This is a genomic window from Streptomyces sp. NPDC002144 (assembly GCF_053593695.1).
The window spans coordinates 388,183-444,139 of sequence record NZ_JBSFDB010000002.1; the positions used below are offsets into that span (position 1 = coordinate 388,183).

Sequence of the window (55,957 nt, forward strand, 5' to 3'; positions counted from 1 at the left end):
GGTCGCCGCGCAGGTCACGACGGTGGCGAGGGCGGCGGCACGCCAGCGGCGGGCCAGCAGGAGCAGACCGATGAAGACGGCCGGGGTCAGTTTGATCGCGGCCGCCAGCCCGATCCCGACGCCCGCCCAGCGGTCCCGTCCGGTGCGCAGCAGACAGGCGTCGACAAGGACGAGGGCCAACAGCAGCAGGTTGACCTGTCCGAAGCTGAAGGTGTCGCGCAGGGGCTCGAACAGCGCGAGCACACAGGCGCCCAGGGCGCAGCCGTACCAGCCGTAGCGCCGCCACGCCCCCTCGGTCAGCAGGTGCACGATCAGCGCGAGCGCCGCCAGGTTGAGCAGCAGGGCGATCGCGATCGCCGTGTGCAGGCCGATGAGGGACATCGGCAGCATGGCGACGGCGGCGAACGGCGGATAGGTGAAGCCGTAGGTCGTCCCCGGGACCTGGTAGTCGTAGAGCCGTCCACCGTCGTGGATCCAGGTGTTGACGGCGCCGTAGTAGACGCGCAGGTCGAACCAGTCGCGCAACAGGGGCACGGTCACGGTGAAGGCCGTGACGGCGGCGGCGACGGCGAGGACCAGCAGCAGCCTGCCGCGGTCGGTGCGGGGCGGGGTCATGCGGTGTGTCCCAACACGGGTGCCTGGGCCGCCTGCTGGGCCTGCCAGAGGACCACCACGGCCAGCACGCCCCCGGAGACCGCCAGCACCAGTTGCCCGGTGTCCACCGGACCGCCGCTGGGCAGCGTGGCCAGCGCCAGTACGCCCGTGACGGCCGCCACCCGGTGCCGCATCGAGGTGGTGGGCGCCGCGGCGGCTATCAGGAACAGGCCCCACAGGGCGTACCAGGGCCGGATGGCCGGGCCGAAGGCGGCGACCGTGGCGAGGCTCAGGCCCAGCGCGTAGACCGGGCGGGGGCGCAGCCGCCACCATATGGCCGCTATCACCAGGGCGGTGACGGCGAGACCGAGGACGTGCCAGGCGGGCAGGGCGAGCGGCGCGAGGTCACTGCCGAGGTGTTCCAGCAGGGCGCCGGTGGCGCGGCCGAGGAGACTGGTCAGCGCCCAGTTGTGCGCGGAGACCGGGGTGTCGAGGGCACCTATCCAGCCGTATCCCGTTCCGGCGACGGCCGTGGCCGCGACCGTGGTGGCCGCGGTGGCGACACCGGTCGTCAGCACGGCCCTCGCCGGGTGTCGCCCCGCGCGCACCTGCAGGACCACCACCGCGGCGAGCCCGAGCGCCGCGGGCGCCTTGACCAGCGCGGCGAGCGTCACGAGTACGGCCCCCAGGACCGGCCACCGTCCCAGCGCCGCCACCAGGCCGACGCCGAGCAGCCCGAGCATGATCGCGTCGTTGTGGGCGCCGGCGACCAGATGGAGCAGGACCAGCGGGTTGAGGGCGCCGAGCCAGAGCGCGGCGGCCGGGTCCGCGCCGCTGTGCCGCGCGAGCCGGGGCAGCGCCGCGGCCATGAGCGCGACCCCGAGCAGCGCCACCAGCCGCATCCCGACGAGACCGGCGGGGAGCTGGCCCCGGGTCAGGTCGGACAGGTGGGAGGCGACGGCGAGGAACACCGGGCCGTACGGCGCTCCGGTGTGCTGCCACAGCGGCGCGACCTCGTCGGCGAGCGGGCCGCCGAGCTGGGCGGGTCCGTTGGCGTACACGTCGATGTGGGCGTCGACCATGGCGCCCTGGGCCAGATAGCTGTAGACGTCCCTGCTGAACAGGGGTGGCGCGATCAGCAGCGGTGCCGACCAGGTGGCGAGCACCAGCAGCAGTGAGCGCGGGCTGGGCGGCTCGGCGCCGCGCACCAGCCGGCCGAGCAGCACCCAGGCCGCTATGAGGATGACGACACCGAAGTAGACACCGACCAGCCCCAGCGCCGCGCGGACGTTGGCGGGGGTCAGCAGTTCCTGGACGGGAAGGGCACCGGCCGTCTCACCGCCCAACGCGAGGAAGGCGGTGCCGGCCAGGCCCAGGACCTGACAGCGGCGAAGATCGACGGGGAAAGCCATGGCCAACACTCGTTCAGCGTGTCAACGCCGGGTGGCCGGAACTTGACGTGCCGCCTGCGGTCCGGGGACCTGCGTGTGACCGGCGTGTGATTGGTCACGGGGGCGTCGCACGCACCGCTCTACCCGCGGCCGAGATGCAGAACCTCATCCCCCTGGGCGCGCCTGGCCGTCCTCACGGACACCACACATGCGCGGCTGATGGGGCACGCGTCCGTGCTGGTGCCGTTGCTGACCGAGTTCCAGGGGTGACCGGGGACTCAGGGGCCGGTCAGAACACCGACAGTCCGGTCAGGGTGGTGAAGCGGTCCAGTGCCGCGACGCCGGCCACGGAGTTGCCGCGCGAGTCGAGGCCCGGGCTCCACACGCACAGCGTGCAGCGGCCGGGCACGACCGCGATGACGCCACCGCCGACACCGCTCTTGCCGGGCAGGCCGACGCGGTAGGCGAAGTCGCCGGCCGCGTCGTACGTCCCGCAGGTCAGCATCACGGCGTTGACCTGCTTGGCCTGGCTGCGGGTGAGCAGCCGGGTGCCGTCGGCGCGCACGCCGTGGCGGGCCAGGAAGGTGGTGGTCAGCGCGAGGTCGGCGCAGGATGCGGTGATCGAGCACTGCCGGAAGTACTGGTCGAGCAGGACCGGTACCGGGTTGTCGATGTTGCCGTAGGACGCCATGAAGTGGGCGAGCGCGGCGTTGCGGTCGCCGTGCCCGGCCTCCGAGGCGGCGACGTCCTTGTCGAAGTCGAGGGCCGGGTTGCCGCTCTCGGAGCGCAGGAAACCGAGCAGTTCACCGGCCGCGTCCCCGGTACGGCTCTGCAGGCGGTCGGTGACGACGAGCGCGCCCGCGTTGATGAAGGGATTGCGCGGGATGCCGTTCTCGTACTCCAGCTGGACCAGGGAGTTGAAGGGGTTGCCGGAGGGCTCGCGGCCCACGTGCTCCCACAGTTCGTCGCCCTCGCGGGCCAGGTCGAGAGCGAGGGTGTAGACCTTGGTGATGGACTGCGTGGAGAACGGCTCGCGCCAGTCCCCCACGCCGTACACCGTCCCGTCCAGCTCCGCGACGGCCATGCCGAAGCGGCGCGGGTCGCAGGCGGCGAGCGCCGGGATGTAGTCGGCGGGCCGGCCGCGGTCCGGGGTGCGTTCGATCTCCTCGGCGATGCGCTCCAGGACCGGCTGGAAAGCGAAGGACGACGTCGTTGTCATGATCACTATTGTGCCTCCGCACGGTCCCGGCGCGTCGCCGCAGATCAGGAGCTGCTGGTCAGACCAGGGGTGAGCCGCTGCCGGCGACGACCTCGGGCCGCAGCAGGTCGGCGAGCGTCTCGGCGGGCAACAGACCCTTCTCCAGGACGAGTTCGGCCACTCCCCGCCCGGTGACGAGGGCTTCCTTGGCGATGTCGGTGGCGGCCGTGTACCCGATGTGCGGGTTCAGGGCGGTCACCAGGCCGATGGAGTTCTCCACGGTCGCCCGCAGCGCCTCGGTGTTGGCGGTGATGCCGTCCACGCACCGCTCGGCGAGGGTGAGGCAGGCGCTCTGCAGATGCGTGACGGACTCCGACAGGGAGTGCAGGATGACCGGCTCGAAGGCGTTCAGCTGGAGCTGACCGGCCTCGGCGGCCATGGTGATGGTGACGTCGTTGCCGATCACCTCGAAGGCGACCTGGTTGACGACCTCGGGGATCACCGGGTTGACCTTGCCCGGCATGATGCTCGACCCCGCCTGCACCGGCGGCAGGTTGATCTCCCCGAGTCCCGCACGCGGCCCGGACGACAGCAGCCGCAGGTCGTTGCAGCTCTTCGACAGCTTGACGGCGATCCGCTTGAGCACGCCGGACATCTGGACGAACGCCCCGCAGTCCTGGGTCGCCTCGACCAGGTTGGCGGCGGTGACCAGGGGCAGCCCCGTGATCGCCGCGAGATGACGGCGGGCCGCCTCCGCGTATCCGGCCGGAGCATTGAGCCCGGTGCCGATGGCCGTGGCCCCGAGGTTGATCTCATGGATCAACTGGACGGCCTCGTCAAGACGGTGGCGGTCCTCGTCAATCATGACGGCATACGCGGAGAACTCTTGACCGAGCGTCATCGGCACCGCGTCCTGCAACTGTGTACGGCCCATCTTGAGCACATCGCGGAACTCGACGGCCTTGCGGGCGAACGCGTCCTGCAGTACGGCCATCGCCTTGAGCAGTCCACGTACCGCGAACACCGTCGCTATCTTGACGGCGGTCGGGTAGACGTCATTGGTCGACTGCCCCAGGTTGACGTCCTCGTTGGCGTGCAGGAACCGGTACTGCCCCTTCTCGTGCCCCAGCAGCTCCAACGCCCGGTTGGCGACGACCTCGTTGGCGTTCATGTTGGTCGAGGTCCCCGCACCCCCCTGGATCACGTCGACGACGAACTGATCGTGCAGCTTGCCGTCCCGAATCTCCCGGCAGGCCGCCACGATGGCGGCGGCCTTCTCCGGCGCCAGCAGCCCGAGTTCCTCGTTGGCGAGAGCCGCGGCTTCCTTGACGGCGGCCAGCGCATCGATGAGGTGCGGATAGGCGGAGATCGGAGTCCCGGTGATGGGAAAGTTCTCGGTGGCCCGCAGGGTGTGCACTCCCCAGTAGGCATCGGCGGGAACATCCCGGTCGCCGAGCAGATCGTGTTCGCTACGGGTGACGACGGTGGTCATGAGGGGCAGGGTCCTCTTTCTGAGGTACGGAAGTGAAGCGCCCCCGTTGGGGCGCGGGACGTCATTGATGTGCGGCTACCGCCGCGTGGGCGCGACCAGCCCATCCGGCCCGCAGCCGCGCAACTGCGTATCCGGCAGAGCCCTAGGCGCAAGCGGACACGACAACCGGCTCCAGCGAACGAACGGGCCGCACACACCCGACCGCCTGACCGCCCCCGAGAAGCGGCTCCCCCTGAAACTCGACGAGCAGCCCGGGATCAACCCCGGCCCACGCCAACGCCGCCGCGGCCACAGGAACCCGCGCCCGGTTCGCCCCGTCCGCGATCTTCACGGCGACGGCCCGCCCGTCCGGCAGCGCGGCGACCTGAACGCCCTCGAACCCGTCCTTGGCGAGCAGCCCCGGCACGGCCGCCATCAGCGCGGCGACATCCCGCCCGGCACCCGACGCCATCTCGGGATGGGAACGCATCGCGTCGGCCACCCGGGCCTCCGGCGTGCCGGGGGCGGCCGTGGTGATCCGTGCGGCGGCCCGTGCGAGCCCGTGCAGGGAGACGGAGAAGAGAGGCGCCCCGCACCCGTCGACCGTCACCCGCGCGATCCCCTGCCCGGTGAGGTCCTCGACGATCTCGGCGATCGCCTGCTGCAAGGGGTGCGCCGGGTCGAGGTACCCCTCGAGCGGCCAGTCGTTGAGCACGCACGTGTACAGCATCGCCGCGTGCTTGCCGGAGCAGTTCTGGGCGAGCCGGGAGGGCGGGCGCCCCTCCCGGGCCCATGCGTCCCGTACGGCCGGGCCGAACGGCATGTCCGGGACGTTGCGCAGATCGTCCTCGGTCAGCCCGGCGAGTTCGAGGATCCGCCGGGTCCCGGCGAGGTGGCGTTCCTCGCCGGAGTGGCTGGCCGCCGTGAGGGAGAGCAGTTCGCCGTCGAGCGGCAGCCCGGCCCGGACCATGGCGACGGCCTGGACGGGCTTGAGAGCCGAGCGGGGGTAGAAGGCGGCCTCGATGTCGCCGAGTTGGAAGGCGACCTTCCCGTCGGTGTCGAGGACGACGACGGAACCGTAGTGGATGCCCTCGACGACCCCGCCGCGGATCAGGTGGGCGACGGGGGCGTGGAGGGGCTCGCGGATCTGGGGTGCGTCCGCGACGGAACTGCTGAACATCACTGCCTCTTGTCAGGGAGCGGCGCGTGGCTCACGCGCCGGCTCCGGTCTATGTGTTCGATGTGTTCTGGGTGGAGGTGCGTCCGGCGCGGCCGCGGATGCCGAACCATCCGCCGACCAGGGCTGCGACGATCAGCGGCAGGCACAGCACGGTGGTGCGGCCGGCGCCTCCGTCGGCGTACATGAGGACCAGGACGGAGGCGAGGAAGGCCAGCGTCACGAGTTCGGTCCAGGGGGAGCCCGGCAGCCGGTAGCCGGGGCGGGTCAGCTCGCCCCTCTGGGTCTTCCGCCAGAAGAGCAGGTGACAGACCATGATCATGCCCCAGGTGGAGAGGATGCCGATCGCCGCGAAGTTCAGGACGATCTCGAAGGCGTCCGCCGGGACGACGAAGTTGAGGCCGACACCCAGGACACAGATACCGCTGGTGAGCAGGATGCCGCCGTACGGGACCTGGCTGCGGCTCATCACGCGGGTGAACTTCGGCGCGGAGCCGGACATGGCCATGGAGCGCAGGATGCGGCCGGTGGAGTACAGGCCTGAGTTGAGCGAGGACATGGCCGCGGTGAGGACGACGAGGTTCATCACGCCGCCGGCCGCGGGGATGCCGATGTTGGAGAGCACGGTCACGAAGGGGCTCTCGGCGGAGCTGTACTTGTTCCAGGGCAGCAGCATCGACAGCAGGACGACCGAGCCGACGTAGAAGAGGCCGACGCGCCACATGATCGAGTTGATCGCCTTGGGCATGATCTTCTCGGGGTTCTCGGTCTCACCGGCGGCGACGCCGACCAGCTCGACGGAGGCGTAGGCGAAGACGACGCCCTGGATGATCAGCAGCATGGGCAGCAGGCCGTTGGGGAAGACACCGCCGTTGTCGGTGATCAGGGCCGGGCCGGGGTGCGCGCCGTCGACGGGGTGCTGGGTGACCAGCAGGAAGATGCCGATGCACATGAAGACCACGAGGGCGCTGACCTTGACGATCGCGAACCAGAACTCCAGCTCACCGAAGATCTTGACCGAGATCAGGTTGACGGTCAGCACGACGGCGAGGGCGATCAATGCGATCAACCATTGGGGGATGTCGGAGAACATGCCCCAGTAGTGGGTGTAGGTGGCCACGGCGGTGATGTCGGCGATGCCGGTGGTCGCCCAGTTGAGGAAGTACATCCAGCCCGCGGTGTAGGCGCCCTTCTCGCCGAGGAACTCGCGGGCGTAGGAGACGAAGGCGCCGGAGGAGGGCCGGTACAGGACGAGTTCGCCGAGGGCGCGCACGACGAGGAAGGCGAAGACGCCGCAGACCGCGTAGGCGATGAACAGGGAGGGTCCGGCGTCGGCCAGCCGGCCGCCCGCGCCGAGAAAGAGGCCGGTGCCGATGGCGCCGCCGATGGCGATCATGTTGACGTGCCGGGACTTCAGGGACTTGCTGTAGCCCGCGTCTCCGGCGTCGACATGGCCAGAACGTTTCTGCACGCCCTCGTGCAGGGACTGCTCGCTCACGCCTCGGGTCCGCCTTCCGTGGATGGGTCCGTGCGCGGGGGGCGCACGATGTCGGTGAGGGTCGTCTCGACGCGGTCGAGGTGGTGCGCCATGGCGTCCACCGCGTCGAGTTCGGAACCGTCCATCAGCGCCTCGACGATCGCCCGGTGCTCGCGGTTGGACTGCTCGCGGCGTCCGCCCAGTTCGTTGAGGAAGGCCGACTGACGCGCCAGTGCGTCGCGGATCTCCTCGATGACCCGGCGGAAGACCGGATTCTGGGCGGCCTGGGCGACGGCGAGGTGGAACAGCGTGTCGAGGGCGACCCACGAGGTGGTGTCGGTCTCCCGCTCCATGCGCTCCAGCAGGTGTGTCAGGTGGTCCAGGTCCTCGGGCGTGCGGCGCTGGGCCGCGTAGCCCGCCACCGGGATCTCCACGTGGCGGCGCACCTCCAGCAGGTCGCTGGCCGCGTAGTCACCGAAGGTGGGGTCCTCGACGGTGCTGGCGACGACGAAGGTGCCCTTGCCGGTCTTGGAGACGGTCAGGCCCATCGTCTGCAGCGCCCTGAGGGCCTCGCGCAGCACGGGCCGGCTGACCTCGAGGGTGCGGCACAGCTCGGCCTCGGAAGGCAGCTTGTCCCCCACCGCGTAGTCGCCGTTCTCGATGGCGGCACGCAGATGCCCGAGGACCGCTTCCATGGCGCTGACGCGCCGCGGACCCTGACTGGCTGTCTTGCTGTCTGACAGGTTCACGGGAGCGATCCTCCGGGTGACGTACGGGAGATGTCAAGGGCTGTGAAAAGAGAGATTCACGGGGCGCGGGGCCTGAATACGGCCCCGCGCCCCGCCGCGGTCAGCTGCTCAGCCCGCCGGTGGCCAGCAGTCCGAGCAGCAGCACGCCGACGATGATCCGGTAGATGACGAACGCGTTGAAGGAGTGCTTGGCGACGAACTTCAGCAGCCAGGCGATGGAGGCGTAGGCGACCACGAAGGAGACGCCCGTGCCGACGGCGAGAGGAGCCGCGCCCACGCCCGTGCCGAGGGCGTCCTTGAGCTCGTACAGGCCGGCGCCGGTGAGGGCGGGGATGCCGAGGAAGAAGGAGAGCCGGGTGGCGGCCACCCGGTCCAGGTCCAGGATCAGGGCCGTGGACATGGTGGCGCCGGAGCGGGAGAAGCCGGGGAAGAGCAGGGCGAGGATCTGCGAGCCGCCGACCAGCATCGCGTCCTTGAAGGTGGTGTCGTCCTCACCGCGCTTGTGCCGGCCCATCTGGTCCGCCGCCCACATCACACCACTGCCGACGATCAGCGAGGCGGCGACCACCCACAGGGAGGCGAGCGGACCCTCGATGAGCGGCTTGGCGGCCAGGCCCACGATCACGATCGGGATGGTCGCGTAGATGACCCACCAGGCGAACTTGTAGTCGTGGTGGTAGCGCTCCTCCTTGTGGACCAGCCCGCGGCCCCAGGCGGCGCAGATCCGCACGATGTCCTTGAAGAAGTACAGGAGCACGGCCGCGATCGCGCCGACCTGGATGACGGCCGAGAAGCCGACGACGGCGTCATCGTCGACGGGGATGCTCATGAGCCCCTCGGTGATCTTCAGATGTCCGGTGGAGGAGACGGGAAGGAACTCGGTCAGCCCTTCCACGACTCCGAGGACGGCGGCCTGACCGACGTTGATGACGCTCATGGAATCCAGTTCTGAGAAGGTTGGTCGACAGTGCTGTAGACAGTCTTACTACGCGCGCGCGGGGTCAAGTCACCCGGCCCACAGGGCCCGGGCGAGCGTCACCCCGACAAATGCCGCGCCGAGGCCCGCCGCCACACTCCCGACGACGTTGGCGGCAGCGTAGAGCCCCGCACCGGTCTCGGACAGGCGCAGGGTCTCGTACGAGAAGGTCGAGTACGTCGTCAGGGCCCCGCACAGGCCCGTTCCCAGCAGCAGCTGCAGATGGCTTCCGGCGGCCCCCTCGGCCACCGCGCCGGTCAGCAGGCCCAGGATCAGGCAGCCGGAGACGTTCACCAGGAAGGTGCCCCAGGGGAAGACGGAGTCATGCCGCGACTGGACCGCCCGGTCGGTCAGATACCGCAGCGGGGCGCCGATCACGGCGCCCGCGACGACCAACAGCCAGTTCACAACGACTTCTTACCCTTCGTGACCGTTTTGCCGGGTTCGTCCGCGCGGCCGACATACCGGATGACCTCGCAGTCGTCGAGGATCACCAGACCCTCGTCGACGAGTTCGTCGAGCTGCGGCAGAAAGGCCCGGACCCGCTCCTCGGTGTCCACGACGACGATCGCGACCGGCAGGTCCTCGCTCATCGACAGCAGCCGCGAGGTGTGGATCAGTGAGGAGGCGCCGAAGCCCTCGATGCCGCGGAAGACGCTGGCGCCGGCGAGGCCGGCCGCGTGGGCGCGGTGCACGATCTCGGAGTAGAGGGGCTTGTGGTGCCAGGTGTCGTTCTCGCCGATGAAGACGGTCACGCGCAGGGCGCTGCCGGTCAGCCTCGTCATGGCTGCCTCCACTTCAGGACGCGGCGGGCCGCGGCCACCGCGAGCCACACCGCCGAGAGGGCCGCGAGCAGGGTCGCGGCGAGATAGGCCAGCCCGGTGCGGGGATGGCCGGCGTCGACCAGTTTCTGGATGTCGACGGCGTAGGTCGAGAAGGTGGTGAAGCCGCCGAGCACGCCGGTGCCGAAGAAGGGGCGCACCAGGCGGTGGGCGGCCCAGATGTCGGTGATGACGACCATGAACACGCCGATCACGGCGCAGCCGACGACGTTGGTCCAGAAGGTCGCCCAGGGGAAGCCGCCGGGCTGGGCCGGCCACCACAGGGAGAGCGCGTACCGTCCGGTGGCGCCGATCGCGCCGCCCAGCGCGACCACCGCGACGACGGGCGCCTGGGCACGCCAGGCGGGCGGGCGCGGGGTACGGGGGCGGGCGCGCAGGCTCTCGGCTTCCGGGGCAGTCATGGCGTACGTCTCCTACTCGCCGGGGCCCGGGCGTGCGGGCGCCGCTCCTTCGCAAGTAGGGACCGTTGGCGGCACCACAGCCGCGGTTCGGGTACGGCGGGCCCCACCGCCGCGCCGCGAGGGGTCGCGGCCGGGCTACAGGGTAGCGCCCGGGCCGCGCCGAGGTCATTTCGGGGCCGGTCGCTCGCACACCGCCAGGCCCCGCTCCCACAGGCTGCCCAGGACCAGGTGACCGCCGGCCTCGCAGACGCTGGTGACGAAGCGGTAGCCGGAGCGGCGGCGGGCGAGGTGGTGGACGATCCCGCCCCGGTCGTCGACCGCGAGGACGCCGACGGTGCCGGTGGGGCGGTAGGGGGCGTGGACGGCGACGCGGGCGGCGGCTGCGCGCACGGCCGGGGCGGCGCGGTGCAGCAGGTCGAGCGGGGGGACGCGCGGGCCGGCCAGGGAGACCCAGATGGGTCCGTCGGGGGCGGCGCGCCAGATGTTGTCGGGCATGCCGGGCAGGTTCTCGGTGAAGGGCTCACCGCGTCCGGCCCGCGCACCGGTGAGCCAGTAGCGGGTGAGGCGGCGGGCGCCGGTCTCGGCGACGACCAGGAAGGATTCGTCGGCGCTCAGCGCCAGGCCGTTGGCGAACTGCAGCCCCTCCATCAGCACTTCGGGGCGCTCGCTGCCGGGCACCAGGCGCAGCAGCCGGCCGGTGCCGGAGTGTTCGACGATGTCGCCGATCCACTGGTCCAGGGGATAGCGGCGGCTGGAGACGGTGAAGCAGACGCTGCCGTCGGACAGGGCCACGACGTTGCTGCAGAAGCGCAGCCGCTCCCCCGCCACCGAGTCGGCGAGGATCCGGACGATGCCCTCGCGCAGATCGACCCGCAGCAGCCCCAGCTCGGCGTCGCACACCAACAGGACGTCGTCGGGAAGGAGTTCGAGGCCGAGGGGGCGGCCCCCGGTCTCGGCGAGCACCTCCACACGGGCCGGCCCGGGCCCGGTGAGACCGTCGACGCGCAGGATGCGGCCGTCCTCCACTCCGGTCAGCACCCGGCCGCGGGCGTCGGCGACGACGTCCTCGGGGCCCCGGCCGCCGATGGCGACGTATCGCAGCGGGACGAGTTCGGTGGCACGCTCCATGGAAAGCTCCTCGACGAGGTCGGACGGTTCACGCTGCCATGCGGACGACGGCACACCGGGTACCGCGTCACCCGATCAGGTTTACCTCCGGGGTTTCGGGGCCACTCTGGACATCGCCCCCAGTGTCCCCACCGGACCATGCGCGTAAAGGCGTACCGGAATCCAGAAGGGGTGGTCCCCATGTCACGGTCGGCCGCCTGGTGGCATCGGCTGGGGCTTGCCGAACTGCACCGGCGGGGCAAGGAGCTGGAGTTGCTGCACCGGGCCATGGGGTTCGCGACCCTGGCCCTGGTCACGCTCGCACCGCTGCTGATCGTGGTCGCGGCGGCGGACCCGCTGGGGCACGGCGGGTTCGCGCTGTGGCTGGTGGACGGCATGGACCTGTCCGGCCGCTCCGCGCAGGCGCTGACCAGCGTCTTCGGCCCGCCCAAGCGGGTCGTCAGCACCACCGGAGCCTGGAGCATCGCGCTGCTGGCCCTGTTCGGCCTGTCCTTCGCCTCCAGCGTGCAAAGCGGCTACGAGCGGATCTGGAAGCCGTACGCCGGTCCCTGGCACCGGCTGTGGCAGCAGGTGGTGTGGCTGGTCGTCCTGATGATGTACGTGTACGCGCAGGTGCAGACCCGGAACGTGCTGCAGGGACCGCCGCGCATCGTGCTGAGCGTGGCCATCGGGGTGCTGTTTTTCTGGTGGGGGCCGCACTTCCTGCTCCACCGCCAGGTGCAGTGGCGCCATCTGCTGCCCGGCGCCCTCGCGACCATGGCGGGTCTGGTGGGCCTGCGCTGGTTCTCCTACCTGGTGTTCACTCCCCTGCTGGTCACCAACGCGGTCAGCTACGGCCCGATGGGAGCCATCCTGGTCGTGGAGTCCTGGCTGGTCGGCGTCGGCTTCGTCGTGTACGGCGGGGCCCTGGTGGGGCGGCTGCTGTGTGAGCGCTTCGGGTACACGGACGAGCCCGACGAGGAGGACGAGGACGAGCACGGTGAGTACCTCCCCCGCAGGAACCGGGCGTGAGGGGTGAGGGCCCGGCCGCTCCCCTGCGACCGGGCCCTCGGCTCGTCGGCTCAGCGGTGGCCGAACCAGCTCATGGCCGATGTGGCCCTGTCGTTGTAGTCGAACAGCGCCTGGTTCTCCCAGCCGTTGCCGGAGGTGGAGTCGGCCGGGTCCCAGCCGTTGCCGGTGACCGCGGTCCAGGTGGCCTCCCAGTAGAAGACGCCCAGCCCCTTGTGGTCGGGGACCGCCTCCACGATGCCTGCGACCGCGTTCATCCACGCGAGCTGGCCCGCCTGGGTGGCCGGGTAGCCGGTGACCAGTTCACCGCTGGTGTCGATCTGGTTCTCCAGCGGGTCGTCCTGGGCCAGGGTGAAGGGGTAGGCGGTCTCGGCGACGAAGACCGGCTTGCCGTAGCGGGAGACCACGTCGTCGAGAGTGGTCTGCGCGGCGGCGAGCGAGCCGTGCCAGTAGCCGTAGTACGACAGGCCGATCACGTCGTAGTCGATGCCGTAGGTCTTGGCGTTGTCGAACCACCAGCGGACCGTGGAGTCGTCACCGGCGTTGGCCAGGTGCAGCGCGACCTGCGTGCCGGCGGAGACCGCCTTGACCGCGCTGTAGCCGGAGTTGAGCAGTCCGGCGAGCTGCGACCAGTTGTCGGTGGAGCCCTCGCTCCACAGGATGCCGCCGTTGATCTCGTTGCCGACCTGGACCATGTCGGCCGTGGTGCCCTGCGCCTTGAGCGCGCTCAGGACGTCGTAGGTGTGGTTGTAGACGTCGGTCTTCAGCCGGCTGTAGCCGTGGCCGGACCAGGCGGCGGGCTTGGTCTGCTTGCCCGGGTCGGCCCAGGTGCCCGAGTAGTGGAAGTCGATCAGCAGCTTCATGCCGGCGGCCTTGACGCGCTTGGCCATGGCCAGCACGCGGGTCTTGTTGTTGTAGCCGTCGGCCGGGTCGACCCACACCTTGAGGCGGGCGTAGTTCATGCCGGCGTTCTTCAGGATGGTGACCGCGTCGCCGGCGGTGCCGGAGCCGGTTCGGTAGACGCCGCCGAGTGCCTCGCTCTTGGCGAGGGAGGAGATGTCGGCACCCTTGATCGACAGGCCGGTCGATCCGGATGTGAAGGTCAGGTCGTCAACATTGATCCAGTTGCCCGCGTTCGCGTCACTGTTGATGCTGACGGTGCACTGGTTGTTGGTCACCTTGACTGACGTGACGATGCGGACCCAGCTGCTGGTGGACACCGGCAGGTCCGTGCGCTGCTCCGAACTGCCGCAGTTCTTCAGGGCCATGTAGGCGGAGTTCTGCCCACCGCTGGAGCGGACCCAGGCGGTCAGCGTGTAACTGCCGTTGGTCAGCCCCGACAGGTACTGGTACGTCTCCACCTTGTAGGCGGAGGACGAGTAGTGGGACAGGCGGTAACCGCCGCTGTGGCCACCGGACTCGGTGTACGAGGCGCCGGTGTCGCCGTACTCGGACCAGCCGGCCGGGGTGGCCACGCCCGCGCCGTCGGACTCGAAGCCGCCGTTGGTCAGCGTGCTCGCGGCGTGCGCGGTCGTGGCGGGCAGGGCGATGAGGGCGAGCCCGGCCACGAGCGGCAGCAGCAGGGCCCGTAGTGTGCGTCTGGGATGGAACATCGTCGTCCGTCGTCCCTTCGACGTGATGGGGATGGGGCGTCCCCTCCAGTGGGGGTTTCCCCGATGGGGTTCCTTCCGGTGGCACCCGGAGGGAGAGCCCCTCCGCCCACGGCTCTCGTGGCACACGCGGGCGGAGGGGAGTCGGCTCAGCCGTCGAGTCGGACGACCCGAACGGCACCGGCGGGCACCTCCAGGCGGCCCGCGGCTCGCTCACCGGTCAGCAGCTCGGTGCCGTGCCCCTCCAGCGGCACCTTCGCGTCGGACGCGGTGTGGTTGATCGCGAACAGGTGGCTGCCCGACTCGCCGGTGCGGCGCACCACTTCCACATCGCGCGGCAGATCCGCGCGCGGGCCCACACCGGCGTCCTCGATCGCCCATCCCAGCAGGGCGTCCAGGCCCTCGGCGCCCAGCCGGGTGGAGACGTACCAGGCGGTGCCCTCGCCGTGTCGGTTGCGGGTGACGGCCGGATGGCCCGCGGTCAGGCCGTCGGCGTAGGTCCACACGGTCTCCGCGCCGCGCGGCACCACGAACTCCGTCCACACGTCCCCGGCGAGCTCGGAGCCGTCCGGACCGGTGATCCGCGTCGACTGCCCCGGCAGCAGCGGCGAGAACTCCTCGACCGTCAGACCGAGGACGTCCCGCAACGCGCCCGGGTAGGCGCCCTCGTGCACGGCGTCGTGCTCGTCGACGATGCCGGAGAAGTACGACACGACGAGGGTGCCGCCGTGTCCGACGTACTCCCTGAGGTTGTCCCCGGCCGCCTCCGTCATCAGGTACAGGGCCGGTACGACGACAAGGGGATACCTCGACAAGTCGGCTTCCGGATGGGCGAAGTCGACCGTGAGGTGACGGTCGTAGAGCACCTCGTAGAAGGCGTCGGCGCGCTCGCGGGGGTCGTGGTCCGCACTGGGCCGCCAGGCGAGGTTCTGCGCCCACCAGGACTGCCAGTCCCACACGACGGCCACGTCGGCCTCGGTACGGGTGCCGCGGACCGTGCTCAACGAGTCCAGGGATGCGCCGAGTTCGACGACCTCGCGCCACACGCGCGTGTCCGTGCCGCCGTGCGGGAGCATCGCCGAGTGGAACTTCTCGGCGCCGCGCCGGGACTGGCGCCACTGGAAGAACATCGCGCCGTCGGAACCGCGGGCCACGTGGGCCAGGGAGTTGCGGGCCATCTGCCCGGGGGCCTTGGCGGGGTTGCGGGGCTGCCAGTTGACGCCCGAGGTGGAGTGCTCCAGCAGCAGCCAGGGCGCTCCGGCGGCGACGGAACGGGTGAGGTCGGCGGCCATCGCGAGGTTGACGTGGGTACGGCGGCCGTCGGTGATCAGGTAGTGGTCATTGGTGACCAGGTCGACCTCGCGGCCCCAGGCCCAGTAGTCGACGGAGTCGCACTGGCTGAGGGCGGTCATGAAGTTGGTGGTGACCGGGACGCCGGGTGAGAGGCGGTGCAGTATGTCCCGCTCCATGACGAAGTTCTCGCGCATGGTGGCATCGGCGAAGCGCTTGTAGTCCAGTGCCTGGGCGGGGTTGACGGCCGTGGGGGTGGCGCGCGGCGGGTTGATCTCGCCGAAGCCGGCATAGCGCTGGCCCCAGAAGGCGGTCCCCCAGACCTCGTTGACGGCGTCCACGCTCTCGTACGTCGCCTCGAGCCAGCGGCGGAAGTGGGCGGCGCAGGAGTCGCAGTAGCAGGCCGAGACGGGGACGCCGTACTCGTTGTGCACGTGCCACAGCGCGAGGGCCGGGTGGTCGCCGTAACGCTCCGCCAGGCGTGTGGTGATGTCCGCGGCGGCGGCTCGGTAGTCGGCGTTGCTGTGGCAGATGGCGGCGCGGGAGCCGAACTCGTAGCGCACGCCCTGGTCCGTCACCGGCAGCGCGTCGGGGTGGGCCCGGTAGAACCAGGCCGGCGGGCAGACGGTGGGCGTTCCCAGGTCGACGCGTATGCCGTTGGCGTGCAGCAGCTCCAGCAGGCGGTCGAGCCAGCCGAAGTCGTACACCCCGGGCGAGGGTTCCAGCAGTGCCCAGGAGAAGATCCCGGCGCTCACCATCGTCACCCCGGCCTCCCGCATCAGCCGGACGTCCTCCTGCTGGACGCTTTCCGGCCACTGCTCGGGGTTGTAGTCCCCGCCGAAGGCGAGCCCGGTGAGGCCCCGGGGGGTGGTCTCCGGCATTGGATCTCTCCCGATGTGTCGATCATTTGGGAACGTGCACACACAGCGGCGGCGGTGCGCGCCCAACATAACCGCACAGCAACAACCATTGACAAGTGTCTGGGATGTTTCTCTACTGTGAACGCTCACAGAGCAGCATGACAGGTCCCCGCGACAGTCGGGGACCGGCTCATGTGATGCGCATGGCAGGTTCCCGCAGCGGGCGGGGACCCAGGTCAGGGGAGAGATCCATGCCCAACACGAAGCGCCGTCGCCTCGTGGCCACTTCCGTCGCCGTCGCCCTCGGCGCCACCGCACTCGCCGCCTGCGGCTCCTCCAACGACGACAGCAAGGCCGAGTCCGGCCCGGTCACGCTGACGTACTGGACCTGGACGCCCGGCATGGACAAGGTCGTCGACCTCTGGAACAAGGGCCCGGGCAAGAAGGACCAGATCACCGTCACGGTGAAGAAGCAGGCGTCCGGCGACTCGCTGGTCACCAAGATCCTCACCGCGCACAAGGCGAAGAAGGCACCCGACCTGGTGCAGGCGGAGTACCAGGCACTGCCCACCCTGGTCAGCAACGACGCACTGGCCGACATGGCGAAGGACGTCGGCGACGCCAGGAGCAAGTTCGCCGACGGCGTCTGGCAGCAGACCACCCTCGGCACCGACGCCGTCTACGCCGTCCCCCAGGACATCGGCCCGATGATGTTCTACTACCGCGACGACCTCTTCAAGAAGTACGGCCTGAAGGTGCCCACCACCTGGGACGAGTTCGCCCAGGTGGCACGCGACCTCAAGAAGAAGGCCCCGGACAAGGACCTCACCACCTTCTCCGCCAACGACTCCGGCCTCTTCGCGGGCCTCGCCCAGCAGGCCGGCGCCAAGTGGTGGACCACCTCCGGCGACAAGTGGAAGGTCGGCATCGACGACGCCGCCACCCAGAAGGTCGCCAAGTTCTGGGGCGGCCTCGTCAAGGAGGGCGCCATCGACAACCAGCCGATGTACACCCCCGCCTGGAACAAGGCGCTCGACACCGGCAAGCAGATCGCCTGGGTCTCCGCCGTGTGGGCCCCCGGCACCCTGACCACCGCCGCACCCGACACCAAGGGCAAGTGGGCCATGGCCCCGCTCCCCCAGTGGTCCGCCGGCCAGAACGTCACCGGCAGCTGGGGCGGCTCCTCCACCGCCGTCACCACCGACTCCGCCCACAAGGCCGCCGCCGCCAAGTTCGCCGCGTGGCTCAACACCGACGGCACCGCACTGGAGGCCCTCGCCAAGGACAGCGGCATCTACCCCGCCGCCACCAACGCCCAGACCAGCGGCGCCTTCGCCACTCCCCCGGCCTACTTCGCCAACCAGCCGGACTTCTACACCAAGGCCGCCGAGATCGCGAAGACCACCGCACCCTCAGCCTGGGGCCCCAACGTGAACGTCGCCTACACCACCTTCAACGACGCCTTCGGCGCCGCCGCCAAGAACAAGTCGGACTTCGTCGCCGCCCTGAACACCATGCAGGACGCCACCGTCGCCGACCTGAAGAAGCAGGGCTTCGAGGTCTCTCAGTGACCACCACCGCCCGTCGGAGGCCATACGGGGTCAAGGGGGCCCCGTATGCCCACCCGTCTCCCACCACCACCCTCAAACGAGCGCGGAGCGCCCCCTACGTTTTCCTCCTCCCCGCCGCGCTCCTCTTCGCCCTGTTCTTCGCGCTGCCCATCGGCTACGCCCTCTACCTCAGCTTCCGCAAGGTGCACGTCTCCGGCCTCGGCCTGGGCTCCGGCGCCCGCAAGGAGGTCTGGGCCGGCCTGGAGAACTACACCGACGCCCTCACCGACGGCGACCTGCCCCACGGCGCCCTGCGCGTCCTCGGCTACGGCTGCGTCGTCGTCCCCGTGATGCTCGGCCTCGCCCTCCTCTTCGCGCTCATGCTCGACTCCGAGAAGGTCCGCCTCGCCCCCTTCACCCGGCTCGCGATCTTCCTGCCGTACGCCATCCCCGGCGTCGTCGCCGCGCTGATGTGGGGCTTCCTGTACCTGCCCGACGTCAGCCCGTTCTACTACCTGCTCGACAAACTGCACCTGCCGCAGTCCGACCTACTCGACGGCGGCCCGCTCTACCTCGCCATGTCCAACATCGCGGTCTGGGGCGGCACCGGCTTCAACATGATCGTCATCTACACCTCGCTCCGCTCGATCCCCGCCGAGGTCCACGAGGCGGCGAAACTGGACGGCGCGACCCCGCTGCAGATCGCCCTGCGCATCAAGATCCCGATGGTCTCGCCCTCCCTGGTGCTCACCTTCTTCTTCTCGATCATCGCGACCCTCCAGGTGTTCAACGAGCCCACCACCCTCAAGCCGCTCACCAACTCCCTGCCCCTGACCTGGAGTCCGCTGATGACCGTCTACCAGGACGCGTTCCGCAAGGGCGACATCTACCAGGCCGCCGCCGAGGCCGTCATCATCGCCATCGCCACGCTCGCCCTGTCCTTCGGCTTCCTGCGGGCCGCGAACCGCCGCCAGAAGCAGGAGGCACGATGAGCTCCCTCGCCGTCCAGAAGATCCCCTCGGCGGCCGGCACCACCGGCGCCGCCCAGGACCGCCCCCCACTGCGCCGCCGCATCGCGCTCGTCCCCACCGTCACCCTGCTGATCGGCGCGATCTACACCCTGCTGCCGGTCGCCTGGGTCGTCATCGCCTCCACCGAGTCCGGCCGCGAACTGTTCTCCACCTTCACCTTCCTGCCCGGCACCGGCTTCGCCGACAACATCAGACAGCTGAGCGCCTACCGCGACGGCGTGTACTGGAAGTGGATGGGCAACTCCGCCCTCTACGCCGGACTCGGCGCCCTCATGTCGACCTGCGTCTCGGCCTTCAGCGGCTACGCACTGGCCACCTACCGCTTCCGCGGCCGCGAGACGATCTTCAACGTCCTGCTCGCCGGCGTCCTGATGCCGCCGATCATCCTCGCCATCCCCCAATACCTCCTCCTGGCGAAGGCGGACCTCACGGACTCCTACCTCTCGGTGCTCCTCCCGCAGATCCTCTCCCCCTACGGCGTCTACCTCGCCCGCATCTACGCCACCGCCGCCGTGCCGCCCGACGTGGTCGAGGCCGGCCGCATGGACGGGGCGGGCGAATGGCGGATCTTCACCCGGGTCGCCCTGCCGATGATGGTGCCCGGCCTGGTCACGGTCTTCCTGTTCCAGTTCGTGGCCGTGTGGAACAACTTCCTGCTCCCGTACATCATGCTCAGCGACGACGAGAAGTTCCCGATCACCCTGGGCCTCTACACCCTCCTCGAACAGGGCTCCAACCAGCCGGCCCTCTACACCCTGGTGATCACAGGAGCGTTCCTCGCGGTCATCCCCCTGATCGCCCTCTTCCTGGTCATCCAGAGATTCTGGAGCCTCGATCTGCTGTCCGGGGCCGTAAAGTCATGACCATGAGCAGCACGGGGGGCCGGCGAAGGCCGCCGACCATTCATGATGTGGCGCGTGAGGCCGGGGTTTCGCGGGGGACCGTCTCTCGGGTGCTCAACGGTGGGCACTATGTCAGTCCGGCCGCGCAGGAGGCGGTCAACGCCGCGATCCGTAAGACGGGTTACGTGGTCAACCGGCACGCCCGTTCGCTGATCACCGGGCGTTCGGACTCGGTCGGGTTTCTGCTGACGGAGCCCCAGGAGCGGTTCTTCGAGGATCCCAACTTCAATGTCCTGCTCAGTGGTTGCACGCAGGCGCTGGCCACGCACGACATCCCGTTGCTGCTGATGCTGGCGGGCACCAAGGACGAGCGGCGGCGTATCACGCGGTACATCACCGCCGGGCATGTGGACGGGGTGCTGCTGGTCTCCAGTCATTCCGGGGACCCGGTCGCGGAGGAGCTGCGCAAGGCGGGGGTGCCGCTGGTGCAGTGCGGCAAACCCATGGGGCCGGGGTCGAAGGTGAGTTATGTGGCGGCGGACGACCGGGACGGGGCCCGGGACATGGTGCGCCATCTGCTGTCCCTGGGGCGTCGGCGCATCGGCATGGTCACCGGTCCGCTGGATCTGCCCGGTGGTGTGGACCGTCTCGCCGGTTACCGGGAGGTGCTGACGGAGGCGGGCATCGAGATCGACGAGCGGCTCGTCGTGTCCGGGGACTACAGCCGGGCCAGCGGTGACGCGGGCACCGAGCGGCTGCTCGCGCAGGCCCCGGACATGGACGCCGTGTTCGTGGCCTCGGACCTGATGGCGCAGGGCGCGCTCGCGGCGCTGCGCCGGGCGGGCCGCCGGGTGCCCGAGGACGTCGCCGTGGGCGGGTTCGACGACTCCAGCGCGGCGACGGAGGCCACCCCTGCCCTCACCACGATCCGTCAGCCCTACGACCGCATCAGCACCGAGATGGTGCGGGTGCTGCTGGCGCAGATCGGGGGCGAGGACCCGGCGGCGGTGATCCTGCCGACGGAGCTGGTCAAGCGGGACTCGACGTAACGTCGCGAACGGGCCCTCCGTGTGCCGGTCGCTTCGCATACTGAGGGCCATGGCCCTCTACGACTCGCTCGGTACGACGTACGGCCTGACCCGGCGGCCGGATCCGCGGATCGCCGCGCGGATCCACGCCGCGCTCGGGGACGCCACGGACGTGGTCAACGTGGGGGCCGGTACCGGTTCCTACGAGCCGGAGTGCACCGTGCTCGCGGTGGAGCCGAGCCGGGTGATGGTCGGCCAGCGGCCGCCCGGGTCCGCCCCGGCGGTGCGCGCGGTCGCCGAGCGTCTGCCGCTGCGGGACGGTGCCGCCGACACGGTGATGGCGCTGCTGACCGTTCACCACTGGAGTGATCCGGCGGCCGGGGTGGCAGAGCTGTGCCGGGTCGCCCGGCGCCGGATCGTGGTGCTGACCTGGGACCAGGAGGTCTTTCGCGAGCGGTTCTGGCTGGTGCGCGAGTACCTTCCCGAGGTCACCGTCTTCGACGACGCCCGGGCCCTTCCCGTCGACCGGCTGGCCTCCTGGCTGGGCGGGGCGCGTCAGGAGCCCGTGCCGGTCCCGTACGACTGCACGGACGGTTTCGGTGCCGCTTTCTGGCGTCGTCCGCACGCCTATCTCGATCCGCGGGTGCGGGCCGGTATCTCCCTGCTCGCCCAGACGGGCGAGGACGTCCTGGCGCCCGGGCTGGAGCGGCTCGCCGCTGATCTGTCCTCGGGTCGCTGGCATGCCCGCCATGCGGATCTGCTCGCCCGGGACAGTGTCGACGTCGGCTACCGGCTGCTGGTGGCGGAGCGCTGAGCCCCCCTCGGCGCAACCGGTCAGGATCCGAGAAGCCACATCCCGCTCCCCCGCCCTAGCGTGAAACCACCGACGGAAACCCGTCGGACCACCGGACACGGAGGAGCCCGTCATGACTGCCGGCCTGAAGACCATCATCTACCCCGTCAAGGACATCAACCGGGCGAAGGCCGTCTTCAGCGCCCTGCTGGAGGTGGAGCCGTACGCGGACGAGCCCTACTACGTCGGTTTCAAGGACGCCGGGCAGGACGTCGGCCTGGACCCCAACGGTCACGCTCAGGGCCTGACCGGGCCGGTGCCGTACTGGCACGTGACCGACATCCGTGGCCGGCTGGCCGCGCTGGTGGAGGCCGGTGCGGAGATCGTGCAGGACGTCCGGGACGTCGGCAACGGCCGGCTGATCGCCTCGCTCAAGGACGCGGACGGCAACCTCGTGGGGCTGCTCGAGGACCCGGCCGCCTGAGAACCCCCGCGCCGCATGCACCCGCGCCGCATGCACCCGCATTGGTTGCACACTCAACGAATGGCCCATTCGGTGTTACCGTGCGGGTATGGCAGTGAAGACGGCCGGGGCCGGGCTCGAGGAGAAGTGGCGGGACATCCTGTCCGTGCACGCGCGCACGATGTGCGAGATCGATCGGGTGCTGCACCCGCACGGCCTGGGCGCGAGCGATTTCGAGGTGCTCGACCTCCTCGCGTCCGAGGCACCCCGGGAGGGTGACCAGTGCCGGGTGCAGAACCTGGTCGGCCGGGTCCATCTCAGCCAGAGCGCGCTGTCCCGGCTCATCGGCCGGCTGGAGAAGGACGGCCTGCTGGAGCGCTCCGTGTGCGTCGAGGACCGGCGCGGCGTGTATGTCACCCTCACCCGCAAGGGCCGCGACCTGCACGCCGAGGTTCTGCCGCTGCAACGGGCGGCGCTTCAGCGCATGTTGGGCTGAACTGCCCCCCCTCACGCCCCGTCCGGGGCGCAGCCGCGCAGGGTGAAGGCGATCACCTCGTCCAGACCGTGCTCGTGGACCTCCGGGGGCAGATGCCCGGTGGCCGCGAGCTCGGCGTAGCCGTGCAGCGCCGCGAAGATCGGCACGCCCACGCGCTCCAGTTCCCCCTTGCGGACCTCACCGCGGCGCTGCCCTTCGTCGATCACCCGCTCGAGGAGTTCCGACCAGCGCCGGGTCGCCTCGACCAGCTCCGCGGAGGCCTCGGGGGCGTGCTTGAGCGCGTACATCAGCTCCAGGAGCGCGGGATTGTCCAGGGCGAAACCGACGTACGCCCGGAACATCGCGTCGAGGCGCTCCGCGAACGCCTCTCCGGTGCCGTCCTGTGACGCCTCCAGTGTCTCGCGCAGCCGCTCGAAGCCGACTCGTGCCAGGGCGTCCAGCAGCGCCTGCTTGTCCTTGAAGTGACGGCTGGGCGCGGCATGGCTGACGCCCAGGTCGCGGGCGAGTTCCCGGAGCGACAGGGCAGTGGGCCCCTTCTCCTTCAGAGTCTCCTCGGCGCGGGTCAGCAACGCGGCGCGCAGGTCTCCGTGGTGGTAGCTGCGTGTACGGGTGTGCATGGGCGTCAGTGTACCGGTCATGTTTATTCCGCCTACATTGTTGTCATCGTCATCTTTGTTGTCGGCGACAGCATTGTTGGCGTCGTCACCATTGTTGGCATTGACAGCATTGTTGGCAACGCCTACATTCGCTGCCATGACTACTGCATCCAGCAAGTGGAACGTCACCGACATCCCCGACCAGACCGGCCGCACCGCCGTCGTCACCGGCGCCAACAGCGGACTCGGCATCGCCACCGTCGAGGCACTCGCCGGCGCGGGCGCGCACGTGGTGCTCGCAGTACGGGACCCCCAGCGCGGAGCGGCCGCGGCGGCGCGCGTACACGGCAGCGTGGAGGTCCGCCGGCTCGACCTCGCCGATCTCGCCTCCGTGCGCGAGTTCGCCGCGAGCTGGCAGGGCGACCTGGACCTGCTCGTCAACAACGCCGGCGTCATGAACATCCCCGAATCCGCCACGAAGGACGGCTTCGAGACGCAGTTCGGCACCAACCACCTGGGCCACTTCGCCCTGACCAACCTGCTGCTGCCGCACATCACCGACCGGGTGGTGACCGTCTCCTCCGGCGCCCACCGGATGCCGGGCAGCCCCCGTATCCACTTCGACAACCTCAACCTCAGCGGCGAGTACGCCCCGATGAAGGCCTACAGCCAGTCCAAGCTGGCCAACCTGCTGTTCACCCTGGAACTCCAGCGCCGCCTGACCGAGAGCGGTTCGGCCGTACGTGCCACGGCCGCGCACCCGGGCTGGGCCGCCACGAACCTCCAGAGCCACGACGGCAGCGCCCTGCGCCGTCTGTTCATGCGGGTCGGCAACCGCTTCGTCGCCCAGGACAACAAGGCCGGCGCCCTGCCCACGCTCTACGCCGCCGTCCAGGACCTGCCCGGAGCGAGCTACGTCGGACCGGACGGTCTCGGCGAGATGCGCGGCGCCCCCACCCTGGTGGGCCGCTCGGCGGCGGCCAGCGACCCGTCGACCGCGCGCCGGCTGTGGACCGTCTCCGAGGAACTGACCGGCGTCACCTTCCCGCTGTCGGCCGCCGCCACCGCCGGGGCACGACCGTGATCGGTCTGCTCGCCGCCGTGTTCGTTCTCGGCCTCCTCTGCCTCGCCACCGCGGTCGCCTTCTGACGCCGTCACCCGGCTCAGCCGGCCGGAGGCAGCCCGGGCCGTCCCTCACCGGGTCTGCGGTCCGCGGGCCGGCGCGGCGGAACGGGCGTCGAGTCGAAGTCGCGCGGCCCGGTCCACAGCGCGGGTACGGCGTCGCAGCGGCGGCACAGCTCGTAGGCGATGGCCTCGTAGTTGACGCGCCAGCCGTGGAAGTGCGGCCAGGCCTCCTCGGTGGGGCGTTCGGCGCGGAAGCCCGCCGCCTCCAGCATGGCCGCCGCGGCCTCGAACTCCACATACGTCAGCCGGATGTGGGCGTCCGGGGCGGGGTCGGGGTCGAAAGGGATGCGCTGGGCGCGGGCCATGTCGCGCAGGGCGGTGAAACCGGCGCGCAACACCAGGCGGGCGGCCGGCGGGGCGGTACGAGGGGTGAGCGCGAGCTGGACGGCCGCCGCGTCCATGACGGCGATCAGGCCGACCAGCCAGTGCCGGTACGGGCGGGGCGAGCGGAACGCCATCAGCACCGGGTACGCGGAGTGGCTCTCGCCGATGTCGGAAGCCAGCCGTTCCCATGCCCGGTACAGCTCCGGCAGCGCGGTCTCGGTGTCTACCAGCCACTGCCGGGCCAGGATCTCCGGACCCCAGGCGGGCTCGCCGGCCCGTGACTGCAGCAGGGTCACTTCCAGCTCGCGGCGGTTGTAGGCGGCGTACAGCGTGGGCAGATAGGCGATCTGCAGGGCGATCAGGACGGGTCCGGTGGCCGCCGCGACGAAGTCGAGCGCGGACAGCCGCAGCCGGGCGCCGCTGGCGAAACCGAGGGTGAGCAGGCTGGAGCCGGCCTCACGGAAGGAACTGCCCCAGGACAGTCCGGACAGGGCGTGCAGCAGCAGGCCGAAGGCGAGCAGCGCGCCGCCCAGCCAGGTGGTGAGCATGCCGATCAGGATCAGGGGCGCGAGCCAGGTCTGGGCGCGGTCTATGGCGTCGTATCCCCCGCCGGGCGCGGCGAGCCGCAGCAGGCGGCGCAGCAGCCACCACAGCCGGTACACCAGCATCGAGTACAGGCCGCGCGGCACCACGAGCGTGCGCAGGACGCTGCCGACCAGGACCGCCAGCAGCAGCCCGCCGGCCACGCCGGAGATCCATTCCATGCGGACATTGTGGCCCGCTGCGGCGCCCGGCGATCAGTTTCGACAGCTCACGAGCGGACCGGGCCGAGCGGTCGGCCGCGCAGCCCGTCGGCCCGCCGCCCTACCTGCCGGGTTCCGCCGTCATCCACGGCCGGTCGCCGTGCGTCCTTGGACACCCGGAGCTGTTGCGGTTCGCTCTCAGGGCCGCGCGAGCAGGGTGCGCACGCCTTCCGAGGTGAGGGTCAGCGGGTGCTCGGAGCCGGCGTCGATCGTCAGGGACAGTTCGTCGGCCGGCCACTGGGACGCGAGGGCGCCCAGCGGGACCAGGCGGTAGCGGGAGACGAAGGGCAGCAGCTCGGCCATCTCCACCTCCGAGGTGAACACGGGTACCACCGGGTCCCCGTCCGGCTGCTCCAGGACGGGCAGCGCCACGGCCGAGGGGTCGGTGGCGTCGTCCTGGTTCGCGTCGTCCGGCACCGGGACGAGGACCTCGCTGCCGGCCAGCGTGTCCAGCGCCGCCGTGTCGTCGGTGTTCACGGCCAGCGCGTCCAGCGCCTGCCGTGCCGGTGTGGGGTTGTTCTCGTGGGCAGGTGTCTCCATGGCAGATCCCCTGGTAGCGACGGTCGTCGGCACGCCCGGAACAAGATCGCCTCCGGGCACGGCTCCGGATCGCGTACCCGATCCGGAGCAGGCCATTCCCCGCCACCGGGAGAATCCACGGGCCGGCCACCGGGCTCGACGGCCTGGGAAGCGCGCCCTGCTCGTAGGCCTCCCGGAGCAGACGATCAACGCCGTGGACACGCCGGCGGGGCCGGGAGGAGCGCGCGTGCCCCAGGACCCAGCCATCCAGCGGATCACCGGTCCCGAAGCATCCGTCACGGGCGATCGGCATGCGGCTCCCGCGCCTCCGCGAGCAGTTCGGTGACCGTGGTCAGACGGATCAACGGGCCGTAGGACTCCATGATGCGCAGTGCCCGCGCGTGTGCCGCGTCGTCCGCTCCCGCGCACGCGTCCGTGACCACCACGACCTCGACCCCCGCGTCGGCGGCGGCAAGGGCGGTGGCCAGGACGCAGCAGTCGGTGCTGACGCCGGTCAGAACGAGGCGGCCCGCCGGGCCGAGGCGGCGGGCGAGGTCCGGGCCCCACTTGCCGAAGGTCGTGGCGTCCAGGATGTGGCCGGCGTGAGGGGTGAAGTCCTCGGTCAGGGACCAGAGTTGGGCGTCCGGTGGCTGGAGCGCGAACGGCCAGCGGTCGTAGTAGGACCGCCAGGCGCCCTCGGGTTGCGCGGGGGCGAGGAAGCGGGTGAAGGCGACCCGGTCGCCGAAGGCCGGCAGCAGGCGTCGTACGCCCGCCGCGGCCTCGGCGTAGCGCGGCGCGGCCCAGGGGCTGTCCGGTTCGGCGAAGACGCGTTGCATGTCGATGACGGCGAGCAGGCCGCCGCTCATACGGCGGCCCCCGCGTCCGTGGGGCTCGGCGCCTGTGCCTCCTGGGTGTGGACGCGGGCGCGGCCGAGGGCGAGTGTGCCGAGGAAGCCGAGGGCGAGCGCGGCGAGGACGCCGAGGTTGGCGTAGGCCCAGGCGCCGGACTTGCCGCCGAGGCCCAAGGGGTCGAGCAGATAGCCCTGCCACGTGAGCCAGCTCGCGGCCGCGTTGGTGACCAGGCCCCAGCCGAGGGCCGTGGCGGCGACGGTCAGCAGCAGCGGAACGGGTTGTACGTCGCCGTAGCGGCCCGAGGGCCGGTAGAGGTCTCCCTCGTCGTAGTCGCGCCGGCGCAGCAGCAGGTCGGCGAGCATGATGCCGCACCATGCGGCGATGGGGACGCCCAGCGTGGTGAGGAAGCCCATGAACTGGCCGAGGAAGTCGTCGGCGAAGAAGACGATGTAGACGGAGCCCGCGATCATCAGGACGCCGTCGACGAAGGCGGCCAGATAGCGGGGGATCCGGATGCCGGCCGAGAGCAGGGCGAGGCCGGAGGAGTAGATGTCGAGGACCGCCCCGCCGACCAGTCCGAGCACGGCGACCACGGCGAACGGGACCAGGAACCAGGTGGGCAGGATGGTGGTGAGCGCGCCGATGGGGTCGGCGGCGACGGCCGTGTTCAGCTTGGTGGACGAGCCGGCCAGCAGCAGGCCGAAGACCAGCAGGAGCAGGGGTGCCAGGGACGCCCCGAAGGTGGTCCAGCCGATCACGCCCCGGCTGGAGGAACGGCGTGGCAGATAGCGCGAGTAGTCGGCGGCCGCGTTGACCCAGCCCAGTCCGAAGCCGGTCATCATGAACACCAGCGCGCCGATGAACTCCTGGGCGGAACCCGCCGGGATCGCGCTGACGGTGTTCCAGTGGATGTGGTCGGCGACCAGCCCGATGTAGACGACGGTGAGCACACCGGTGACGACGGTGATCAGGGTCTGCAGTCGCATGATCAGGTCGAAACCCATCACACCGCCGACCACGGTCAGCGCGCCGACGAGGACCAGGGCGACCACCTTGGTCCCGGTGCCGCCGCCCCAGCCGAGCCGCCCGAAGACGGTGGCGGTGGCCATGGTGGCGAGCGCGCACAGCACGGTCTCCCAGCCGACGGTGAGCACCCAGGAGATCACCGAGGGCAGCCGGTTGCCGCGCACCCCGTAGGCGGCCCGGCTGAGCACCATCGTCGGTGCGGAGCCGCGCTTTCCGGCCACGGCGATGAAGCCGCACAGCAGGAAGGAGAAGACGATGCCGATCACGCCGGCGATCAGCGCCTGCCAGAAGGAGATGCCGAAGCCGAGCGCGAAGGCGCCGTAACTCAGGCCCAGAATCGAGACGTTGGCGCCGAACCAGGGCCAGAACAGGGTGCGCGGGGTGCCCTTGCGTTCGGCGTCGCCGATGACGTCGAGGCCGTGCGTCTCCACCTGGAGCCGGCCGGCCGTGGATCTGTTGTCGGGGGTATCCGAGGGGTCTGCCATGGTCGACCTACCTGTCCAGACGGGTCCAGACGTGACCAGGGGAGGCTAGGTCGGGTGCGAGGGGGCGTCAAGGATCAAGTGACCGCCGGGTGATGACCTTGGGCGGGGTGGTTACCCGTAGGGCCGGACGTACCCCACAGGAAGCAATCCGATGATCGACAACAGCGACCGTCACGAGCAGGTCTTCCAGGCCCTCGTCGCGGCCCAGCGGCGGCACGGCGGCATGCCCGTCCACCTGGAGGAGATCGCCCGCACCGCGCGGCTGCCCAGGGACGAGACACACGAGCTGCTGGACGATCTGACGCAGGTGCACCGCCGGGTGACGGAGCTGGCGGGCGGCGACGAGCCGGCTCTCGGTCCGCGGTTCGGGGTCGCGCCCCGGTTGTGAATGCCGCCCTGTGTCCGTGAGGCCCGTTCAGCGGGCCCAGAACGGCAGGGGTGGGCAGACGTCGGCGCAGGTGTGGCCGCCGGGCATGAGCAGGCCGGCGTCGTCCTCGTTGTTGTCGCCGCCCGCGAAGTAGACCTCGGGGCCCCAGCCCCAGCGGCCGTCGTCCGCCAGGGTGCTGCCCCACCAGTAGTTCTCGGCGGTCCCGTCGCGGAAGGTCTCGCCCTACTTCTCGGTGACGAACCAGTTGGCGTCGCCGCCCTGTTCGAGGTACCCGACGGTCGGGGCGTTCGGCGAGCGGGTGGCGTACACGGGGACGTGGCCGCGGGTGAGGTCGCAGTACTTGACGTCGGTGCCCCGCCACACGCGTCCGGTCGCCGGGTCGGTCAGGTCCTTCTCGGTGGTGCGGTGGCAGGGCACCTTGTCGGTGGCGTGGGCGGCGGGGGCGGTCAGGGCCGCCAGGGCGGCGAGCGCCAGGGCGGCCGTGCCGAGTCCGCGCTTGATGTGGATCATGCCCTCGGGAACGACCGGTTCCGCCCGAGGGTCACGCCCGGTGTGGGTCAGGCGGGGGTCTCCGGGCGGTTCGGGGCGGCCCAGTGGGTGTGGAAGGCTCCGGGGCGGTCGGTGCGCCGGTAGGTGTGGGCGCCGAAGTAGTCGCGCTGGCCCTGCAGGAGGGCGGCGGGCAGGCGGTCGGCGCGCAGGGTGTCGTAGTGGGCGAGCGCGGCGGAGAAGGCGGGGACGGGGATGCCGCGGCGGGCGGCGGAGGCGACGGTCTCCCGCCAGGGCACCTGCGCGTCGGTGATCTCCATGGCGAACTCCATCTCGCCCAGCAGGCTGACCAGTTCGCGGTCAGCGGCGTAGGCGGTGCGGATGCGGTCGAGGAAGGAGGCGCGGATGATGCAGCCACCGCGCCAGATCCTGGCGACGGTACCGAGGTCGATCTTCCAGCCGTACTCGGCGGCCGCGTCCTGGATCATCTTCAGGCCCTGGTCGTAGGCGATGACCTTGGACGCGTACAGGGCGTGCTCGACCTGGGAGGCGAAGCGTTCGGCCTCGGTGCGGCTGAGGTGGGGCCGGGTGCCGCCGGGCAGGCCCACGTAGGCGGCGCGCAGTTCGCTCTGGCCGGAGGCGGCGCGGGCGAAGGTGGCCTGGGCGATGGCGGTGACCGGGGAGGCGAGGTCGAGGGCGGTCTGCACGGTCCAGCGGCCGGTGCCCTTCTGCCCGGCGGCGTCGGCGACGACGTCGACGAAGGGGGCGCCGGTCTCCGGGTCGGTGTGGGCGAGGACCTCGGCGGTGATCTCGACGAGGTAGGAGCCGAGCCGGCCTGCGTTCCAGCGGCGGAAGACGTCCGCGATCTCGGCCGGGGTGTATCCGGCGACCTGGCGCAGCAGGTCGTACGCCTCGGCGATGAGCTGCATGTCGGCGTACTCGATGCCGTTGTGGACCATCTTGACGAAGTGTCCGGCGCCGTCGCTGCCGATGTGGGCGGCGCACGGCTCGCCGTCGACCTTGGCGCTGATGGTCTCGAACATCGGGCCGAGCACGTCGTACGACTCCGCCGAGCCGCCGACCATGACGGACGGCCCCTCCAGGGCGCCCTCCTCACCTCCGGAGACGCCGGCGCCGACGAAGTGCAGGCCGCGCTCGCGCAGGGCGGCCTCGCGGCGGCGGGTGTCGGCGAAGTGGGCGTTGCCGCCGTCGATGATCATGTCGCCGGGCTCCAGGAGCGGGGCGAACTCCTCGATGACCGCGTCCGTGGCGGCGCCCGCCTGCACCATGATCATCAGGCGGCGGGGGCGTTCGAGGGCGGCGACGAACTCCTCGGCCGTCTCGGCGGGGACGAAGGAGCCCTCGTCGCCGTACACCTCCATCAGCGCGCGCGTGCGGCCGGCCGTGCGGTTGTGGACGGCGACGGTGTACCCGCGGCGGGCGAAGTTGCGCGCCAGGTTGCGGCCCATGACCCCCAGGCCGGTCACGCCGATGGCTGCGGTTGCGTTCATGGTGGTGTCCCTCGATCGGTTCCGGTGGCGGTCGGCGGGGCGGGCAGGCCCCCATGACCGTGAGGTACGGACGGGGAGCCGGATCGTCTCGATTCACTCCTCGTTCAGCGCCTGGCACCCCCGTTCGAAGGATCGAAACACAAGGGGTTTAACATATGAGCGCCGCCTAGCTCGAAAGATGGATCTGTGACTGTCAACGACGACTCGTTCACCAACTGGAAGACCCGCGAGGAGACCGCGGAGTCGATGATCCCGATCATCGGGAAGCTGCACCGCGAGCGGGACGTCACCGTCCTGCTGCACAGCCGCTCCCTGGTGAACAAGTCGGTGGTGAGCATCCTCAAGACCCACCGCTTCGCCCGGCAGATCGCCGGCGAGGAGCTCTCGGTCACCGAGACCCTGCCCTTCCTGCAGGCGCTGACGACGCTCGACCTCGGCCCCTCGCAGATCGACATCGGCATGCTGGCCGCGACGTACAAGGACGACGACCGGGGCCTGACGGTGGAGGCGTTCACCGCCGAGGCCGTCGCCGGTGCCACCGGCGCCAACAAGATCGAGGGCGGCGTCGGGCGCGACGTCGTCCTCTACGGCTTCGGCCGCATCGGCCGGCTCGTGGCCCGCCTGCTGATCGAAAAGGCCGGTTCCGGCAACGGGCTCAGGCTGCGCGCGATGGTCGTGCGCGGCGGAGGCGGACGGGCCTCCGAGGATCTCGTCAAGCGGGCCTCGCTGCTGCGCCGGGACTCCATCCACGGCCAGTTCCAGGGCACGATCACCGTGGACGAGGAATCGAGCACGATCTTCGCCAACGGCAACGCGATCAAGGTGATCTACGCCGACGACCCCTCCGAGGTCGACTACACGGCGTACGGCATCAACAACGCCATCCTGATCGACAACACCGGCAAGTGGCGCGACCGCGAGGGCCTGTCCCAGCATCTGCGTCCGGGCATCGACAAGGTCGTGCTGACCGCGCCGGGCAAGGGCGACGTCCCGAACATCGTGCACGGCGTCAACCACGACACGATCAAGCCCGACGAGCAGATCCTGTCCTGCGCCTCCTGCACCACCAACGCGATCGTGCCACCGCTGAAGGCGATGGACGACGAGTACGGCGTGCTGCGCGGCCACGTGGAGACCGTGCACTCGTTCACCAACGACCAGAACCTGCTGGACAATTACCACAAGGCCGACCGCCGGGGCCGCTCCGCGCCGCTGAACATGGTCATCACCGAGACCGGTGCCGCCTCGGCCGTCGCCAAGGCGCTGCCCGACCTGAAGGCGCGGATCACCGGCAGCTCGATCCGGGTCCCGGTGCCGGACGTCTCGATCGCGATCCTCAACCTCCAGCTCGCCCGCGAGACCGACCGCGAGGAGGTCCTCGACCATCTGCGCAAGGTGTCTCTGACCTCGCCGCTCAGGCGCCAGATCGACTTCACCACCGCCCCCGACGCGGTCTCCAGCGACTTCATCGGCTCACGGCACGCCTCGATCATCGACGCGGGCGCCACCAAGGTGGAGGGCGACAACGCCATCCTCTACCTCTGGTACGACAACGAGTTCGGCTACTCCTGCCAGGTCATCCGAGTCGTCCAGCACGTCTCCGGGGTGGAGTACCCCACCTTCCCGAGCCCGGCGGCCTGACCAGGAGGGATGGTCTGGTCAAGGGTCGGCAATGTGACCTTTGGCCAGACAATTCCAGGGAAGGAATCCGGCCACAGGGGTGGATGGAACGCTCTGGAGGCGCCGTGACCACAACATCGGAACCGCGGGTGTCGGGGCTGGAGATCCGCTCCATCGACTACGTCCCGCTGGACGAGCGCCATGGCAAGCTGTGGCACCTGGGCCCACTGTGGTTCATGTCGAACGCCCAGATCGCCACCCTCGCCGTGGGCCTGATCAGCATCACCGAGGGCGGCAACCTCATCTGGTCGCTGATCGCGATCGTGGCCGGCACCGTCCTGGGCACCTTCTTCATGGCCTTCCACTCGGCCCAGGGCCCCCAGCTGGGCCTGCCGCAGATGATCCAGTCGCGGCCCCAGTTCGGCTACATCGGCGCCCTGCTGGTGTGGCTGTTCGCCTACGTCCAGTACGCGGGCTTCAACGTCTTCAACACCATCCTCGCCGGCGAGGCCATGCACACCACCGTGCACGGCGGGGTGAAGCTGTGGGTGGTCGTGGTCACCGTGGTCGCCCTGGTGATCGCACTCGTCGGCTACGACGTCATCCACAAGGCCGAGCAGTTCCTGACCTACACCTTCCTGGTCGTCTTCGGGATCTTCACCATCGGCGTCCTGGTCACCCTGCACTACCCGGCCGGCTCCTTCGACCTCGGCGCCTTCAAGTGGACGCCGTTCCTGGCCCAGTTCGGCGTGGTCGCCGGCTACCAGATCAGCTGGGCGATCTACGTCTCGGACTACTCCCGCTATCTCCCGCCGGACGTGACCGTCCGCAAGACCTTCTACTGGACCTACTTCGGTTCCGCTCTCGGCGGCATCTGGCTGATGGTGCTCGGCGCGCTGCTCGCCGCCTGGGCCGGCAAGGACTTCGACACGATCAAGTCGATCAACGCGGCGGGCGACAAGGTCTTCACCGGCTTCGGCGCGATCGTGCTGCTCTTCGCCGTGCTGGGCCTGGTCTCCGTCACCGCGCTCAACATGTACGGCGGCTCGCTCACCTTGATCAGCGCCGTCGACTCGATCAAACGGGTGCGCCCGACGCTGAGCGTACGGCTGGTGACCATCGGACTGACCGCGGCGCTCTCCCTGGTCGGCGCGCTGGCCGCGACCTCCAACTTCCTGGAGAACTTCAACAACTTCCTGCTGCTGGTGCTCTATCTGTTCATCCCGTGGACCGCGGTCAACCTGATGGACTACTACGTCGTGCGCCGCGGTCACTACGCCATCGCCGAGATCTTCAACCCGCATGGGATCTACGGCCGTTGGGGCTGGCAGGGCATCATCGCCTATCTGGTGGGCTTCGGCGTCATGGTGCCGTTCTTCGCCGTGGGCACCCTCTACACCGGCCCGGTCGCCGACGCGCTCGGCGGTGCGGACATCTCCCTGTTCGTCGGACTGCCGGTGGCGGGCGCCCTGTACTGGTGGCTGACCCGCTCCATCGACGTGGCGGCGGAGGCACGGCTGGCCGAGGCGGAGGCGGAGGAATTGGAGCGGGCGGCACACGAACACCGCGAGCCCTGACGGATATCGGCGAATCCGGCATTATCACCGCGAACCGATTCCGTGGTGAATGTGTGTGGATTATGTTCGGGCCGCCATGGGACGTGAAGCAGGCTTGCGGCAATTTCTTTCATGAAGTAATCACGTGAATCATGAACTTGTTCACCCGCGCTGCGTCCCTGCGCCGCCCGGCTCCCCCCGCAGCTTCACCGTCCCCCACCACCCGGCCGCCGGCGTTCTCCCCCACCGCCGGTGCCGCCACCCCCACCCTCGCCTCCCTGACCGGCGAATGGATGATCGACCCGGCGCACAGCCGGATCGGTTTCTCCGTCCGGCACGCCATGGTCACCACCGTGCGCGGAGCCTTCACCGAGTACCGCAGCAGGCTCTTCTTCGACGGCCACGACCCCGCCCGCTCGCAGGCGGAGATCGTGCTGGCCACCGCCAGCGTCGACACCGGAGTGGAACAACGCGACGCGCACCTGGTCGGCCGCGACTTCCTGGACGCCCGCAACTACCCCCGGATGAGCTTCCGGAGCACCGCCGTCGAGGTCGACGGCAACGATGTCTACCGCATGTCCGGCGACCTCACCATCAAGAAGGTGACGCGTCCCGTGGTGCTGGAACTCACCTACATAGGCCATGTGACCGACCCGTTCGGCTACGAACGGGTCGGATTCGACGGCACCACCACCATCAACCGTTCCGAATGGGGTCTGACGTACAACGCCAAACTCGCCGAGGGCGGTGCCATGGTGAGCGAGAAAGTGCGTCTGCAATTCGACATCGCTGCCATCCGCACCACTCCCACCGCATGACGAACCGCTGCTGAGGCGCGCTCCGTGACCGCGGTCGCGGAGCGCGCCTTGGTAGGGTGCGAGAGTTGCGGCACTCATGGGAGAGAGGCAAGGCGACGATGCAGCCGTCCGTGCTCCCGCGCGCCGTGGCGGCGGCCACGGCGACCGCCTCGTCCCTGGGCCTGGGCGTCGACGACGCGATCGTGCTGCACGACTCCAACAAGCTCACCCTGCGACTGCTGCCCTGCGACGTCCTGGCCCGGGTGGCACCGGCGGCGGATCAGGTCGCGCAGTTCGAGGTCGACCTCGCCCGGCGACTCGCCGAGGCCGGGTGCCCCGTAGCCGCACTGGATCCTCGCGTGAAGCCGCGCGTCCACCAACAGGACGGCTTCGTCATCACGCTCTGGACCTACTACGAACCCACGGAACCACGACAGATCGCACCGGCCGACTACGCCCACGCGCTCCGACGGCTGCACGCCGGCATGCGCCGACTCGACGTCCCCGCACCGCACTTCACCGACCGGGTCGCACAGGCCCAGCATCTGGTGGCGAGCCGCGACCGCACACCGGCGCTCGCCGACGCGGACCGGGAACTGCTCGTCGACACCTTGCGGAACCTCAGAGAAGTGACCGGCGAGCGCGGCGGCCCCGATCAGCTGCTGCACGGCGAGCCGCACCCGGGCAACCTGCTCACCACGGCGAACGGCCCCCTGTTCATCGACCTCGAGACCTGCTGCCGTGGACCCGTCGAATTCGACCTCGCCCATGCGCCCGAGGACGTCGGCGACCACTACCCGGGGGTCGATCACGAGCTGCTGCGCGCCTGCCGGCTCCTCGTCCTGGCGATGATCACGACATGGCGCTGGGAGCGGGACGACCAGCTCCCCGACGGGCGCCGGCTGGGCACGGAATGGCTCGGCGAGATCCGGGCGCGAACGAATCCTCGCGGTCATGTCGAGAACGCCCGACCGGCTCCGTCCCAGGGGTGAACGCGGCCACGAGGGGTCGCACCAGCACCGAGGAGAACACCATGGCCAAGTATCTGCTGCTCAAGCACTACCGCGGTGCCCCGGCTCCGGTGAACGACGTGCCGATGGACCAGTGGACGCCGGAGGAGATCTCGGCGCACGTGCGGTACATGAACGACTTCGCGGCCCGGCTGGAGAAGTCAGGCGAGTTCGTCGACAGCCAGGCGCTCACCCCCGAGGGGAGCTGGGTCCAGTACGGCGGTGAGGGGCGTCCGCCGGTCACCGACGGCCCGTTCGCCGAGACCAAGGACCTCATCGCCGGCTGGATGATCATCGACGTGGACAGTCATGAGCGCGCCGTCGAGCTGGCCGCGGAGCTGTCGGCCGCTCCCGGGGCGGGCGGCAGGCCGATCCACGAGTGGCTGGAGGTGCGCCCGTTCATGAACCCGCACGCAGGCGTCACGGACTTCGCCGAGCACTGCACCAGTACGGCCCCCGCGCAGGAGTGAGCTCGCCCATGGACGAGGCCCTCCTGCGGAGCCTCACGCCGAACGTCCTCACGGTCCTCGTCCGCCGCGGAGCCGACTTCGCGGCGGCCGAGGACGCCGTACAGGAGGCACTGCTCGAAGCGGTCCGCGTGTGGCCGGACGACCCGCCGCAGGACGCGAAGGGCTGGCTGGTCACCGTGGCCTGGCGGAAGTTCCTCGACCAGGCCCGGGCGGACAGCGCGCGCCGACGGCGTGAGGACCGTCTGGAGGAACAGCCGCCGCCGGGGCCCGCGTCCGCGGTCGACGACACGCTCCAGCTCTACTTCCTGTGCGCCCACCCGTCCCTCACGCCCTCGTCCGCCGTCGCGCTCACCCTGCGCGCCGTCGGCGGGCTCACCACCCGGCAGATCGCCCAGGCCTATCTGGTGCCCGAGGCGACCATGGCGCAGCGCATCAGCCGGGCCAAGCGCACCGTCTCCCGGGTGCGCTTCGAGCAGCCAGGCGATGTCGCCACCGTGCTGCGCGTCCTCTACCTGGTCTTCAACGAGGGCTACTCCGGAGACGTCGACCTCGCCGCCGAGGCGATCCGGCTCACCCGGCAGCTCGCGGCCGCCATCGACCATCCCGAGGTGGCGGGGCTGCTCGCCCTGATGCTGCTGCACCACGCCCGCCGCGCCGCCCGCACGGCGCCCGACGGCAGCCTGGTGCCGCTCGCAGAGCAGGACCGCGGCCGGTGGGACACGGGGATGATCGCGGAGGGCGTCGAGATCCTGCAGGCCGCCCTCGCCCGCGACCGGCTGGGCGAGTTCCAGGCGCAGGCCGCCGTCGCGGCCCTGCACGCGGACGCGCCTCGCGCCGAGGAGACCGACTGGGTGCAGATCGTCGAGTGGTACGACGAGCTCGTACGCCTGACCGACAGCCCCGTCGCCCGCCTCAACCGCGCGGTCGCCGTCGGTGAGGCGGACGGACCGCGCGCGGGTCTGGCCGCGCTCGCGGAGCTGGACTCCTCGCTGCCCCGCCACACGGCGGTGGCGGCCCACCTCCACGAACGCGACGGCGACCTGACGACCGCGGCCCGGCTGTACGCCGAGGCGGCGCGGAAGGCACCCAACCTCGCCGAACGCGACCACCTGACCCGTCAGGCCGCCCGGCTCAACACCCTCCTGCGCCCATAACACCGGCCCGACCGCGCTGGTCCGGACGGACGTCGGGACCGACAGGGCTACCCGTGCGGCCTGCCCGGCCGGTTCAGGAGCTGGTCGGCGAGGTCGTCCAGGTCGAGGTGGCCCGTCTCCGTGCCCGCGGGCACCGCTTGCAGGGCCCGGTGCAGGAACGCCTCCACGGCCCGTGCCGACGCGACGAGGACGACCCGCTCCGCTTCCCCGCCCGGCCGCAGCTGGACGCAGACCTCGTTCACCGCGCCCCGGGCCGAGGGCCACACACGGATGTCCCCCTCCCCCGTGCAGCGGGACCGGCCGCCGATCAGCAGGTCCCGGGCGAACACCCAGCACACCACCGAGTCACCGGCCACGTGGAAGGCCATGCAGACGGCGTAGGGGTCCATCGTGTCGTAGATCAGATCCGCCGACACCGGCTGGATCCATTCGTCGTCGAGCAGCAGGCTGACGAGCATCCGGCAAGCGACCACGGCCGGTTGGCGAAGTTTTCTCATCGAAAGACCGGGCCACGGCTGAACACGACGCCCACCTTCTGCTTCACATTCACCCTCGCCATCGCAGGTCTCCTTCTGGTCCGCTCCCGGCACGCCGGCCCACCCGACGGCGCCGTGTGCCCAGGACCATGCTCCGACCGCCCGTTCCCGCCTCGCGCCCGTGAGATCCCGGGCCGCCACCCTGGCCCGGGCCCTGGTCTTCGCAGACGCACCGGAACCACAGACATAGCGGCTGCGCGGATAGGTGGGCCCCAAACTATGTAGTCCCACCACATGTGCGCCTGACCTGTGTCTTCCTAGCGTGTGCCGACACGTACCCGTCCCCACCGCACACGAGGAAGTGGCGCACATGGCCTCCGCAGCATCCGCTCCACCGACCCCCGCCAACCTCAAGCGCATCGTCGCCGCCAGCCTCATCGGAACCACCATCGAGTGGTACGACTTCTTCCTGTACGGTTCCGCCGCCGCGCTCGTCTTCAACAAGCTGTTCTTCCCGGACTCCGACCCCCTGGTCGGCACGCTGCTGTCGTTCCTGACGTACGCCGTCGGCTTCGCCGCCCGTCCCCTCGGTGCTCTGGTCTTCGGGCACTACGGTGACCGGATCGGCCGCAAGAAGCTGCTGGTGCTCAGCCTGCTGATGATGGGCGGGGCGACCTTCGCGATCGGGCTGCTGCCCACGCACGCGACGGTCGGCGCCGCGGCGCCCGTGCTGCTGACCACCCTGCGGCTCGTGCAGGGCTTCGCGCTCGGCGGTGAGTGGGGCGGGGCGGTGCTGCTGGTGTCGGAGCACGGGGACGCGCGGCGGCGCGGGTTCTGGGCCTCGTGGCCGCAGACCGGGGCGCCCGCCGGGCAGTTGCTCGCGACCGGCGTGCTGTCCCTGCTGACGGCGCTGCTCTCCGACGCCGCCTTCGGCTCCTGGGGCTGGCGGATCCCGTTCCTGCTCTCCGGTGTGCTGGTGATCGTCGGTTTGTGGATTCGTCTGTCTGTCGATGAATCGCCTGTATTCCAGCAGGCGTTGGCGCAGGCCGAGGCCCGCAGGGCGGACGGCGGCGACACCGAGAAGCCGCCCCTGGTCTCCGTGCTGCGCCACCACTGGCGCGACGTACTGGTGGCCATGGGCGCGCGCATGGCGGAGAACATCAGCTACTACGTCATCACCGCCTTCATCCTCGTGTACGCCACCACCGCGGCCGGCGTCTCCAAGCAGACCGCGCTGAACGCCGTACTGATCGCCTCCGCCGTGCACTTCGCGGTCATCCCGGCCTGGGGCGCGCTGTCCGACCGCGTCGGACGGCGGCCGGTGTATCTGCTGGGCGCGGTCGGCGTCGGGCTGTGGATGTTCCCCTTCTTCTCCCTCATCGACACCGGCGGCTTCGGCAACCTGATCATCGCCGTCACCGTGGGCCTGGTTCTGCACGGCGCGATGTACGCGCCCCAGGCCGCCTTCTTCTCCGAGATGTTCGCCACCCGCATGCGCTACTCCGGTGCCTCGATCGGCGCCCAGTTCGCCTCGGTCGCCGCCGGCGCCCCGGCACCGCTGATCGCCACCGCGCTGCTGTCCGACTACGACAGCTCAACGCCGATCGCCCTGTACGTCATCGCCGCGGCCGTCCTCACGGTCGTCGCCGTGGGGCTCGCGAAGGAGACGCGCCGACGGGATCTCGCCGACGTCGACTCCTCGGCCAGCGACGAGCCGGCGAGGACTCCCGCGGCGGACGCCCGGACCGTGTGACCCTGCCGCGACCGGCCCCCGTACGCGCCCGCGTACGGGGGTTCAGCGCTGCTCCGCCGCCGACAACCGGTGCAGGCGCAGGGCGAGTTGGATCTCCAGGGCACGGGCGGGGCTCTGCCAGTCGTCGCCGAGGAGGCGGCCGACGCGCTCCAGGCGCTGGGCGACGGTGTTGACGTGGACGTGGAGTTCGTCCTTGGTGCGGGCCGGGCTCATGCCGCAGGTGAAGTAGGCGTCGAGGGTGCGCACGAGATCGGTGCCGCGGCGTTCGTCGTAGGCGACGACCTGGCCGATGGTGCGGTCGACGAAGCCGGCGATGTCCCGGTCTCCGGCGAGCAGGAGGCCGAGGAACCCGAAGTCCTGGGCGGCGGCCCCGTCACCGGCGCGACCGAGCAGCCGCAGGGCCTCCAGGCAGCGTCGGCCCTCCTTGTAGGCGGCGGCCACCGCGTCGGGATGGGCGGCCAGGTCGCGGACGGGCGCGGAGGCGCCGACGGTGACCGCCTCATGGACGGCGGTGCCCAGGTGGCGGGCGGTCCGGCGGGCCAGGGCGGTGGCGGTGTCACCGGTCCGCAGCGGCAGCAGCAGGACGGTGCCGCCGTCGCGGGCGGCGGCCAGGCCGTGCCGGGTGGTGGCGAGGTGTGAGGCGGCGGACCACAGGCGCCGGCGGGCGTCGGCCTCCTGCTCGGCGTCGGCGGCGGGGCCGTCGAGGCGGGCGGCGAGGACGACGTGGGTGGCGTCGAGGTCGGCGTGCAGGCGTGCGGCGCGCTCGCGCAGCAGCCGTGGGTCGCGGTCGCGGGCGTCGAGGAGATCGTCCAGCAGCTCGCCGCGGACGCGTTGCTCGGCGTCGGCGGCGGAACGTCTGGCCAGGAGCAGCAGCGAGGTAACCATCGCCGCGCGTTCCAGGGTGAGTTGGTCGACGGGATCGAGCCCGGGGTGGCCGCGCAGGACGAGCGCGCCGAGGAGTTCGCCGCCGGCTGCCACGGCCGCGATCCAGTCGTCCTTGTGGCGTACGGCATGGCCCTCGGCCCGGGAGGTCTCCAGGGGGCCCTGGGGTGTGTCGGCGGCCTCGGTGAACTCGACGGTGCCGTCGAGGACCTGGGAGACGGCCGCGGCCACGTCGTGCACCCCGCCGCCGCGCAGGACGAGTTCGGTCAGCCGGTCATGGACGTCGGAGGCACGCTCGATGACACCGCTGCGGTCCCGGATGATCTCGTTGGCCCGCTCCAGTCCGGCGAGGGCCGAGCGGGTCTCGGTGAGGAGGTTGGCGGTGTCGATGGCGGCCGCGGCGAGGGCGGCGAAGGAGCCGAGCAGGGCGATCTGCTCCCGCTCGAAGACCCGGGCCCGCCGGTCGGCGGCGAAGAGGACGCCGATGACGTGGTGGCCCAGCATCAGGGGGACGCCGAGGATGGCGACCAGTCCCTCGTCGCGTACGCCGGCGTCGATGGCGTGGGTGTGCTGGAAGCGGTCGTCCTTGAAGTAGTCGTCGGTGACATAGGGGCGGGCCGTCTGGGCGACCAGCCCGCCCAGCCCCTCCCCCATCCCGAGCCGCAGCTGCTGGAAGCGGGCGGCGACCGAGCCCTCCGTGACCCGCATGTAGGTGTCGCCGCGCGTGGGGTCGTTCAGGCTGAGGTAGGCGACGTCCGTGCCGAGCAGTGAGCGGGCGCGCTGCACGATCGCCCGCAGGACGGAGTCCAGGTCGCGCAGGCCCGCGAGGTCGTGGGCGGTCTCGAACAGCGCCGACAGCTCCGCCTCGCGGCGGCGCCGTCCCTCCAGCTCCGCCCGCACCCGCAGCGCGAGCAGCTTGGCGTGCTCCAGCGCGACCACGGTCTCGTCGGGGCGGCCCTCCGCGCGCGCCAGCATCACCGGCTGCTCATAGGCGTCGACGGGCGCGCCCCTGGCCAGCAGCTCCAGGAACGGCGTCTCGGTGGGAGCGCCCGCCGGCACCGCGCCCTCGGCGCGCTCGGCGGACCGCACGTGATCGCGGGACATGGTCACAGGATTCCCCATCCGGCGCTCGCCCCGTCAGCCCTGTGGACAACTCGTCCGTGCACGGCTACGGCCTGCTCAGTGCGCGGTCCAGCCGCCGTCGAGGACGAGCGAGGTGCCGGTGACGAAGGATGCCCGCGGACCGCACAGATACGCCACGGCCTCGGCGACCTCCTCCGGTTCGACGAGCCGCTTGACCGCGCTGTCCTGCAGCAGCACCTCCGTGAGCACCCGTTCCTCGGGGATGCCGTGCGCCTCCGCCTGGTCGGCGAGCTGCCGTTCGACCAGTGGGGTGCGCACATAGCCGGGGTTCACACAGTTCGAGGTGACACCGTGGGCCGCGCCTTCCAGGGCGGCTGTCTTGGACAGGCCCTCCAGTCCGTGTTTGGCGGCCACATAGGCGGACTTGTAGGCGGAGGCGCGCAGCCCGTGCACCGAGGAGACGTTGACGATACGGCCCCATCCCTGCCCGTACATGTGCGGCAGGGCGCCGCGGATGAGCCGGAAGGGTGCTTCCAGCATCACGGTGAGCACGGTGTGGAAGACGTCGGGCGGGAACTCCTCGATGGGGCGGACCAGCTGAAGTCCGGCGTTGTTGACGAGGACGTCGGTGCCCGCGGCGGCGAGTTCGGCGGCGTCCAGGTCGGTGAGGTCCAGGACGTGCGGTTCGACCGTGCCCGCCAGGCCCGCTGCCCGCTCGGCCAGCGTCTCCAGGCCCGCCGCGTCCCGGTCGACCGCTCTCACCTTCGCCCCGGCGGCGGCGAACCGCAGCGCGCAGGCGCCGCCGATGCCACCGGCGGCGCCGGTGACCAGGGCGGTGCGGCCGCCGAGGTCCAGGGAGGGGGTGAGGGGGGCGGATGCGGCGTTGAGCGGGGTCATGGCACGACCCTAAGCAGCGGGGTCGCCCGACCACATATGGTCAGGCCCCATACTTCAGCCCGAAGTGGTGGGGTCGAACCATGTGGGTGCGTCCGACAGTGCCTGCTTGATCCGGTGCAGGGCGAACTCGTTCAGCTCCGGGAGGGCGTCCACCTCGAACCAGCCGACCTCCAACGACTCGTCGTCGTTGACCCGGGCCTCGCCGCCGACGGCCCGGCAGCGCACCGAGATGTCCATGTACTGGCAGATGTCCCCGTTGTCGTAGGTGATGGGCTTCAGCGCCTGGACGACGAGCACCCGCTCGACGACGCAGTGCACTCCCGTCTCCTCGTGGACCTCGCGCACCGCGCAGGCCGCGGGCTGCTCCCCCGGCTCCGGGATGCCGCCGATCAGCGACCACTTGCCGTTGTCGGAGCGGCGGTTGAGCAGCACTCTGCCCTCGTCGTCGAGGACGACGGCGCTGACACCGGGCAGCCACAGCAGCCGATGGCCGATCGAGGACCGCAGATCACGGATGAAGTCGGGGGTAGCCATGATCCCGACCCTAGCTGGCCGAGGACGCTCCCCCGGCCCGCCGGCCGCGCACCCCGGCGCCGACCGCCCAGCCGAGGCCGCCCGCGGCAACCAGCACCAGGGCGATCTCCGGCAGGATGCCCAGCTCGGTGGCCGGCGTCTGCGAGGAGCGCAGGGGCACCTTCTGGACCAGGTAGGCCGGGACGAACATGCCGGTCCTCTGGGTGATCTTCCCGTCCGGCATGATGACCGCGCTGACGCCGCTGGTGACCGGCACCGTCACGGTCCGGCTGTGTTCGACGGCGCGCACGCGGGACATGGCGAGCTGCTGGTAGGTCATCTCGCTGCGGTCGAAGGTGGCGTTGTTGCTGGGCACGGAGATCAGCTGCGCGCCGTCGGTGACCTCGGAGCGCACGGCCCAGTCGAAGGCGGCCTCGTAGCAGGTGACCAGGCCGACCTTGGCGTGGTCCATGGTGAACACGCCCGGCCTGGTGCCCCGGCTGAAGTCCTGGCGGACCATCGAGGTCCAGTTGCTGTTGATGGCGCCGATGAGACCGCGCAGCGGCAGGTACTCGCCGAAGGGCTGGATCTGCCGCTTGTCGTAGGTGTCCGTCGGACCCTTCTTCGGGTCCCACAGGATCTGCTCGTTCCACAGCTTGCCGCCGCGCTCGACGACACCGCCCACCGAGATGGGCACGCCGATCGCCTTGGCCGCGTTGTCGATCACGGCGTAGGCGTCGGCGTTGGCGAAGGGGTCGACGTCGGAGGAGTTCTCCGGCCACAGCACGAAGTCGGGCCTGGGGGTCTTGCCGGCCTTGACGTCGGCGGCCAGCCGCAGCGTCTCACGCGCGTGGTAGTCGAGCACGGCCCGGCGCTGCTCGTTGAACTCCAGACCGGAGCGGGGGACGTTGCCCTGGATGAGCGCGACGGTGGCGTAGCCGTTCTCGGCCTTGTCGCTGACCAGCCCCCGGGCGGCCACCGCGCCCACCACCGGGACGGCCACGCTCAGCAGGGCCACCGCCGCCGCCGATCGCCGGATTTCCCGCGTACGCCGCCCCTCGGCGACCAGGCGCACGATGTCGTACAGCCCGAAGCCGCACAGGACGACCCCGAAGCCCAGCACGGGGGTGCCGCCCACCGCGGCCAGCGGCAGGAAGACGCCGTCGGCCTGGCCGAAGGCGATCTTGCCCCAGGGGAAGCCGTGGAAGGGCACACGCGCGCGTGCCGCCTCTCCCGCGATCCACACCGCGGCCGCCCACAGCGGCCACGCGGGCAGCCGGGACACGAGCGTGACGCCCGCGCCGACCAGCGCGACGAAGATCGCCTCGATCGCGGCGAGCGCGATCCACGGCACCGGGCCGACCTCCACGCCGGTCCACACCAGCAGCGGCAGCAGGAAGCCGAGGCCGAAGAGGTAGCCGAGCCCGAGGCCCGCCTTCCAGCCGCGGCCGCGCAGGACCCAGCCGAAGCCGGCGAAGGCGGGCAGGGCCAGCCACCACAGGGTGCGCGGCGGGAAGCTGACGTAGAGGAGCACTCCGCAGAGCGCGGCGACGAGGGCCGGGACGAGGCGTACGAGGCGCGCCGTGCGCGAGGCGGGCGCGGGCTGCGACCGCAGCCGGTCCGACTCGTCCACGGAGGTTGCGGTGACGGTCACTCCGGGAGTGTACGGCGGGTGACCTTGGCCGGGACAGCGCGGTCCGGATGGCGGCCCACGGCGCCGAGCGGGGCAGCTGCCGCATCGTTCCTGCACAACCCGTCCCAACTCATCCACAAAACATCCATCAGCCGTTACGGTGAGCCCAGCCACAGTCGTCCGGCCGGTCACGGCCTCGACGGCCTGGTCGTGCGAGGTCGGGGGGCTTCGGTCGGGTTCCGGGGGGCGGGGTGGGTTCAGCGGGGAGCACGTCTGCGGTCGGTCCAGGGGAGGACGGCCACAGACGAAACGTTTCGGACGCGACGGGCGTCGTGGTGCTCGGCGCCTGTGCCGTCTGGTCGCTGATCACGGCGACGGCGCACGAGGGGCGCCCCGAGGGCGTGCTGCTCGCGGTGCTGGCCGTGGCCGCCGGCTATTCCGCGGGCCGCATCTGCGGGGCGTTGCTGCCGGTCGCCGCGCCGTGCGCGGGGGCGCTGGCGGGGCTCGGGCTGGCCGTCGCCGTGCCGCAGCTCGCGCCGGGGCCGCAGATCGACGGACCGCTGGGGCACGCGGGAGCCACCGCCGCCCTGCTGACCCTCTGTGCCGGTGGGGCGTGCTGTGCCGCCTGGGCCGCCGAGGCGCCGGGGCTGCGGTACGCGCTGGGCGCGCTGGCGGCCGGGATCACGGTGGCCGCTGCGGCGCTGGGCTCGACCAGTGGATTCGTCGCCTGCGTCGCCGTACTGCTGTGCTCGCTCGCGGCGGGCCGGATGACCAGCCGCGGTCCGGGGCTGGCGGGCCTCGCCGGGGCGGCGGTCATAACGGGTGGGATGACCTGGGCGGTCGCCGCGAACCGGCTGCCCTCCGGGCTCACCGCGTCCCTGGCCGGCGCACTCACCGAGCACCGTGTGCAGCTGTGGCGGGACGCCCTGCGTCTGGCGCGCCGCAACGCCGCCGTGGGCGTGGGTCCTGGCCGCTTCGGTGAGCTGAGCTCGACCGCCACCCGCACGCTGGTCCCGGACGGCAGGCCGCACTCGGCGCTGCTGCAGCAGGCGGCGGAACAGGGAGTGGTCGGGGTGGGGCTGCTGGCGGCGACCTTCGGCTGGGTGCTGTACACGCTGTGGCGCTCTGCGCGCCCGACGCCCGTCGTGCTCACCGCGGGCGCGGCTTTGACGGCGCTCGCGGCGATCGCCGCCATCGGCAACGCACTGAGCTTCACCGCCGTGTCGGTGGGCGCGGGCCTGCTGGCGGGCCTGGCCACCGCCCGCCCGCTGGCCGAGGCGTCACCGCGCCAGGAGACAGACGTACGACCACGGGACGACCGACTGACGCCGGGAGGTCCCTGAGGGCTGTCGTCCGGACCATGCCGACGTCTCGGGACCTGCGCGGCGGCCGCCGCTGGGCTCTCGCGGGGAACGGCACCTCAGCGGCCCGGCCCTTGTTCAGAGGGTCGTGCCGCGTGTGCTCGGGCGGAGGCGGTCGCGGATGACCCGCACCGCCGTCTCGGCGTTGTCGACGGTGATGGTGAACGTGTGGCCGTCCCACAGGCGCAGCACCACACCCTCACCGCGCCGTACGACGACCGCGGTGCCCTTCTCCGGCCGCCAGCGGTAGCCCCAGCCGCCCCACTGGCGCGGGGTGACGTGCGGGGCGAACTCGGCGCCGGCCACATGGTCGAGGGGGATGCGGCGGCGCGGCACGCCGATGTGACCGCAGCGCACCTCCAGGGACTCCTTGTCGAGCTTGAGATCCACGTGCACGAAGGCGAGCGTGCCGAACATGACCAGCAGCCCGGCGGCGATGCAGCCCACCACGGACATCACCAGCGGGGCGATGCCGGAGTTCCAGGCGGAGTCGACGGCGAGCTCGACGCCGAGCGCCATGAAGGCCGCTCCGCCGAGCGCCAGCAGCCACTGGACCCGGTTGGTGGCGCGGCCGGTCCAGACATCGGGGTGGGCGCTCTCGGCGTGGGGCTGGTCCCTCATACCCTTGAGGTTACTCAGGTTTCGCTGCGCTGGTAGCGCGTCGCGGAGAGTGACCCCGCCGGCGGGGCCACCGCCCACCGAGGGCGTTCGCACGGTGACAGGCGGTCACCGCGCGGGGCTCACCGCCTGCAGGATGCGGCCTTCTTCATAGGAGAGGGCGGCGGTGGGCAGGGCGCCCTCGCGTCCGCTGAGCAGCACCGTCAGGGTGCCGGTGGCCGGGGCGTCGGGCAGGGGCTGGGCGCCGAGGCGGCGCAGCGCCTGGGCGGCCACGGCGCCCGCCGACCCGTGCAGCACCAGGGGTGGGTTTCCGGGCCGCTGGACGGCGGCGCGGATGCGTTCGCCGACGAGTTCGTAGTGGGTGCAGCCGAGGACGACGGTCGTCACGTCCTCTGGGGTCAGGGCGGCGGCCGCGCTGACGGCGGCGTCAATGGCCGCCTCGTCGGCGTGCTCCACGGCTTCGGCTAGCCCGTGGCAGGGCACCTCGGTGACGGTCACCCCGTCGGCGAACTCGTCGATCAGGTTCCGCTGGTAGGGGCTGCCGGTGGTGGCCGGGGTCGCCCAGATCGCGAGCGGGCCGCCGCCGGCCGCGGCGGGCTTGATCGCCGGGACCGTGCCGATGACGGGCAGCTCCGGCTCCAGCCGGGCGCGCAGGGACGGCAGCGCGTGGACGGTGGCGGTGTTGCAGCCGACGATCAGCGCCTCGGGCCGGTGTGCCGCGGCGGCCTCGGCGACGGCCAGGGCACGCTCGGTCAGGTCCTCGGGCGTGCGGGGTCCCCAGGGCATGCCGTCGGGGTCGAGGGAGAGCACGAGATCGGCGTCGGGGCGCAGACGCCGTACCGCGGCGGTGGCCGCCAGCAGACCGATTCCGGAGTCCATGAGCGCGATCTTCACCCGGCCACGATAGACGATGGGCCCCTGGCGGCCGGTGGTGTGGGGCAGACTGCGCGGGTGAGCGCCATCGCGTGGACCGCCGCCGTCTCCCTCGCCGCCTGGCTGTGGCTGCTGCTCTGCCAGGGCTACTTCTGGCGCACGGACGTCAGACTGCCGCGCCGGGAGGACCCCGGCGACTGGCCGTCGGTGTGCGTCGTCGTCCCCGCGCGCGACGAGGCCGCCGTACTGCCCTCGAGCCTGCCCTCGCTGCTCGCGCAGGACTATCCGGGGCGGGCCGAGGTCTTCCTCGTGGACGACGGCAGCTCCGACGGCACCGGGGAGCTGGCCCGCGAACTCGCGCGCGAGCACGGCGGGTTGCCCCTCACCGTCGACTCCCCCGGTGAACCACCGGCCGGCTGGACGGGCAAGCTCTGGGCGGTACGGCACGGGATCGGGCTGGCACGCGCGCGTGAGCCGGAGTATCTGCTGCTGACCGACGCGGACATCGCCCACGCGCCGGACAGTCTTCGGGCGTTGGTCGCGGCGGCCCGTACCGGCGGCTTCGACATGGTCTCGCAGATGGCCCGGCTGCGGGTGGAGAGCCCGTGGGAGCGGCTCGTGGTACCGGCGTTCGTCTACTTCTTCGCGCAGCTCTACCCGTTTAGCCGGATCGGCAGGAAGGGGGCGCGGACGGCGGCCGCGGCGGGCGGCTGCGTCCTGCTGCGCGCCGAGACCGCCGCGCGGGCGCGCGTCCCGGACGTCATCCGGCACGCCGTCATCGACGACGTGGCGCTGGCGCGTGCCGTCAAGGGCGGCGGCGGGCACATCTGGCTGGGGCTGGCCGAGAAGGTCGACAGCGTGCGCCCCTACCCACGCCTGCACGACCTGTGGCGCATGGTCTCCCGCAGCGCGTACGCACAACTGCGGCACAACCCGCTGCTGCTGCTCGGCACGGTCCTCGGACTGCTCCTGGTGTATCTGGTGCCGCCGCTGTCCCTGATCGCGGGCCTGGCGACGGGGGACGTCACGGCGGCCGTCGTGGGGGGCCTGGCCTGGCTGGTGATGACGGGCACGTACCTTCCGATGCTCCGCTACTACGACCAGCCGGCCTGGCTCGCCCCCCTCCTGCCGTTCACCGCGTTCCTCTACCTCCTGATGACGGTCGACTCGGCGGTGCAGCACTACCGGGGCCGCGGTGCGGCCTGGAAGGGCCGCACCTACACCCGCCCGGACGCGCTGCCCGACAAGGGCTGAACCGCTACTTGCGGCCCGGGGTCCAGTTCATGCCCCAGCCGTACGCGTGGTCGATGGTCCGCTGCGGGCTGACACCGCGCTCGGGCACCAGGTAGCGGGCCTCCCGCTGGACGACCAGGTCGCTTCCAGTGTTGGTGATCAGGGCGAGGGCGCAGACGGTGGAGGGGACCGTGCACTCGTCCAGCGAGAAGTCGATCGGTGCGCCGTACTGCGGCTGGAGGGTGACCGTGGCGTGCAGGTCGGCGAAGGATCGCGCGCCCTCGTAGATGGTCACGAAGACGAGGATCCGCCGGAAGTCCTGCTTGTGGTCGAGGTTGACGGTGAGGTTCTCACCACTCTCGAGGGCACCGGTGCGGTCGTCGCCGTCGAGGTGGATGTACGGCGGACGGTGCAGCGAGCCGAAGGCGTTGCCCAGCGCCTGGACGACTCCCTTGCTGCCGTCGGTGAGTTCGTAGAGGGCGCACAGGTCCAGGTCGAGGTCGGCGTGCATGGCGACCGCGCGCCCCCGCTTGCTGCCCCAGCCCGAGAACTGCTTGCGCACCTGCCAGTTGAGGTTCACCCGCATCGCGCCCGAGGTGCCGCCCTGCTTGGCGAGGGAGACGGCGGGTGCCGCCTTGGTCAGCGTGATCTTGGACAGACGGACCGGTGCGGTGGGCGGGGCCGGCGGCGGTACGGCGGCCGGGGGCCCGACCGGGGGTGCCAGGGGAACGGGCGGGCCGGAGGGGGGCGGCATCGTCACGGGCGGGGCGGCGGGCGGCCGCACGGTCACCGGGGGTGCCGGTGCGGGGGCCGCGTGCTGGGGTTCGTCCACCGTGATGCCGAAGTCCGTCGCGAGTCCTTCGAGGCCGCTGCTGTAGCCCTGGCCGACCGCGCGGAACTTCCAGGCGCCGTTGCGGCGATAGAACTCCCCGAGCACGAAAGCGGTTTCGACGGTGGCGCCGTCGCTGTCGAAGCGGGCGGCCACCGTGTCCCGCGCCGCGTCGCGGACCTCGATGTACAGGCCCGGGACCTGACCGAAGGTGCCGCCGTCCGCGGAGGCGGCGAGCACGATGGTCTCGATCGCGGGCTCCACGCGCGCGAGGTCGACGAGAAGGGTGTCGGTGATGCGGCCGCCGGCGTCCCGCTTTCCCTCGTGCCGCACCGCGCCGGAGGAGTGCACGGGCTGGTTGTAGAAGACGAAGTCGCCGTCGGAGCGGACCTTGCCGCCCACGAGCAGCAGCGCCGAGGAGTCCGCGTCGGGCACGCCCGGGCCGGAGCGCCAGCCCAGTTCCACCCGCAGCGCCGTCTGCGGCACCGGTGTGTTCGAGCCTTTCGACATTGACATGTCCGCCCCCATCACGTGTCGCCGCGCCAGTACGGGTCCGCCGGCCGTTCGGCCCGCCCTTCGCAACAACCTATTCTCCAGGACGGCGAAGTCCCATGAGGAGCACCGCGCGACATCGGACCGACCCGCCGGTAACCCGCCCGGAACATGGGCTTTACCGGATCAGAACCCGGTTCGTTGTCCCATTTTGCCGCCTTCGCTCGCATTGGGGCTCCCGCGTCACTGCGGACACGGAAAACAACCTTCTTATCGGTCTCCCCAACCAGCACATCGTGGGCTTAACTTATGTGCCATGACCTCCCCCCGCTCCACTTACGGCGGTGGCTACTACTCCGCCTTCCCGGACACCCCGATCTACGACAGGCTCGTCGCCGAGCGGGGCACCCCGCAGATCGCCCCGATCCGGGTCCCCGCCGCCTACGACATGCCCGGCAGCAGCCTGCCCGCGCTGCCGTCGGCCCTGCCCGCCCTTCCGGCGGGCCCCTCCCAGCCCTCCTACGGCTACCCGCAGGCGCAGCAGCCGTCTCCGCTGCAGCAGGCGCCCGGCGCGTACATCCCGCAGCAGGCCACGGCTCCGAGGGGCTATCCCGGCCCCCAGCAGCAGCCGCAGCCGATGCGTCCGATGACGGGCGGCGCCGGTTACGAGGCGATGCGTCCTGCCGCTCCGCGGCCCGCCGCGGCCCCGTACCAGGACCCGTACAACAACCAGCAGCAGTACCGGGGCTACTGAGCCGTCCTGCCGGGCCGCCCGCGCGGCCTGGCACGATGGGCGCATGGGGAACACGCTGCTGCAGTCGATCCACGTCCATCCGGTCAAGGCGTTCCGGGCCGTCGCGGTCCGGGAGGCCGTCGTGGAGCCCTGGGGGCTGGCCGGGGACCGGCGCTGGGCCCTGGTCGACGACGGGGGAAAGGTCGTCACACAGCGTCAGCAGCCGCGCCTCGCACTGGCCGCCGCCGAGTTCCTGCCCGGCGGCGGCATCCGTGTCTCCGCACCCGGGACGGATCCGCTGACGGTGCCGGTCCCCCGCCCGGCCGGCACGATCCCGGTGGAGATCTTCGGCGAAAAGGTCGAGGGCGTCCCGGCCGAGGATCCGGCCGCGCACGCGTGGTGCAGCGCGTACCTCGGCGCCAGTACGCGTCTGGTGCACATGGACGATCCGGCCACGCGCCGGCCCGTGGATCCCGAGTACGCGCTGCCGGGTGAGACCGTCACCTTCGCCGACGGTTTTCCGCTGCTGCTCACCTCGGAGGCCTCTCTCGACGCCCTCAACTCCCTGATCGCGCAAGGCACCCACCCGGCCGAGGGACCGTTGCCCATGAACCGTTTCCGGCCGAACGTGGTCGTGACGGGCAGCCCCGCCTGGGCCGAGGACGGCTGGCGGCGCATCGCCGTCGGCGACGTCGCCTTCCGTGTCGCCAAGCTGTGCGGGCGCTGCGTGGTGACCACCACCGACCAGGACACCGCCGTACGCGGCAGGGAGCCTTTGCGCTCGCTCGGGCGTCACCGCCACATCGACGGCAAACTGGCCTTCGGGCAGAATCTCGTGCCCCTTTCCCGCGGCACGATCCGGGTCGGCGACCCGGTCACTGTCCTGGAGTGAAGACCCGGCGCGTCCACTCGTCGAGAAAGACGGAGAAAGATCCGGACAACGAGGGTGACGCGGGAACCCCTGCCGGGGGGCCGGGCGTTGGGTTCTTCGTGAGAAGTTCATGAGAGGCCCCCGGTCGCAGGTGATTTCCCTCTCTCTTTGACCGGGACTCAAGGTGAACGCCTCCGCCGGGAGTTATCACGGAGCGGGAAGGGGGTGCGGGACGGTGCGAGCAGTCCGGGGACTCTGGCGTTGGCGGCACAATCCGCTGCGCCGCACGAGCGATCTGGTCGAGGCGTGGGTGGCTCTGGTCGCCCTGCTGCTGATCCTGGTCGCCGCGCCCGTGATCGGCTCGCTCGTCGGCAGTGTCGCCCAGGACGCCCTGCAGCGGGCCGTGAAGGACCAGCAGGCCGCCCGGCATCCGGTGACGGCCACCGTGGTGCGCAAGCTGGACCGCTCCCCGTTGGACACCGACCCCGAGACCACCTCGGGCCGGGACCTGCGCAGCCGCGTCCTCGCCGACTGGACCGCCCCGGACGGCACGGCCCGGCAGGGCGCCGCCCTCGCGGCCCTCACCTCGCCGCACCACGGCGACCACTTCCGGATATGGACCGACGCGCACGGCCGCATAGTGGCCCGCCCGCTGGACTCCGCGACGGCCACGACCCACGCGGTACTGGCCGGGTTCGGCGCCGCCCTCCTGACCGCAGGAGCCGTCGAGGGCGGGCGCCGGATGATCGTCTGGCGCATGGTCCGCCGCCGTTACGCCCGTTGGGACCAGGCCTGGGACAAGGCAGGTCCCGACTGGGGCCGGACCGGCACCGGCAGCTGACGGCCTGACGGCTCTGGTCAACCCACCACCCGCGCGCACGCTACGGTGGACCGGCCGAGCTTCTTCGGCAGCACAAACCCGCGTACGACGAGGTGGGGGCACGGCAACGCCATGGCACAGGGCACGGTCCAGGTGACGCACACCGGCACATCGCGGTGGCGGCGCCGCACGGGTGAGTACGCGTCGCTCGCCGCCGCCCTGGAGGCCGCGGCGGACGGTGACGTCCTCACCGTCGCTCCCGGCACCTACCGGGAGAACCTCGTGGTGCAGCGGGCGGTGACCCTGCGCGGCCCCGAGGGCTCCCCCGGCTCGGTGCGGATCGCGCCCATGGACGGGGTGCCGCTGACGGTGCGCGCCTCCGCGGTGGTCCAGGACCTGCACGTGGAGGGCCAGGACGCCGCCGCGCCCGCCCTGTTGGTCGAGGAGGGCACCCCGGAGCTGCTGGACGTGCGGATCGTCACCCGCTCCGCGGCCGGCATCGAGGTGCGCGGCGGCGCGCGTCCGACCGTACGCCGCTGCACCGTCGACAACCCCGCCGGCGTCGGCATCGCCGTACTCGACGGCGGGAGCGGGGTGTTCGAGGAGTGCGAGGTGGTGGCCGCCGGCCAGTCCGGTGTCGCGGTCCGCGGCGGCGCGCACCCGCGTCTGGAACGCTGCCGCATCCATCACGCCTCAGGCTCGGGCCTGTCGGCGACCGGGGAGAACTCGTCCCTGGAGGCGGTGGGTTGCGAGGTGTACGAGGTGCGCGGCAGCGGCGTCCAGGTCACCGCCCGCGCCACCGCGCATCTGACGGACTGCGATGTGCACCGCACCACGACGGACGGTGTCACGCTCGACACCGACGCGGTGCTCACGCTGGAGGACTGCCGCATCCACGACATCCCGGAGAACGCGGTCGACCTGCGCTCCCGTTCGGTGCTCACCCTGACCCGTACGACGGTGCGTCAGTTCGGGCGCAACGGACTGTCGGTGTGGGATCCCGGCACGCGCGTGGACGCCAACCAGTGCGAGATCTTCGACAGCACGGGCGACTATCCGGCGGTGTGGGTCAGTGATGGCGCCACCGCGGTGCTCGACTCCTGCCGGGTGCACGACGTGCCGGACGCGCTGTTCGTGCTGGACCGCGGCTCGCGCGCGGACGTCGTCGACAGCGACCTCTCCCAGGTGCGCAACACGGCCGTGTCGGTGAGCGACGGGGCGACGGCCCAGCTGGACGACTGCCGGATCCGGGACGCGGCGACCGGCGCCTGGTTCCGTGACCACGGCAGCGGCGGCACGCTCAACAACTGCACCGTGGACTCCACCCAGACCGGAGTGATCGTCACCAAGGGCGCGGATCCCACGATCGAGCGCTGCACGGTCGACTCCCCCGCCGAGGCCGGCTTCTACGTCTCGGCGGGCGGCCGGGGCAGCTTCCTCAACTGCCGGGTGACGGGCAGCGGCGGCTACGGCTTCCATGTCATCGACGGCTGCCGTACGACGCTCAGGAAGTGCCGCACGGAGCGGTGCGCGCGCGGCGGCTACGAGTTCGCGGAAGCCGGTCCCGACGCGGCGCCCGGCAGTGGGCCCGTCGTCGAGGACTGCACCAGCGACGAGAGCGGCGGCGGGCTGCGACCGCCCGTGGCGCATGAGACCGCCGTGGAGACCGTGAGCCAGTCCCCCGGTCTGCTGGGCTCGATTCCCGGGCAGCGCGTCACCGAGCAGGAGCCCCTGGTGGCCGCCGCCGGGCCGGAGCAGCCGGTGCGCACGTCGAAGGCCGTGCTCGGGGAGCTCGACGCGCTGGTCGGACTGGAGAGCGTCAAACGCGAGGTGCGCGCCCTCACCGACATGATCGAGGTGGGGCGGCGGCGCCAGCAGGCGGGGCTGAAGGCGGCCTCGGTCAAGCGGCACCTGGTCTTCACGGGCTCCCCCGGCACCGGCAAGACCACCGTGGCCCGGCTGTACGGCGAGATCCTCGCCTCCCTCGGTGTCCTGGAGAAGGGCCATCTCGTCGAGGTCTCCCGCGTCGACCTGGTCGGCGAGCACATCGGCTCCACGGCGATCCGCACCCAGGAGGCCTTCGACCGGGCCCGCGGCGGGGTGCTGTTCATCGACGAGGCCTACGCGCTGTCCCCCGAGGACTCCGGCCGTGACTTCGGCAAGGAGGCCATCGACACCCTGGTGAAGCTGATGGAGGACCACCGGGACGCGGTCGTGGTGATCGTCGCGGGGTACACGGCCGAGATGGAGCGCTTCCTGTCGGTCAACCCGGGTGTTGCCTCCCGTTTCTCGCGGACCATCACCTTCAGCGACTACAACCCCGAGGAACTGCTGCGGATCGTGGAGCAGCAGGCCGAGGAGCACGAGTACCGGCTGGCGGACGGTACCGCCGAGGCGCTGCTGCGGTACTTCACCGAGATCCCCAAGGGCGCGGCGTTCGGCAACGGCCGCACCGCCCGGCAGACCTTCGAGGCCATGGTCGAACGGCACGCGGGCCGGGTCGCCCAGGTCGCGGAGCCGTCGACGGACGACCTGACGCTGCTCTTCCCGGAGGACCTCCCGGACCTGTCCTAGACGATCCCGCCGGTGTCCGCCACGGCGTCGAGATCCGGTGCGGACGGTTCGTCGGCGCCGTGGGCACGGGGCGCCGCGGGGACGCGGGTGCGGGCGGGCTCCGGCCGTGGGCGGGTGAGCAGGGCGATCGCCTTGAGCACGGAGGCGATGGCCGAGCCGGTCCCCAGTCCCGTGGCGCCGACAGCGGCGACGACCTGAGCGGTGTCGGACGGCACCAGCGCGCCGTGCCGCTCGAACCCCGCGACGGCGCCGCGGGTGCAGGCCCAGGCCGCGAGGAAGGCCACCGCCGACACCAGCGCCAGGGCCGCCGCCTGCCGCAGTCCGGGGGCGGTGGTCCGTGCGGTGCGTGGGGGTACGGCCGCGATGTAGACGTGTGGGGCCGGAGCGGGGGCGGTCGGAACTGTGGTCTCCGCGCGGGCGGGAGGCTGCGCGGCGGTGTCGTTCCGCCGCTCTTCCCGTTCCCTCGGGGCGGGGAGCCGTGGGCCGAGCCGGGCCAGGAGTCGTGTGCGTTCCTCGGCGAAGGCGGGGTCGGCCTGATAGTCGGAATGGCCGAGGATCGGGGCGGGCAGCGGGTGCCGGGCGGTACGTCCGTAGGCGAGGGGGTCCTTCAGCGGGGCACGGTCCACTTCGGGGCCGCAGTCGCCGGCCAGCCGGACCGGGCCGCCGATGGGGTCGGTCAGCCGGTAGAGGTTGCGCCAGCAGGCGACCTCGCGGTGCAGCGAGCTGAGCGCGGCCGGGCCGAAGTGGGCGGGGAACCAGCGGCCGTAGAGGCGTTCCAGCGGGGAGCCGTAGGTGAGCAGGGCGACCCGTTTGCGGACGGACGGCTTCAGCTGCCAGGCCGCCGCGGCGGCCAGCACGCTGCCCTGGGAGTGTCCGGAGATGACGAGGCGGCCGCCGGTGGCGCGGGTCCAGCCGGCCATCCGCCAGCTGAGGTCGGGCACCGCGCGCTCGGCGTAGCAGGGCGGGGCGAAGGGGTGGGCGGCGCGGGGCCAGAAGGTGCCGACGTCCCACAGGATGCCGATGGTGCGGCGGGCGGAGGCGTCCTTGTAGGCGCGCCTGCCCCAGGTGACGAACAGGACGAAGCCGAGCCCTATCAGCCAGGAGCCGAGCCCCTGGGCGGTCTGGGCGGCGCCGTGCACGACGGCGTGGGCGTGCCGGGC

Annotated in this window: 52 protein-coding genes and 1 pseudogene (2 of these 53 running past the window's edge); 23 read left to right on the forward strand and 30 right to left on the reverse strand. The window is 71.3% G+C overall.

What is annotated here, in order from left to right:
- The 12 genes from ACWCQ1_RS04280 to ACWCQ1_RS04335 all read right to left on the reverse strand — a co-directional run.
- Positions 1-615, reverse strand: the 5' portion of a protein-coding gene (locus tag ACWCQ1_RS04280) for a glycosyltransferase 87 family protein (RefSeq protein ID WP_451025810.1). It extends 732 nt beyond the left edge of the window; 615 of the gene's 1,347 nt are visible here — the first part of the coding sequence; it begins with the start codon at positions 613-615; its stop codon lies off the left edge, out of view.
- Complete coding sequence (mptB, locus tag ACWCQ1_RS04285) at positions 612-2,006, reverse strand: polyprenol phosphomannose-dependent alpha 1,6 mannosyltransferase MptB (protein WP_451025811.1); 1,395 nt, start codon at positions 2,004-2,006, stop codon at positions 612-614. Before mptB ends, ACWCQ1_RS04280 begins: the two co-directional genes overlap by 4 nt.
- 268 nt (positions 2,007-2,274) lie before the next feature.
- Positions 2,275-3,204 (reverse strand): glutaminase, encoded by a 930-nt coding sequence (locus ACWCQ1_RS04290; RefSeq protein ID WP_451025812.1) that lies wholly within the window; start codon positions 3,202-3,204, stop codon positions 2,275-2,277.
- Between the two features lie 58 nt (positions 3,205-3,262).
- A complete protein-coding gene (aspA, locus tag ACWCQ1_RS04295; RefSeq protein ID WP_451025813.1) occupies positions 3,263-4,675 on the reverse strand; it encodes an aspartate ammonia-lyase in 1,413 nt (470 codons plus the stop codon).
- Between the two features lie 142 nt (positions 4,676-4,817).
- The gene (locus ACWCQ1_RS04300) at positions 4,818-5,834 is read right to left on the reverse strand and encodes an asparaginase (protein WP_451025814.1); all 1,017 of its coding nucleotides are present in this window, start codon (positions 5,832-5,834) and stop codon (positions 4,818-4,820) included.
- 49 nt (positions 5,835-5,883) lie between these two features.
- Positions 5,884-7,329 (reverse strand): amino acid permease, encoded by a 1,446-nt coding sequence (locus tag ACWCQ1_RS04305; protein WP_358610336.1) that lies wholly within the window; start codon positions 7,327-7,329, stop codon positions 5,884-5,886.
- On the reverse strand, positions 7,326-8,003 hold the full coding sequence (locus tag ACWCQ1_RS04310; RefSeq protein ID WP_133045332.1) for a FadR/GntR family transcriptional regulator: 678 nt from the start codon (positions 8,001-8,003) through the stop codon (positions 7,326-7,328). The genes ACWCQ1_RS04305 and ACWCQ1_RS04310 overlap by 4 nt, the downstream gene beginning before the upstream one ends.
- A gap of 154 nt (positions 8,004-8,157) precedes the next feature.
- Entirely contained in the window at positions 8,158-8,994 is an 837-nt protein-coding gene (locus ACWCQ1_RS04315) for an undecaprenyl-diphosphate phosphatase (protein ID WP_133045181.1), read from the reverse strand.
- A 69-nt stretch (positions 8,995-9,063) separates the two neighbouring features.
- Positions 9,064-9,441, reverse strand: a complete 378-nt coding sequence (crcB, locus tag ACWCQ1_RS04320) for a fluoride efflux transporter CrcB (protein ID WP_358610340.1) — start codon at positions 9,439-9,441, stop codon at positions 9,064-9,066.
- Positions 9,438-9,818 carry a DUF190 domain-containing protein gene (locus tag ACWCQ1_RS04325; protein ID WP_358610343.1) on the reverse strand — a complete coding sequence of 127 codons (381 nt, stop codon included), beginning with the start codon at positions 9,816-9,818 and terminating at the stop codon, positions 9,438-9,440. Before ACWCQ1_RS04325 ends, crcB (ACWCQ1_RS04320) begins: the two co-directional genes overlap by 4 nt.
- Positions 9,815-10,276, reverse strand: coding sequence for a fluoride efflux transporter CrcB (crcB, locus tag ACWCQ1_RS04330; protein ID WP_133045178.1), 462 nt, complete (start codon positions 10,274-10,276; stop codon positions 9,815-9,817). Before crcB (ACWCQ1_RS04330) ends, ACWCQ1_RS04325 begins: the two co-directional genes overlap by 4 nt.
- Positions 10,277-10,441: 165 nt before the next feature.
- Positions 10,442-11,404: an SMP-30/gluconolactonase/LRE family protein gene (locus ACWCQ1_RS04335; RefSeq protein ID WP_451025815.1), complete on the reverse strand. Its 963-nt coding sequence runs from the start codon at positions 11,402-11,404 to the stop codon at positions 10,442-10,444.
- A 180-nt stretch (positions 11,405-11,584) separates the two neighbouring features.
- On the opposite strand from ACWCQ1_RS04335, the gene ACWCQ1_RS04340 reads away from it, so the two are divergent.
- Positions 11,585-12,415: a ribonuclease BN gene (locus tag ACWCQ1_RS04340; RefSeq protein WP_451025816.1), complete on the forward strand. Its 831-nt coding sequence runs from the start codon at positions 11,585-11,587 to the stop codon at positions 12,413-12,415.
- Positions 12,416-12,465: 50 nt separating this feature from the next.
- On the opposite strand, the gene ACWCQ1_RS04345 is transcribed toward ACWCQ1_RS04340, so the two are convergent.
- Together ACWCQ1_RS04345 and ACWCQ1_RS04350 are read right to left on the reverse strand one after the other, a co-directional pair.
- A complete protein-coding gene (locus ACWCQ1_RS04345; protein WP_451025817.1) occupies positions 12,466-14,025 on the reverse strand; it encodes a glycosyl hydrolase 53 family protein in 1,560 nt (519 codons plus the stop codon).
- Positions 14,026-14,171: 146 nt separating this feature from the next.
- Positions 14,172-16,193 (reverse strand): beta-galactosidase, encoded by a 2,022-nt coding sequence (locus ACWCQ1_RS04350; RefSeq protein ID WP_451025818.1) that lies wholly within the window; start codon positions 16,191-16,193, stop codon positions 14,172-14,174.
- A 230-nt stretch (positions 16,194-16,423) separates the two neighbouring features.
- Here ACWCQ1_RS04350 and ACWCQ1_RS04355 point away from each other — a divergent pair, with 230 nt between their 5' ends.
- The 7 genes from ACWCQ1_RS04355 to ACWCQ1_RS04385 all read left to right on the forward strand — a co-directional run bounded on the left by ACWCQ1_RS04355 (position 16,424) and on the right by ACWCQ1_RS04385 (position 22,375).
- Entirely contained in the window at positions 16,424-17,743 is a 1,320-nt protein-coding gene (locus ACWCQ1_RS04355) for an ABC transporter substrate-binding protein (protein WP_451025819.1), read from the forward strand.
- Positions 17,740-18,714, forward strand: a complete 975-nt coding sequence (locus tag ACWCQ1_RS04360) for a carbohydrate ABC transporter permease (protein ID WP_451025820.1) — start codon at positions 17,740-17,742, stop codon at positions 18,712-18,714. The genes ACWCQ1_RS04355 and ACWCQ1_RS04360 overlap by 4 nt, the downstream gene beginning before the upstream one ends.
- Positions 18,711-19,616, forward strand: coding sequence for a carbohydrate ABC transporter permease (locus ACWCQ1_RS04365; RefSeq protein ID WP_358600014.1), 906 nt, complete (start codon positions 18,711-18,713; stop codon positions 19,614-19,616). The genes ACWCQ1_RS04360 and ACWCQ1_RS04365 overlap by 4 nt, the downstream gene beginning before the upstream one ends.
- On the forward strand, positions 19,613-20,644 hold the full coding sequence (locus ACWCQ1_RS04370) for a LacI family DNA-binding transcriptional regulator (protein ID WP_451025821.1): 1,032 nt from the start codon (positions 19,613-19,615) through the stop codon (positions 20,642-20,644). The genes ACWCQ1_RS04365 and ACWCQ1_RS04370 overlap by 4 nt, the downstream gene beginning before the upstream one ends.
- A 49-nt stretch (positions 20,645-20,693) precedes the next feature.
- A complete protein-coding gene (locus ACWCQ1_RS04375) occupies positions 20,694-21,437 on the forward strand; it encodes a class I SAM-dependent methyltransferase (protein ID WP_358600011.1) in 744 nt (247 codons plus the stop codon).
- A 112-nt stretch (positions 21,438-21,549) separates the two neighbouring features.
- Positions 21,550-21,900 (forward strand): VOC family protein, encoded by a 351-nt coding sequence (locus tag ACWCQ1_RS04380; RefSeq protein ID WP_133045173.1) that lies wholly within the window; start codon positions 21,550-21,552, stop codon positions 21,898-21,900.
- Between the two features lie 88 nt (positions 21,901-21,988).
- On the forward strand, positions 21,989-22,375 hold the full coding sequence (locus ACWCQ1_RS04385) for a MarR family winged helix-turn-helix transcriptional regulator (RefSeq protein ID WP_358600008.1): 387 nt from the start codon (positions 21,989-21,991) through the stop codon (positions 22,373-22,375).
- An 11-nt stretch (positions 22,376-22,386) separates the two neighbouring features.
- Here the strand turns inward: ACWCQ1_RS04385 and ACWCQ1_RS04390 are convergent, their stop codons facing one another.
- Positions 22,387-22,992 (reverse strand): TetR/AcrR family transcriptional regulator, encoded by a 606-nt coding sequence (locus ACWCQ1_RS04390; protein ID WP_358600005.1) that lies wholly within the window; start codon positions 22,990-22,992, stop codon positions 22,387-22,389.
- A 136-nt stretch (positions 22,993-23,128) separates the two neighbouring features.
- On the opposite strand from ACWCQ1_RS04390, the gene ACWCQ1_RS04395 reads away from it, so the two are divergent.
- Positions 23,129-24,055 (forward strand): oxidoreductase, encoded by a 927-nt coding sequence (locus tag ACWCQ1_RS04395; RefSeq protein WP_133045170.1) that lies wholly within the window; start codon positions 23,129-23,131, stop codon positions 24,053-24,055.
- 79 nt (positions 24,056-24,134) lie between these two features.
- On the opposite strand, the gene ACWCQ1_RS04400 is transcribed toward ACWCQ1_RS04395, so the two are convergent.
- The 4 genes from ACWCQ1_RS04400 to ACWCQ1_RS04415 all read right to left on the reverse strand — a co-directional run bounded on the left by ACWCQ1_RS04400 (position 24,135) and on the right by ACWCQ1_RS04415 (position 28,164).
- Positions 24,135-25,244, reverse strand: a complete 1,110-nt coding sequence (locus tag ACWCQ1_RS04400) for a hypothetical protein (protein ID WP_133045169.1) — start codon at positions 25,242-25,244, stop codon at positions 24,135-24,137.
- 177 nt (positions 25,245-25,421) lie between these two features.
- Entirely contained in the window at positions 25,422-25,823 is a 402-nt protein-coding gene (locus ACWCQ1_RS04405) for an SseB family protein (protein ID WP_133045168.1), read from the reverse strand.
- 275 nt (positions 25,824-26,098) lie between these two features.
- Positions 26,099-26,668, reverse strand: a complete 570-nt coding sequence (locus ACWCQ1_RS04410; RefSeq protein ID WP_451025822.1) for a cysteine hydrolase family protein — start codon at positions 26,666-26,668, stop codon at positions 26,099-26,101.
- Positions 26,665-28,164 carry a purine-cytosine permease family protein gene (locus ACWCQ1_RS04415; RefSeq protein ID WP_451025823.1) on the reverse strand — a complete coding sequence of 500 codons (1,500 nt, stop codon included), beginning with the start codon at positions 28,162-28,164 and terminating at the stop codon, positions 26,665-26,667. Before ACWCQ1_RS04415 ends, ACWCQ1_RS04410 begins: the two co-directional genes overlap by 4 nt.
- Positions 28,165-28,315: 151 nt before the next feature.
- On the opposite strand from ACWCQ1_RS04415, the gene ACWCQ1_RS04420 reads away from it, so the two are divergent.
- The gene (locus tag ACWCQ1_RS04420; protein ID WP_451025824.1) at positions 28,316-28,552 is read left to right on the forward strand and encodes a hypothetical protein; all 237 of its coding nucleotides are present in this window, start codon (positions 28,316-28,318) and stop codon (positions 28,550-28,552) included.
- A 222-nt stretch (positions 28,553-28,774) separates the two neighbouring features.
- Here ACWCQ1_RS04420 and ACWCQ1_RS04425 read toward each other — a convergent pair whose 3' ends face one another.
- Both ACWCQ1_RS04425 and gndA read right to left on the reverse strand, forming a co-directional pair.
- On the reverse strand, positions 28,775-29,062 hold the full coding sequence (locus ACWCQ1_RS04425) for a hypothetical protein (protein ID WP_358599988.1): 288 nt from the start codon (positions 29,060-29,062) through the stop codon (positions 28,775-28,777).
- A 47-nt stretch (positions 29,063-29,109) separates the two neighbouring features.
- Positions 29,110-30,549, reverse strand: a complete 1,440-nt coding sequence (gndA, locus tag ACWCQ1_RS04430) for an NADP-dependent phosphogluconate dehydrogenase (RefSeq protein WP_358599985.1) — start codon at positions 30,547-30,549, stop codon at positions 29,110-29,112.
- Between the two features lie 186 nt (positions 30,550-30,735).
- On the opposite strand from gndA, the gene ACWCQ1_RS04435 reads away from it, so the two are divergent.
- The 6 genes from ACWCQ1_RS04435 (at position 30,736) to ACWCQ1_RS04460 (ending at position 37,156) form a co-directional block, all read left to right on the forward strand.
- Positions 30,736-32,190 carry a glyceraldehyde-3-phosphate dehydrogenase gene (locus ACWCQ1_RS04435; RefSeq protein WP_451025825.1) on the forward strand — a complete coding sequence of 485 codons (1,455 nt, stop codon included), beginning with the start codon at positions 30,736-30,738 and terminating at the stop codon, positions 32,188-32,190.
- A 104-nt stretch (positions 32,191-32,294) separates the two neighbouring features.
- A complete protein-coding gene (locus ACWCQ1_RS04440; protein WP_358599979.1) occupies positions 32,295-33,746 on the forward strand; it encodes a purine-cytosine permease family protein in 1,452 nt (483 codons plus the stop codon).
- A 131-nt stretch (positions 33,747-33,877) separates the two neighbouring features.
- Positions 33,878-34,543, forward strand: a complete 666-nt coding sequence (locus ACWCQ1_RS04445; RefSeq protein ID WP_133045161.1) for a YceI family protein — start codon at positions 33,878-33,880, stop codon at positions 34,541-34,543.
- Positions 34,544-34,641: 98 nt separating this feature from the next.
- Entirely contained in the window at positions 34,642-35,514 is an 873-nt protein-coding gene (locus ACWCQ1_RS04450; RefSeq protein WP_358599976.1) for a phosphotransferase enzyme family protein, read from the forward strand.
- Positions 35,515-35,555: 41 nt separating this feature from the next.
- Entirely contained in the window at positions 35,556-36,002 is a 447-nt protein-coding gene (locus tag ACWCQ1_RS04455; RefSeq protein WP_133045160.1) for a YciI family protein, read from the forward strand.
- Positions 36,003-36,010: 8 nt separating this feature from the next.
- A complete protein-coding gene (locus tag ACWCQ1_RS04460) occupies positions 36,011-37,156 on the forward strand; it encodes an RNA polymerase sigma factor (protein WP_358599972.1) in 1,146 nt (381 codons plus the stop codon).
- A 47-nt stretch (positions 37,157-37,203) separates the two neighbouring features.
- Here ACWCQ1_RS04460 and ACWCQ1_RS04465 read toward each other — a convergent pair whose 3' ends face one another.
- Positions 37,204-37,653 carry an SsgA family sporulation/cell division regulator gene (locus ACWCQ1_RS04465; protein ID WP_451025826.1) on the reverse strand — a complete coding sequence of 150 codons (450 nt, stop codon included), beginning with the start codon at positions 37,651-37,653 and terminating at the stop codon, positions 37,204-37,206.
- A 349-nt stretch (positions 37,654-38,002) separates the two neighbouring features.
- Between ACWCQ1_RS04465 and ACWCQ1_RS04470 the strand changes: the two genes are divergently transcribed.
- The gene (locus tag ACWCQ1_RS04470; protein WP_358599967.1) at positions 38,003-39,385 is read left to right on the forward strand and encodes an MFS transporter; all 1,383 of its coding nucleotides are present in this window, start codon (positions 38,003-38,005) and stop codon (positions 39,383-39,385) included.
- Between the two features lie 42 nt (positions 39,386-39,427).
- Here ACWCQ1_RS04470 and ACWCQ1_RS04475 read toward each other — a convergent pair whose 3' ends face one another.
- From ACWCQ1_RS04475 to lnt, 4 genes are all read right to left on the reverse strand, one after another.
- Positions 39,428-41,371 (reverse strand): helix-turn-helix domain-containing protein, encoded by a 1,944-nt coding sequence (locus tag ACWCQ1_RS04475; RefSeq protein ID WP_451025827.1) that lies wholly within the window; start codon positions 41,369-41,371, stop codon positions 39,428-39,430.
- A gap of 75 nt (positions 41,372-41,446) precedes the next feature.
- Entirely contained in the window at positions 41,447-42,247 is an 801-nt protein-coding gene (locus tag ACWCQ1_RS04480; RefSeq protein WP_358599963.1) for a 3-hydroxybutyrate dehydrogenase, read from the reverse strand.
- Positions 42,248-42,301: 54 nt separating this feature from the next.
- Positions 42,302-42,781: an NUDIX hydrolase gene (locus ACWCQ1_RS04485; RefSeq protein ID WP_451025828.1), complete on the reverse strand. Its 480-nt coding sequence runs from the start codon at positions 42,779-42,781 to the stop codon at positions 42,302-42,304.
- Positions 42,782-42,791: 10 nt separating this feature from the next.
- Positions 42,792-44,414: an apolipoprotein N-acyltransferase gene (gene lnt, locus ACWCQ1_RS04490; RefSeq protein ID WP_358599958.1), complete on the reverse strand. Its 1,623-nt coding sequence runs from the start codon at positions 44,412-44,414 to the stop codon at positions 42,792-42,794.
- A gap of 311 nt (positions 44,415-44,725) precedes the next feature.
- Between lnt and ACWCQ1_RS04495 the strand changes: the two genes are divergently transcribed.
- Positions 44,726-45,736 (forward strand): O-antigen ligase family protein, encoded by a 1,011-nt coding sequence (locus ACWCQ1_RS04495; RefSeq protein ID WP_451025829.1) that lies wholly within the window; start codon positions 44,726-44,728, stop codon positions 45,734-45,736.
- A gap of 96 nt (positions 45,737-45,832) precedes the next feature.
- On the opposite strand, the gene ACWCQ1_RS04500 is transcribed toward ACWCQ1_RS04495, so the two are convergent.
- Together ACWCQ1_RS04500 and ACWCQ1_RS04505 are read right to left on the reverse strand one after the other, a co-directional pair.
- On the reverse strand, positions 45,833-46,375 hold the full coding sequence (locus tag ACWCQ1_RS04500) for a hypothetical protein (protein ID WP_358599952.1): 543 nt from the start codon (positions 46,373-46,375) through the stop codon (positions 45,833-45,835).
- 105 nt (positions 46,376-46,480) lie between these two features.
- Entirely contained in the window at positions 46,481-47,266 is a 786-nt protein-coding gene (locus tag ACWCQ1_RS04505) for a glutamate racemase (RefSeq protein ID WP_358599948.1), read from the reverse strand.
- Positions 47,267-47,323: 57 nt separating this feature from the next.
- Between ACWCQ1_RS04505 and ACWCQ1_RS04510 the strand changes: the two genes are divergently transcribed.
- Positions 47,324-48,499, forward strand: coding sequence for a glycosyltransferase (locus ACWCQ1_RS04510; RefSeq protein ID WP_358599945.1), 1,176 nt, complete (start codon positions 47,324-47,326; stop codon positions 48,497-48,499).
- Positions 48,500-48,503: 4 nt separating this feature from the next.
- On the opposite strand, the gene ACWCQ1_RS04515 is transcribed toward ACWCQ1_RS04510, so the two are convergent.
- The gene (locus tag ACWCQ1_RS04515; RefSeq protein ID WP_451025872.1) at positions 48,504-49,817 is read right to left on the reverse strand and encodes a TerD family protein; all 1,314 of its coding nucleotides are present in this window, start codon (positions 49,815-49,817) and stop codon (positions 48,504-48,506) included.
- 298 nt (positions 49,818-50,115) lie between these two features.
- Between ACWCQ1_RS04515 and ACWCQ1_RS04520 the strand changes: the two genes are divergently transcribed.
- The 4 genes from ACWCQ1_RS04520 (at position 50,116) to ACWCQ1_RS04535 (ending at position 54,797) form a co-directional block, all read left to right on the forward strand.
- Positions 50,116-50,553, forward strand: a complete 438-nt coding sequence (locus ACWCQ1_RS04520) for a DUF6643 family protein (protein ID WP_451025830.1) — start codon at positions 50,116-50,118, stop codon at positions 50,551-50,553.
- A 43-nt stretch (positions 50,554-50,596) separates the two neighbouring features.
- The gene (locus ACWCQ1_RS04525; protein WP_358599939.1) at positions 50,597-51,424 is read left to right on the forward strand and encodes an MOSC domain-containing protein; all 828 of its coding nucleotides are present in this window, start codon (positions 50,597-50,599) and stop codon (positions 51,422-51,424) included.
- A gap of 214 nt (positions 51,425-51,638) precedes the next feature.
- The gene (locus ACWCQ1_RS04530) at positions 51,639-52,244 is read left to right on the forward strand and encodes an Rv1733c family protein (protein WP_358599936.1); all 606 of its coding nucleotides are present in this window, start codon (positions 51,639-51,641) and stop codon (positions 52,242-52,244) included.
- Positions 52,245-52,355: 111 nt separating this feature from the next.
- Positions 52,356-54,797, forward strand: a complete 2,442-nt coding sequence (locus ACWCQ1_RS04535; protein WP_358599933.1) for a right-handed parallel beta-helix repeat-containing protein — start codon at positions 52,356-52,358, stop codon at positions 54,795-54,797.
- Positions 54,798-55,255: 458 nt separating this feature from the next.
- Here ACWCQ1_RS04535 and ACWCQ1_RS04540 read toward each other — a convergent pair.
- A pseudogene (locus tag ACWCQ1_RS04540) lies at positions 55,256-55,957 on the reverse strand (hypothetical protein) (its annotated part continues 1,611 nt past the right edge of the window); the annotation flags it as partial.

Bases quoted from the DNA above. Each gene is read 5' to 3' on its own strand.
- ACWCQ1_RS04420 (WP_451025824.1), top strand. From the start codon at position 28,316: ATGATCGACAACAGCGACCGTCACGAGCAGGTCTTCCAGGCCCTCGTC.
- ACWCQ1_RS04395 (WP_133045170.1), top strand. From the start codon at position 23,129: ATGACTACTGCATCCAGCAAGTGGAACGTCACCGACATCCCCGACCAG.
- mptB (WP_451025811.1), bottom strand. From the start codon at position 2,006: ATGGCTTTCCCCGTCGATCTTCGCCGCTGTCAGGTCCTGGGCCTGGCC.
- ACWCQ1_RS04345 (WP_451025817.1), bottom strand. From the start codon at position 14,025: ATGTTCCATCCCAGACGCACACTACGGGCCCTGCTGCTGCCGCTCGTG.
- ACWCQ1_RS04415 (WP_451025823.1), bottom strand. From the start codon at position 28,164: ATGGCAGACCCCTCGGATACCCCCGACAACAGATCCACGGCCGGCCGG.
- ACWCQ1_RS04380 (WP_133045173.1), top strand. From the start codon at position 21,550: ATGACTGCCGGCCTGAAGACCATCATCTACCCCGTCAAGGACATCAAC.
- ACWCQ1_RS04455 (WP_133045160.1), top strand. From the start codon at position 35,556: ATGGCCAAGTATCTGCTGCTCAAGCACTACCGCGGTGCCCCGGCTCCG.
- ACWCQ1_RS04365 (WP_358600014.1), top strand. From the start codon at position 18,711: ATGAGCTCCCTCGCCGTCCAGAAGATCCCCTCGGCGGCCGGCACCACC.
- aspA (WP_451025813.1), bottom strand. From the start codon at position 4,675: ATGACCACCGTCGTCACCCGTAGCGAACACGATCTGCTCGGCGACCGG.
- ACWCQ1_RS04425 (WP_358599988.1), bottom strand. From the start codon at position 29,062: ATGATCCACATCAAGCGCGGACTCGGCACGGCCGCCCTGGCGCTCGCC.
- ACWCQ1_RS04325 (WP_358610343.1), bottom strand. From the start codon at position 9,818: ATGACGAGGCTGACCGGCAGCGCCCTGCGCGTGACCGTCTTCATCGGC.
- ACWCQ1_RS04470 (WP_358599967.1), top strand. From the start codon at position 38,003: ATGGCCTCCGCAGCATCCGCTCCACCGACCCCCGCCAACCTCAAGCGC.
- ACWCQ1_RS04520 (WP_451025830.1), top strand. From the start codon at position 50,116: ATGACCTCCCCCCGCTCCACTTACGGCGGTGGCTACTACTCCGCCTTC.
- ACWCQ1_RS04355 (WP_451025819.1), top strand. From the start codon at position 16,424: ATGCCCAACACGAAGCGCCGTCGCCTCGTGGCCACTTCCGTCGCCGTC.
- ACWCQ1_RS04340 (WP_451025816.1), top strand. From the start codon at position 11,585: ATGTCACGGTCGGCCGCCTGGTGGCATCGGCTGGGGCTTGCCGAACTG.
- ACWCQ1_RS04315 (WP_133045181.1), bottom strand. From the start codon at position 8,994: ATGAGCGTCATCAACGTCGGTCAGGCCGCCGTCCTCGGAGTCGTGGAA.
- gndA (WP_358599985.1), bottom strand. From the start codon at position 30,549: ATGAACGCAACCGCAGCCATCGGCGTGACCGGCCTGGGGGTCATGGGC.
- ACWCQ1_RS04480 (WP_358599963.1), bottom strand. From the start codon at position 42,247: ATGACCCCGCTCAACGCCGCATCCGCCCCCCTCACCCCCTCCCTGGAC.
- ACWCQ1_RS04450 (WP_358599976.1), top strand. From the start codon at position 34,642: ATGCAGCCGTCCGTGCTCCCGCGCGCCGTGGCGGCGGCCACGGCGACC.
- ACWCQ1_RS04370 (WP_451025821.1), top strand. From the start codon at position 19,613: ATGACCATGAGCAGCACGGGGGGCCGGCGAAGGCCGCCGACCATTCAT.
- ACWCQ1_RS04475 (WP_451025827.1), bottom strand. From the start codon at position 41,371: ATGTCCCGCGATCACGTGCGGTCCGCCGAGCGCGCCGAGGGCGCGGTG.
- ACWCQ1_RS04460 (WP_358599972.1), top strand. From the start codon at position 36,011: ATGGACGAGGCCCTCCTGCGGAGCCTCACGCCGAACGTCCTCACGGTC.
- ACWCQ1_RS04515 (WP_451025872.1), bottom strand. From the start codon at position 49,817: ATGTCGAAAGGCTCGAACACACCGGTGCCGCAGACGGCGCTGCGGGTG.
- crcB (WP_133045178.1), bottom strand. From the start codon at position 10,276: ATGACTGCCCCGGAAGCCGAGAGCCTGCGCGCCCGCCCCCGTACCCCG.
- ACWCQ1_RS04465 (WP_451025826.1), bottom strand. From the start codon at position 37,653: ATGAGAAAACTTCGCCAACCGGCCGTGGTCGCTTGCCGGATGCTCGTC.
- ACWCQ1_RS04375 (WP_358600011.1), top strand. From the start codon at position 20,694: ATGGCCCTCTACGACTCGCTCGGTACGACGTACGGCCTGACCCGGCGG.
- ACWCQ1_RS04310 (WP_133045332.1), bottom strand. From the start codon at position 8,003: ATGGAAGCGGTCCTCGGGCATCTGCGTGCCGCCATCGAGAACGGCGAC.
- ACWCQ1_RS04410 (WP_451025822.1), bottom strand. From the start codon at position 26,668: ATGAGCGGCGGCCTGCTCGCCGTCATCGACATGCAACGCGTCTTCGCC.
- ACWCQ1_RS04290 (WP_451025812.1), bottom strand. From the start codon at position 3,204: ATGACAACGACGTCGTCCTTCGCTTTCCAGCCGGTCCTGGAGCGCATC.
- ACWCQ1_RS04405 (WP_133045168.1), bottom strand. From the start codon at position 25,823: ATGGAGACACCTGCCCACGAGAACAACCCCACACCGGCACGGCAGGCG.
- ACWCQ1_RS04385 (WP_358600008.1), top strand. From the start codon at position 21,989: ATGGCAGTGAAGACGGCCGGGGCCGGGCTCGAGGAGAAGTGGCGGGAC.
- ACWCQ1_RS04390 (WP_358600005.1), bottom strand. From the start codon at position 22,992: ATGCACACCCGTACACGCAGCTACCACCACGGAGACCTGCGCGCCGCG.
- ACWCQ1_RS04400 (WP_133045169.1), bottom strand. From the start codon at position 25,244: ATGGAATGGATCTCCGGCGTGGCCGGCGGGCTGCTGCTGGCGGTCCTG.
- ACWCQ1_RS04500 (WP_358599952.1), bottom strand. From the start codon at position 46,375: ATGAGGGACCAGCCCCACGCCGAGAGCGCCCACCCCGATGTCTGGACC.
- ACWCQ1_RS04525 (WP_358599939.1), top strand. From the start codon at position 50,597: ATGGGGAACACGCTGCTGCAGTCGATCCACGTCCATCCGGTCAAGGCG.
- ACWCQ1_RS04535 (WP_358599933.1), top strand. From the start codon at position 52,356: ATGGCACAGGGCACGGTCCAGGTGACGCACACCGGCACATCGCGGTGG.
- ACWCQ1_RS04350 (WP_451025818.1), bottom strand. From the start codon at position 16,193: ATGCCGGAGACCACCCCCCGGGGCCTCACCGGGCTCGCCTTCGGCGGG.
- ACWCQ1_RS04445 (WP_133045161.1), top strand. From the start codon at position 33,878: ATGAACTTGTTCACCCGCGCTGCGTCCCTGCGCCGCCCGGCTCCCCCC.
- ACWCQ1_RS04300 (WP_451025814.1), bottom strand. From the start codon at position 5,834: ATGTTCAGCAGTTCCGTCGCGGACGCACCCCAGATCCGCGAGCCCCTC.
- ACWCQ1_RS04335 (WP_451025815.1), bottom strand. From the start codon at position 11,404: ATGGAGCGTGCCACCGAACTCGTCCCGCTGCGATACGTCGCCATCGGC.
- ACWCQ1_RS04485 (WP_451025828.1), bottom strand. From the start codon at position 42,781: ATGGCTACCCCCGACTTCATCCGTGATCTGCGGTCCTCGATCGGCCAT.